We start from the raw sequence: 57,671 nt of genomic DNA, 5'->3' as shown, positions 1-57,671 counted from the left end.
TTTTCGGAGAATCGTGTATTGTGCTGGCCTACTGCGGGATTGGTGTGAATAGCTGATACAGCAATTCAAGTGCGATCAGCGGTCGTACCTGCACCGCGAAGGAGGGGGTGGATCGCGAGAGAAACTTCGTGTCCGCGGCTACCCTGCTGTTGCAAAGTCTTTCAACTGGTGTAAAAAGAACGAGTGCCCGCCAGGGGCACGGATCGAGCTTCCGACACCAACCCCTCAGTAGGAGTGAAATATGTCTGTAGATTTCGCCAGCATCGCGGATCTGATCAACTTCTTTGCTTCGTTCCTGACCTTCGGGTCGGAGGGTGGATCCACCGGAGTGTAAGTCCGGCACCGATCTGAAACTGGGGCACACAGGAACACTGTGTGCCCCAGTTTTTGTGCGTTGACACTCGATGTCTGGCACCCGGTCCGGTCATCAGACGTGTGCCCGACCTAAGGAAGGGCGATTCACCGCGTGGGCGTCGATTGGCGGACGGAGTGGCGAGGTTCTTTGAGTAACCGGGACTACGCGGCGGTCTGGTCGGGCGGCCCGCCAGTCCGGCTCTTGCGCCGACGGGGCAACTTTTCACGCCGATCTTTCTGCCGGGCCACTTTCCCGATCAGTATTGCGAGTGGTATCGACAACACCACCCACGCAATGACGATCCCGATTGTCCACCACCACATGACACCAGTATGCCGCAGCCGTGCGGCCGACCAGCCTAACGTACTGGGGATTCGTATCTGCGAAAATGCTGAGAATTTGTTCCTTGGTCGCTGAGGGTGTTGACGGGTGGTTATCCCGCCACCGGCGGCGAGCGATGTTCGAGCGCGGCACAGTACCTGTTCATCACCTCGTTTGCCAGCATTTCCTGTGACCCTGAGTATCAGATTGCTTGTATGGCAATGTCATTCACTCGGTATACGCATGTGTTGACCTGCGGTATCGGGCTGCGCCGACTCGGTTACGGGGCCGTTGTGAAGCTGGTCACTTGATGTCTCAACTCGCAGGCCCGCATGCGAATATCGACGCGGCAGCAAACATCAGGCGATCATCGCCTTCGCCATGTCGTGAGAACACACGGGCTCGCCACTTCAGGATGGCTCTAGTTCGGAAGGCGCATGGTGACGGCGTTCGATGTTCCACTCGACCCTTCTCGGGGTCCGGAGGACGCAGATGCGTTCACAGGGGGCGCGAGCCGACTGGATAGTCGCCGCGAGTGGCAGGCCGACTACATCCGGCGCCTCCTGGTCTCCGACACTCTGATTGCGATCGCCGCCGTGGCGCTGGCGCAGTGGGTCCGGTTCGGTGACAGCGGCACACTGACCACGAGCGGTACCGGTTACGACCTCAGTTACGCACTCGTCTCCGCTTTGCTGATCGTGGCGTGGCTGACGGCCCTGACGATTTTCCGGACTCGTACGGTGCGGGTGATCGGGAGCGGCCCGGACGAGTATCGACGGATCTTCGTCTCGACCGTGCGGCTGTTCGGCTTCATCGCGATGCTGGCGCTGTTGTTCCGCCTCGATTTGGCTCGGCTCTACCTCGCCATCGCGTTTCCCGTCGGACTCGTGGCTCTGCTGGTGAGCCGCTGGCTGTGGCGTCAGGCGATAGCTCGTAAACGGTTGCGCGGAGAGTTTCTAACGTCGGTACTAGTCGTGGGCAATGAACGCGCCGTCCGGCTTCTCGCGGAATCCTTCGCCCGAGGTACGGCCGACGGATATCGCGTGGTGGGCGTCTGCATTCCGGGTCACTCAGGCGAGCACGGCGACAAGATCACCGTGGCGGGCCGCGACATCCCTGTGCTCGGTGGCGAGCTGGATGTGATCGATTCCCTCGAGTTCTGCCACGCCGACACCGTGGCCGTCACTGCGACCGAGCATCTCGGGCACGAAGGGATCCGCGCCCTCGCCTGGAACCTCGAGCCACACGACGTCGACCTGGTGGTGTCCCCGGGAATGATGGATGTGTCCGGTCCGCGTCTGTCGATGCGACCGGTGGCGGGACTACCGCTGATTCATGTGGAGAAGCCGCAGTACCACGGCGCACAGAGGTTTTCGAAGCTCGCGTTCGACATGATCTTCGCGACATTGGCGCTCGTTCTGACGAGTCCGGTGATGATCGTGGCTGCTCTCGTGATCAAGCTGACGAGCAAGGGTCCGGTCTTCTACAAGTCGGAGCGAATGGGCCTGGACGGTCGGCCGTTCCCGATGCTCAAGTTTCGCAGCATGTTGGTGGACGCCGACAAGCAGGTGGCGGCGCTCATGACGGCGAACGAGGGTGCTGGCGTGCTCTTCAAGATGCGCGAGGATCCGCGGGTCACACACGTGGGCAGAGTTCTGCGCAAGTACAGCCTCGACGAGCTTCCGCAATTCCTCAACGTTCTTCGACGGGAAATGAGCGTGGTAGGCCCACGCCCGCCCCTGCGCCGGGAGGTCGAGGCGTACGACGGCACCGTCCGTCGTCGGCTGCTGGTGAAGCCGGGCATCACGGGCCTGTGGCAGGTGAGCGGGAGATCGGACCTGTCGTGGGAAGAGACTGTGCGGCTCGATCTCTCGTATGTGGAGAACTGGTCGATGATGGGGGATGTGCTGATCATCGGCAAGACGGTCCGGGCCGTGGTGGCCGGTGACGGGGCTTACTAGAGCGTCGAGTGGCCGGTGACGGACCCTGGCGTCGAACGTATCGAGTTCCAGTGGAAATCAATGTATCTGGCCGTCACAGATAGCGTGCGATCACGCCGCAACTCCGGGCGAAGTCGAGTGGCGCGCGAACCGCGATCGGGTTTCAATCATTCCAACGTGATCGGACATGGAGGGGATGTCGAACATGAGGATCGAATCTGCGCCCGACGCGGTCATTCTGGTCGGCGGTATGGGCACCCGGTTGCGGCCGTTGACGCTGTCGGCGCCCAAGCCGATGCTGCCGACCGCTGGAGTGCCGTTCCTGACTCATCTGCTGTGCCGCATCAAGGACGCGGGACTTACCCACGTGGTGCTCGGAACGTCGTTCAAGGCGGAAGTCTTCGAACAGCATTTCGGCACGGGTGAAGAGCTCGGGCTGGAGATCGAGTACGTGACCGAGGACGAGCCGCTCGGCACCGGGGGAGCCATCCGGAACGTCTTGCCCCATCTGCGTGCCGACACCGTCGTGGTGTTCAACGGTGACGTGCTCGGCGGCACCGACGTGCGAGCCGTTCTGCGCACGCACGTCGACGCCGATGCCGACGTGACGCTGCACCTGGTGCGGGTGAGCGATCCGCGTCCGTTCGGCTGTGTGCAGACGGATTCGGATGGCAGGGTCACCGCCTTCCTCGAGAAGACGCAAGATCCGCCGACCGACCAGATCAATGCCGGCTGTTACGTCTTCCAACGGGAGTGGATCGAGAAGATCCCGTCAGGCCGTGCCGTGTCGGTGGAACGCGAGGTGTTTCCCGCGCTGCTGTCCGGCGGAACGCGGGTGTTCGGCCATATCGATTTCGCTCACTGGCGAGACATGGGGACGGTCGACGATTTCGTCGCCGGATCGGCGGATCTGGTTCGCGGAATAGCGCCGTCGCCCGCGCTGATCGGTGCGCGCGGCGAGTCGCTCGTCGATCCGAGCGCCGCGGTGGCCCCGGGGGCGGTGTTGGTCGGCGGTACGGTGCTCGGCGCACGGGTGACCGTCGGTGCGGGTGCGCGTCTGGACGGCGCGGTGGTGTTCGACGGCGCCCATGTGGAAGCCGGCGCGGTGATCGAACGATCGATTCTCGGGTACGACTGCCGGATCGGGCGGCGTGCACTTGTGCGCGATTCGGTGGTGGGGGATGGCGCCAGCGTGGGTGCTCGATGCGAGTTATTACGCGGAGCCCGCGTCTGGCCGAACGTGATGTTGCCGGATGGCGGCGTCCGATTCTCGACGAATGTCTGATCGATGAGACGACTTCACGGAGCAATCCGGTCGTATGACTGGGGCTCTCGCACCGTGCTGGCGGAGCTCACGGGACGACCCTCGCCGTCCAATCGGCCCGAAGCCGAACTCTGGCTCGGTGCGCATCCGGCAGACCCGGCGCGTGTGGACGTCGCGGGCTCCGGCGAGTCACTGCTCGACGTGATTTCGGCCGACCCGCGGGGGCAATTAGGGGAGACCAACGCGTCGCGATTCGGGGGTCGACTTCCGTATCTCCTTAAGGTTCTCGCCGCGGATGAACCGCTGTCGTTGCAGGCGCACCCGAACTCCGTGCAGGCACGTGAAGGATTCGAACGCGAAAACCTAGACGGTGTTCCGCTGGACTCGCCTGTCCGCAACTACCGGGACGACAACCACAAACCGGAGCTTGTGGTTGCGCTGACGAAGTTCGAGGCGCTCGCCGGCTTCCGTGACGTGCGGCGAACGGTCGAGCTGTTGCGAGCGCTGGGTGTCGCGGAGCTGGACGTGTGTTCAGCGCAATTGGCCGCTCGGGCCAACTCCTCTGGAGTGCGGGCACTGTTCACGCGGTGGATCACCAAGGACGGAAACTCGGCGCCGCTGATCGGTGATGTGGTCGAGGCGTGCCGGCGTTACCTGTCGACGCAGCGCGATGGTGTGGTCGGGGAGTTCGCCGCCGAAGCGCAGACCGCGCTCGAGTTGGGGACCAAGTATCCGAACGACCCCGGTGTGTTGATCTCGCTGCTGCTCAATCGGATCACCCTCGAGCCGGGGGAGGGGCTGTTTCTCGCGGCCGGAAATCTGCATGCCTACCTTCGAGGCGCTGCCGTCGAGATCATGGCCAACTCGGACAATGTGCTTCGTGGCGGTATGACCCCCAAGCACGTTGACGTGCTCGAGCTGCTGAAAGTCCTCGACTTTCGGCCGGGGTCCATGCCGGTGGTGCGCGCAGAGGGTGACAGCCGTGACAACAGACGCCTGTACCGAACGCCGGAGACAGAATTCGAGCTCACCCGGCTGCACCTCGACACGTGCAGGAGTGGAGCGCCGTCATCCGCAGTGACCCTCGCAGCCGGAAACCCACGGATCGTTCTCTGCACGGCAGGATCGACCGTCCTCTTATCCCACTGCGACTCGCTCGAGCTGAGTGCGGGGCAGTCGGCGTGGCTGTCGGCATCGAACCCGGCTGTGACTCTGGCGCCGTCACAGCAGCACGCACAGGTTTTCGTCGCCACGATCGGCTCCGGATGATGCGGACTCTCCTCGCCGCCAAGGAGTCTGCGCTCACGTGTAATCGATAGACCTGGACAACTGACCAGTGTGACGGTCGGTTACACGCACGGGTCGGGACACTGCATCACATTGGGTTCTTCGAGAAAGGCGTAACCATGGGGGAATTGGATTCGACCGTGTTTCGGACGGCTGTCGTGCCGGCCGCGGGAATGGGAACACGATTTCTGCCGGCGACTAAGACGGTCCCCAAAGAGCTACTTCCTGTGGTGGATACGCCTGGGATCGAGTTGGTGGCCGGTGAGGCTGCCGAGTCGGGAGCTGATCGGCTGATCATCGTGACGGCGCCCGGCAAGGACGGTGTGGTGGCGCATTTCGTCGAAGACCTGGTGTTGGAAAACAACCTTGCTGCCAGGGGTAAGCACACTCTGCTGGAGAAGGTCCGCAGGGCGCCGGGCCTCCTCGCGGTGGAGTCGGTAGTCCAGCATCAACCGCTGGGGCTCGGCCACGCGGTCGGCTGTGCCGAGGCGGTGTTGGGCGACGACGAGGATGCGATCGCCGTCTTGCTGCCGGACGATCTGGTACTGCCGAACGGCGTGCTCGACGTCATGTCGCGCGTGCGAGCCAAGCGCGGCGGAACGGTGTTGTGTGCCATCGACGTCCCCAAAGAGGAGGTGGGCGCATATGGAGTCTTCGACGTCGAGACAGTTGCCGATGCCGTGAATCCAAACGTACTGAGGGTGAAAGGCATGGTGGAGAAGCCGAAACTCCAGGATGCCCCGTCGACTCTCGCAGCCGCCGGTCGTTACCTCCTGGACCGAACGATCTTTGATGCGCTCCGACGAATTCGCCCGGGAGCGGGCGGCGAATTGCAGCTGACCGACGCGATCGCGCTGCTGATCGCGGAGGGGCATCCCGTACACGTAGTGGTTCATCGCGGTCCTCGGCACGACCTCGGCAATCCCGGCGGGTTTCTCCGCGCCTCGGTGGACTTGGCGCTGAGTCGTCCCGAATATGGGACGGACCTGCGGACGTGGCTAGAGCAGAGGGTCAAGGGCTAGCGATGTTCTGTTCGTTCCCTTTGCGTTTCGGCGGACCTGTCCCTGGTCAGAGCAACGTTACAGCGTTGTTACTGTCCAGTACGAAGTGCGCAAAATACTCGAAGATCGGAATCGGTGCCAGCGGGCGGGGTTGAGGTCTGCCTATGGACTGGTCTCCGGGTGCGTCACTCTAAATGCGGATCTTTGGGTTGACCAGGGTCGAAAGTCCCTCTCTCCGAGTAAAAATCGAGAGTGTGAGTCGCGTCACTCCGGGGTGTCTCAAGTGTAACGAGACGACCACAAGTGCGATTATTAGCTGGCAGCAATGCCCGGGGGGCGGACTTCCTCTACCGCCACGCAGGTCGCGAGACAGTGTCGCTCGCCGACTCTTTGGTCCTAGTTGGAAGGCTCAGATGGTGACGTCGTTCGGTGTTTCGCTCGACTCGGCAACGGCCGCTGGGGGCACCACGCCCGAATCGGGCCTCGAAGGCCGGCCAAGCGGCAGGCGTGCCTGGCAGGCCGCGTACATCCGACGTCTGTGGGTCTCGGACACGGTGATCGTGATCGCCGCGGTAGCCCTCGCGCAGTGGGTGCGGTTCGGCGACAGCGGTGTCCTGCATACCTCTTCCTTCCCTCAAACACTCAGCTATGCGCTGGTGTCTGCTTTGCTCGTGTTGTCGTGGCTCGCCACGCTCATCATCTTCCGGACCCGCACGACTCGCGTGATTGGTAGCGGTCCGGATGAGTACCGGCGCATCTTCGTCTCCACTGTCAGACTGTTCGGCCTGATAGCCATCGTGTCGCTACTTTTTCGTCTCGACCTTGCGCGTTTGTATCTCGCCATTGCCTTCCCTGTGGGGCTGGTCGGTCTTCTGGTCAGCCGCTGGGTGTGGCGTCGGATGATCGCTCGCAAGCGCTCGCGTGGCGAGTTCCAGACCTCTGTGCTTGTGGTAGGCGGTGAACGCGCGGTGCGCAGTTTGGCCGAATCGTTCGAGCGCGGCACGGCCGACGGGTACAAGGTGGTCGGCATGTGCATCCCAGGGCACACTGGCGCCCGAAACGACAAGATCGTTGTCGGAGAGCGTGATATCCCCGTGTTCGGCGACGAGGGTGACGTAATTCGTGCGTTGGGTTTCTGCCACGCTGATACTGTTGCCGTGACAGCAACAGAGCACCTCGGGCACGAGGGTATGCGTTCGCTTGCATGGGACCTCGAACCCCATCATGTGGATCTCGTGGTATCTCCCGGAATGATGGATGTGTCAGGTCCGCGTCTGTCGATGCGACCGGTGGCCGGTCTTCCACTCATCCACGTGGAGAAGCCGAGGTACCACGGCGCGCAGAAGTTTTCGAAAATCTCGTTCGACTTCGTGTTCGCGGCCCTTGCGCTAGTTCTCGTCAGTCCCGTGATGCTGGCAGCTGCGCTCGCGATCAAGTTGACGAGTAAGGGCCCGGTGTTCTACAAGTCGGAGCGTATGGGCCTGGACGGCAGGCCTTTCCCCATGCTCAAGTTTCGCAGCATGATCGTCGACGCGGACAAGCAGGTGGCGTCACTAATGGGAGCGAACGAGGGCGCTGGCGTGTTGTTCAAGATGCGGGAGGATCCCCGGGTGACGAAGGTGGGCAGGTACCTTCGCAAGTACAGCCTCGACGAGCTGCCACAGTTCATCAACGTGCTCCGCCGCGAAATGAGCGTTGTGGGTCCGCGGCCGCCTCTGCGGCGGGAGGTGGAGGCCTATGACGGCACGGTGCGCCGCCGGCTGCTGGTCAAGCCCGGCATCACAGGCTTATGGCAGGTCAGTGGAAGGTCGGACCTGTCGTGGGAAGAGACTGTCCGACTTGACCTCTCATATGTGGAGAACTGGTCAATGATGGGTGACGCCTTGATTGTCGGAAAAACGGTGAGGGCGGTGGTTGCGGGTGCTGGGGCATATTAACGTTCGGCGAGGTCGTCCTAACCAGATCGGCTCGGAGGATATTATGGTGTCGACGGGTTCACGTTCAGACAAACGAATCGATATACTTCACGTGTCTGAGGCATACGGTGGCGGCGTTCAATCGGCTGTCAATACCTACATACGACACACGCCGGAACTCCGACATCAATTGTTCATCCGAGGTCGGTTAGCGCATCATAATGGAGAGGAAAACCCGGTTGAGTCCTTCCATGTCGAGGGTTCAATATATCGGTTTATGGCGAGTGCAGCTCGACACATAAATGAAACTAACCCACATGTCGTGCACCTTCATTCAAGTTACGCAGGACTCCTGCGCGGTCTTCCTGGCATCAAGGCGAACTTCGTGTACTCGCCTCATTGTTTCTCGTTCTATCGTTCCGACTTTCATCGACTCCTACGGGCTCTCTACTACTGCACGGAACAGTTACTTTCGCAGCGGACGCAGACAATTGCTGCGATAAGTCCGCATGAGGCAGGCATTGCTGCGCGAATGACGCGGAGAGGAAGCGTGAGGTACCTTCCGAATATCAGCGGATCTCACGCCACAGGGGCTGCTGTGAGACTGAAGGCGATGGAAGTTGACGGCGGACCAGCAATTGTGTGCGTCGGCAGAATCTCGAAGCAGAAAGATCCAGAGTTTCTTGCAGAGTGTCTGCAATTCGTAGACTCCCCGATTAGGTGTGTTTGGGTCGGAGATGGCGATGTCCGACTCCGAAAGGCGCTTGAGCAGGCCGGGGTATTCGTCACGGGATGGGTGAGTAGCGAAACCGCTCAAAAATACATCGCTGAGGCCGATCTGTTTTTGCACACCGCAGAATGGGAAGGTGCGCCAATAACTTTGGTTGATGCCGCGGCGATAGGAGTGCCGGTTATTGTGCGGAGCATCCAGCACTTAGAGGGATTGGGCTTTACAGGTGGCGGCCGAACCCCCATCGAGCTTGCAGCGACTGTCAACAAATTCCTTCTCGACGAAAATTTTCGGAACGACGTCGCAGCCTGCACAAGAGAGACTGCCGCTGTGCATTCGTCGACGGCGCAGCGGAGAGCGCTGCTGGCTCTGTACAAGGCATCGGACCGGGTGGGTTGAATTGAAGGTACTGATTCCAGGCCGCATCCTTGCGAGGCATGTGGGAGGCAACACCACCTATGCAAGAAACATCGCCGCCGGCCTTGAGAGCAGGGGGCACACGGTCGCTTCCATTCCGCACGGTAGGCATCCGCTCACAACCGCGCTCAGTGAGAATCGAGTAGGTTTATCCCGTGGGGATCATGGCGATCTCATACACTATGTTGCCGATACCGGGCCAGTAATCAGGACGAAGAGGCCTTCGCTTGTCACGGTGCACGGGGTTGCGAGTCGCTGGGAGCACGGCATTAGAAATCGGCGCCAGGAGTTCGTATGGCGGAGTCGTGTCGCCCGAGCTATCAAGTCCACCAATCGTGTAATCACGGTTTCCCAATCCAGCGCCTCCGACATCGCGGAGATATTCGATATCGAGGCTTCCAGTATCGATGTCATATACCACGGAATCGATGTTGCCAAGTTTTCCAAGCCCGCGGAACTCTCCCCAGAACTATCCGAGAAGTTACCATTCGACTATATACTATACCTTGGAAATATCGAGCCGAGAAAGAACGTCGTAGAACTTGTTCGAGCGATGTTGCACAGAGAGGTCGCCGCACTTGGTATTCCTCTAGTAATTGCTGGTAAACCGGCCTGGAATTCCGCAGCCTCAATGAAAATGGTTGAATCGGCGAAGAATGTTATCTACCTCGGCTTCGTATCCGACAGCGACCGCACAGCGCTCATGCAACGTGCCGCATTGTTCGTATTCCCGAGTCGCTACGAAGGTTTTGGATTCCCGGTACTCGAGGCGCTCGCGGCTGGAACCGGTGTTCTGACCTCGGCGCGAGGAGCCCTCGCTGAAGTGGCCGGCCCATCCAGGATCTTGTCTGACCTCGGTGCCGACGCAATAGCCGATGGAATCATCCATGCGCTCGCAGACGAAGCCAGATTGGCTGAGCAGAGTCTGCAAGGACGCGAGTGGGCCAGTCGATTCAACTGGGACAGGAGTGTGGATCAGCACATACGTTCCTACGAGGAAGTACTATCAACATGAAAATTCTAGTGCTACATGGATACAGCGCTCTGAACCGGGGCGATGGCCTACTAGTGTCGTCCACTCTGAGTATTCTTCGGGAAGCATTCGGGGAAGAAATCAAGGTGACACTGGTCGCCTCTGATCCAGACTCATTCTCGAACTTGGAACTGGAAAGTTATCCAGCAGTTCCGCATATCTCCGGTTACTCAAGAGAGTACATCAGAGTCTTGCGAAATATAGGAAAATTCGATCTTGTGGTTGGAGTCGGAGGGGGATATCTACGAGGTGGGCGCGTAGTAGAACTCGCCAAGACTTCGCTGGTACATGGGGTACAGCTTTTCGCTGCAGGGCGGTCTGGAGTGCCAACTGTCTATTTTCCCCAGAGTGTTGGACCATTCCGATTTGGATCCCGACTTCCAATGGCGAGGCTGCTAAGAAGAATTGACCGCGTCTATGGTCGTGACGATCGATCGATGGACGAGTTCAACGATGTTCCGATGGTTCGAATTCCCGACCTGGCGATCCTTTCAAAACACGAGCCTTCATTTTCAAACGATCTGAGAGATGGCACGCCAGTACTTTCAGTACGGGCCGTCAACGGGAGAGTCCCTCCCCTGGTGCGAGAGTTGGCTGGCTACCTCGAGACATTCGACGGCTACATCCAGAGCGAAACCCGCGGCAACGATGATTCAGCCGCAATGAGTGCATTACTGCCGAGGACTGTGCTGACGCGAAACGAACTCTTTGATACCAGAACGCCGCGTGTGGTGATCGCAGTCCGCTTGCACGCTTCCTTGATGGCACTGCAGGCTGGCCACTACGTGATCCATCTCGCGTACGAGCGAAAGGGTTTTGGAGCGTTCGAAGACCTTGGCCTACCCGAGTACGTCCACAATGTAAACAAGTTCGAACCGCATCGAGTTCTTATGCAAGCACATCAGTTAGCAACAGATGAAGGCGTGCGGCGAGAGTATGCCCGGCGAGTGGGGGCAGCACGATCAACGAGTCAGCGACATAGGAAGTCCCTCATCGGTGAGCTCAGAGGACTTGCGGCGTCTGGGGAAAACTAGATGTGCGCCGACATGACTGTCACTACCCGATACGCCCTCGAGATGCCGTGGGTGCGGTGAGACATGCACCGAATGCCCACGAAACAAAGGCCTGAAAGTCTTGCTATTCGTTTGCTGCAAGGCGGATTGCCCGCAATACTCGCGAGCGGAGTGGCGTCGCTAGTTCCGCTACTTGGCAGCGTTTACGTTTCCACGACCGAGTATGCGATCTGGGCACTCGGGGCAACGCTTTCAACGATATTTATCGTGTTCGATTTCGGGTCACCGAGTCTCGCGACGAAGCTTGCTAGCACGGATCAGCTGACCCGCTCCGCGTCCATTAAGCTGTCATTTATCTCGCTGATGCCTCCCTTGGTGCTCGGTATAGTCGCGGTGGTTGTTTGGCCTTGGTATGGGAGGCAAGCAGGGCTCGATGGTCTATCAGACTCGACCGTTCTTCCACTGTTTATCCTGATAGCGGTCGGATGCGCGTTGCGCAGCGTCGGTTTGGTATATGCAGCGAGCGCCTTAGGGTCTGGCAGCTATGTGCGACGTGGGTTGATCCTGATTGGCGGAGCGTCCGTGAATTTGGTTTCAACCCTAGTGTGTCTGACTGCAGGGATGGGTGTTCAGTCGCTTGGATATGGGGTCCTATCGGCTGGATTCGTGCAGGCTGTTCTCGGATTGACTCTCGGATATCGCATGCTGCCGTCGACAAGGCTCAGCCGACATGTGTCGCGCGAAGTTGATCGCCTGATAGGACTCTTCCTGCGTTCAAAAGGACTAGTAACTCTTCTAGGTTTGGGTATAACACAGCTGGATCGGTGGGCAGTCGGTTTAATCGGAAATCCACACCTGCTAGCCCAATACGATATCGCGACGCGTGTTCTGGTCATGCCAAAAGTAGCGCTCGTTGCCATTGCGGCTGGTCTTATCGCAGAGGGAGGCAGGGCGAAGGCACATGGCCACGTCTCCGAACTTCTTCGAAAGTCGGAGCTGCTACTGTATGTTGTTTCGCCAATTGCGACGATAGCCGCAGGCTCATTTGCGATTCTTATGCAAATGAATCTGGAGCCGGCAATGAATATTTGGATCCTGACGGGAGTGCTATCAGCAGCACATCTAGCCAACATGATGACTATACCTTCGGTCTATATATTGACTGGTATGGGACGCCCTGATTTCGAACTTCGGTACCTGATTCCACTTGCAAGCATCACCACTGCCGTCTACGGTGCGTCTATTATTCTCACCAATGGGCAGCTATTTGTGGTGGGCTGGGCTGTTTCGATGTTTGGTTGTTCGCTGTTCTTCCTGGCTAAACGCAAGTTGTTCATTAAGGAGTCCTTCAAATGATGCTCGAAGCGCTAGATATGATCAGTCCGCGTCGCGCACGTGAACGAAAGTTCGCGAAACTGGTGGGGTCGGGCCGAGCGCGCATCGGTCGACATTCATACGCCGTTCCGACAGTCCGGACGTACGCATACGACGATACTCGACTTTCAGTCGGTAGCTTCACTTCGATAGGAGCAGACGTTACCCTGATCCTGGGTGGCAATCATCGACTCGATCGAGCGACGACGTTCCCGTTGCGGCAGAAGCTGGATCTTCCTGGTGCGGGTGAGGATGGTTTTCCTTGGTCAAAAGGATCCATTGATATCGGTTCGGACGTATGGATTGGCCACGGCGCGACCATTCTGTCAGGTGTGCGAGTCGGACACGGAGCGGTAGTCGCTGCTGGCAGTGTTGTTTCACGTGACGTCGCGCCTTATGCGGTAATCGCGGGGAATCCTGCGGTATTCATTCGAACGCGGATCAGTGAGGAATTGATTCCGCGCTACTTGCAGGTGTCGTGGTGGGATTGGCCTGATTCGGCGTTGGTCGAAATGGTCGAGACGCTGTCCGACTACGAACCTTCCGAGGCGATCTCGGTTCTTGAGGAATATAAAGAATCGAGGATTCGGGATGGTTTATAGGAAGCCATTGCTTCAGTCGGTTTCGATACCACCGTTGGTAGTGTGCGCTTTGCTCACGTTTTTCCTGCCGATTGACTTTGTGGCTCTGTCGCCACTTTGGCGATCAGTCAGCACTTTAACCCTTATTGTCGGTTCGGCTTTGGCGATACTACTCATTCTTTCCTCGAATCTGAATATGCTGAAGGCGGTTGGGCTCGGTGCTATTGCGCTAGTTATGGTGAACCAGTTTTTCCTATTTAACCCGGTAGCTCTTCTCACAATTGCCGGGCCTCTTCTTATCGGGATGGCGACAGCATATGCAATGAGAAGCCACCTTCTTTTTGTAATGGCTTCTGCTAGCGTTGTGAACGCGGTCCTTCTTGCTTGGGAATATTCTGTAAAGAAGCATGTTGTGAGCTATTTTTTCGGTGTACCTTTTCAGGAGAGTGCTTCCGAGGAACTTTTTCGGGCGCGCGGATTTCTGGGACAGCCGGTGCCGGCTTCGATGGTGGCGGTGGCGTTGTGCTTCGCTGTATTGTCATTTAAGGCTGAAAGCAGGAATGGGGTTGCTGCTAAATATGCCACTCTGTGTGCCACTGTAGTTACTCTGCTGGTAACTGGAACTAGATCCGCGGCTCTGATACTTATTGTTGGTTGTTTGCTGCTGGCATTGAGTCGGCCTCGGTATCGCCGGATTAAGGTCCCCACTACCCTGGCGGTGGTTGGGCCGTTGCTTCTCGCGGTTCTCGTGGCATGTTCTAGCCAAGTTGTTGATATTCTTTCTGGGATGCGAATCGCCAGCTTCGAGACTCTTTCTGGGTCCAGTTCGGTAGATAATCGGGTGCATGCCTTGGATGTTTTCGAATACTGGTCGGAAAATTGCAATGGTGCCTGTGTTATTTTCGGCTCAGGCGCGAGGAGCCTTTTGCTGGAATTGAGTAACAGTCTAGGGATTCTTGGGTTTTCGACTGTCGATAATTTGTACATGAGTGTCCTGTGGGATTTCGGTCTGATCGGATTGATGTCGATCTCGGTGCTACTTGTGCTGGCTGCGAGGGGCTTGAGAGCGTCGGGCGGATACAGTACTGCTTCGTCGGGATCGGTAATCGTGATCCTTACTTTGGCGTCCGGGCTGCTGTACGACTCGCTATACATCCGGTCCGCGTTGTTTGTGTTTGGATTTGGGTTGGCATTGATTGGTATTGTGCCTCCAATCAAAGTTGCGGACCAGATTTCATTGGAGCAACGTGGTGAAATGGCAGGCGCCACCGGATCTCGACGCTTCGTCGGTTCGAGAATGGTTTCTAGCGGTGAGAAGGAGGGGATTTGATGGCGTCGTCGCCGATCTCGATTGATGTGGTGGTGGTCTGTTTCAATTCCGATCCGGAACTACTCGCTGCGTGCCTGTCGAGTGTCAAGCGCAGTTATCAAAATACAAATGTGGACGGCCGAATAATTCTTGTTGATAACAATAGTGAAGTCCCGGTAGAAGAAACAGATGTCTCTCGTGGCTGCAGTGTTGTGACCTTGGATTCAAATGTTGGATTTGGAGCAGCATCCAATGTGGGCGTGCGGTCGTCGACCGCAGAATGCTCGTTGATCCTGAATCCTGATGCGTGTATTCCCGACGATGCGCTGTTGCACATTGCCGAGGCCGTTGCGGATTGGCCGTCGGCGTTATTCTGTGGGTGGCTAGAAAAGTCTGGGTCGGTCCAGGTAGACGCCTTCTATGACTGGGAATTCTCGACGTCGCGTCTGTTGCGTAAGAGAAGTAATATTCGGCGGCTGATGGCGGCATCTGCGAACTCGCGTTACGTTCCGGTTGAAAAGGTGTGTGGCGGCGCATTGTTTGCCTTGAATCGAACCCTGCTGGAGTTTGGCCCGTTCGATTCGAAATTCTTCCTATACGGCGAGGACGCCGATCTTTCGCGTCGAGCCAAGAAGGCTGGGATTGATTTGTTCGCGGTTCCTGGCGTGGTTGTCGGCCACGTCGGTGCTGCTTCGCAAGTAAAGTATGGTGAGCTTGTAGAGAGGGCTCGGGCTGATGCTGCAATCAGGCTTGCCGCTTATCATCGTCGGCGTGTGGTCAGTCTTCTTCAACGTCTGGAATTAGTTCTTGTAACGCTGGCCGGATTGATTGTTGGTGGGAAGTCGTCGAGCTCGAGCCGTGCGCGGCTTGCCCGGCTTAAGGAAGTTAGACGGTGGGGTCTTGCGTCGGACATGGAAAGGTTGGATCCTCGGCGATGAGCACAGCACACGCGCCATGTCGTTTCGGTTTCTGCGCGAGATGAACGGAGTTACAACGTGCGGATTCTAGTCACGGGCGGAGCAGGCTTTATTGGCTCAAATTTTGTCATCGAGAACGCGCGTCGTCCGGGCATCAACATTACTGTGCTTGATGCTTTGACGTACGCGGGCTCTTCTGCGTCTTTGTTTTCCGTGAGCGATCAGGTTTCTCTGGTGGTAGGCGATATCGTTGATGCGAGGCTTGTACACGACTTAGTCTCAAAGTGTGACGCTGTGGTGCACTTCGCCGCTGAGTCGCACAACGATAATTCGCTTGCCGATCCGTCGCCATTTGTTCAGACGAATATCGTAGGTACATACACTCTTCTGGAGGCTGTGCGCGCATACGGAGTGCGGTACCACCACGTCTCGACGGACGAGGTGTACGGCGACCTTGAATTGGACGACCCGGCGAAGTTCACTGAGCACACTCCGTACAATCCGTCGAGTCCCTATTCTTCCACGAAGGCGGCGTCGGACATGCTTGTTCGTGCCTGGGCACGGTCTTTCGGCGTGCGGGCAACGTTGTCGAACTGCTCCAACAACTACGGGCCGTATCAGCACATCGAGAAGTTCATTCCCCGGCAAATCACGAATATCCTCACTGGCGTGCGACCGAAGTTGTACGGTGCGGGAAGGAATGTTCGCGACTGGATTCACGTCGACGACCACAACTCGGCGGTCTGGCAGATCCTCGATTCAGGGGAAATCGGGCGTACCTATCTCATCGGTGCCGACGGCGAACTCGACAACCTGTCGGTTGTCCGAATGATTCTGGAATTGATGGGCAGAGACCGGCATGACTTCGATCACGTCACCGATCGGGCTGGGCACGATCTGCGATACGCAATCGATTCATCGACTCTTCGTGACGAACTCGGCTGGCACCCGCGTTACACAAACTTCCGCGAGGGCCTCAAGGCCACCATCGACTGGTACCAAGACAATCGCGACTGGTGGGAGAACGACAAGGCTGCGGTCGAGGCACGCTACCAGGCGCAGGGGGCGTGACAGTGGACACACGTGAACTGAATGTCGCCGGGTCCTGGGAGATCACGCCCAAGCTGTTCGGCGACGCCCGCGGAGTGTTTCTCGAATGGTTCAAAGAACCTGTTTTCATCGGTGCCGCCGGGCACTCGTTGAACCTCGCACAGGCCAACTGCTCCGTATCAGCGGCCGGGGTACTGCGGGGCATCCACTTCGCATACGTTCCCCCAGGCCAAGCGAAGTACGTCACGTGCGTCAAGGGAGCTGTTCTGGACGTGGTCGTCGATATTCGCGTCGGCTCACCCACGTTCGGAACATGGGATTCGGTCTTACTAGATGACAAGGATCGCCGCGCAATATACCTATCCGAGGGTCTAGGCCATGCGTTCCTGTCGCTCGAAGACGATTCGACGGTGGTCTACCTGTGTTCATCGGGCTACGCACCGGAACGCGAGTTCGGCATCAACCCACTCGATCCCGAAATCGGAATTGAATGGCCAACGACCTCAAGGTCGGGATCGCCACTAGAACTTACCCTTTCGGAGAAAGATGCATCGGCGCCATTTCTGTCCGAGGCAATGGCCGAAGGGCAGTTGCCCAAATATGCCGATGCGCAGGAGTGGATCGATGGCCTCACAAGTCGACGCAGTCTGGACTGCACCCCTGGTGTGAAGGAGATTCATTCATGAAGGGCATCATCCTCGCCGGCGGTTCCGGTACACGCTTGCATCCGATCACCATCGGTATCAGCAAGCAGCTCGTCCCTGTCTACGACAAGCCGATGATCTACTACCCGCTCACCACTCTGATGCTCGCAGGGATCCGCGACATTCTCGTGATCACCACTCCACACGACGCCGAGCAATTCCAGCACCTCCTCGGCGACGGCTCCCAATTCGGCGTCAACCTGACCTACACCATTCAGCGCGAGCCGAACGGGCTCGCGCAGGCATTCGTGCTCGGAGCAGACCACATCGGCAGCGACTCCGCCGCGCTAGTTCTCGGCGACAACATCTTCTACGGTTCCGGCCTCGGACATCAGCTCGGCAGATTCGATCGCCTGGACGGTGGGGCGATCTTCGCATATTGGGTCGCGGATCCGTCCGCCTACGGAGTCGTGGAGTTCGACGACCGCGGCAGAGCGCTCTCGCTCGAAGAAAAGCCCGCGACTCCGAAGTCCAATTTTGCTGTCCCGGGTTTGTACTTCTATGACAATGACGTGGTGGAGATCGCGAAGTGCCTCCGACCGTCAGACAGGGGGGAGTACGAGATCACAGATGTGAACCGTGCTTACCTTGAGGAGGGCCGCCTCAACGTCGAGGTTCTGCCGCGAGGAACCGCCTGGCTCGACACAGGTACGTTCGACTCGCTGCTTGAGGCATCGAACTTTGTGCGGACGATTGAACAACGTCAGGGGCTCAAGATTGGGGCTCCCGAAGAAGTTGCTTGGCGGCAAGGATTCATCACCGGTGATGAACTCGAAGCTAGAGCACGGCAACTTGCCAAATCCGGTTACGGCTCTTACCTTCTCGACCTTCTCCAGCGCACTGTAGGTGCTGAGTAAGTATGCTTGCGTTGGGTTGGTTGAAATGCGTCCGACGAAGTGTGACGTCCATTTTGGCCCGCCGGGTTCCGCGTGCGTAAGCGGTTCGCGTGGATTGCGCGACGGATAGCTGTCGCGGTTGCGTATGCAGGGCTCTCTGTCGTCTTAGCGGTGGCCGGGCTCGGCATCAGCGGCTACTTTGTCTACACAAAGTCGCGGATCGATCCGGTGGCACGGGTTGATGCAATTGTAGTATTGGGTGGCGACCATGACGGCCGACAAGCGTACGGTATCGAACTTGCGCAGCAAGGTATCTCGAGAAACGTCGTACTGTCGGATTGGCTGACGGGCGCAGAAGCGACTGCCAAGTACTGTGCAATAGTAGACACCCGATACCGTGTCAGATGTGTGCGCCCGGTTCCAAGCACGACGCGAGGAGAAGCGCTATTCACTCGCCGACTTGCGGCCGAAAACGGTTGGACGAGTATTCTGGTGATCAGCTGGCGGTATCACTTGCCTCGGGCGCGGTATATTTTTGGTCAGTGTTTCGACGGGGAGATTCGGATGCGCCCAGTCCCTCGCGACTACAGGCGCAGTCTTGCAGCATGGGAGTACACGTACCTCTATCAAACGGTCGGTTTTGCAAAGGCGCTTTTTCAGGGCCCTTGCTGACTTGTTCAGGTCGGCCAAGTAGTACCAACAGCAAGCTTCTCGACGTAGATGTTTCCCACGTCGGCCAAGATGTAGCCGACGATCGCCATGCACACTCCGGCGAGTACATACCAGCCGTACAGCAGTAGTGCACGCCAAAATGAGCGCCGATCATGCATGTCGAGCAAATGGCCCATCACAGCTGTAAAAGGACAAACCGCACTAAGGAAGCCGATACCAATTATCGCGTACCTCGCCGTATAGGGGCCCGCGGCGACAACCACTCCGAGCATTAGGCACGCGGACATCGTTAATGCAGTTTGCGTACGACGCGCACCTATCCGAGGGCCAACAAAGGTGACCCCAAGATAGTGAACAAGCGAGCCTAAGGCGCCACCTGCTGCAACCCACCAGATGTAGCTGGCTGCCGTCTCAACATTCATCGGATGCCTCGTCCGGGGCGGCGGCGGTTCAGCAAAGCTGAGGTAGAGACCATGCCGACGGCCGCTGCAGCAACCGCTGCCAGGGGCGTCAATAGGAGATACAGCATTCCAAGGCGCGGCGATACCAGTGTGACGCTCTGCACGGCAAAGAAGCTGAAAGTAGTAAAGCCACCTAGCAAGCCGAAAGTTACTGAGGGGCGGAGCGCTGCGCATAGAATGTAGCCATTGTTTAGGGGCAGGCCGATGGCCGCACCTAGAAAGAAGCAACCGAATGCGTTGATGAGAAGGGTCGTAAGCGGAAACTCCAGATTCGTTGTCGGCCACAGCCTCCACAGTTGATAGCGCAACGCCGCCCCCGCCGCACCGCCGACCGCCACGGCGAGGCACGTGACGGCGGTGCGTGAGGTTTCAGATACCATCCGGATCAGGCGCCGCAGTTCGGCACGTTCACCGTGATGGTTGGATCATCCACCAGCGGTTGCACCGGAACTCGCGCCTCGCCTTGGATGGCAGGCTCGGTCAGCTGGTACTTGATCTCAGTCGTTTGGCCCTGCCGCACGGGGACCAATACGTCGAACAGTGGGTGACCCATTTCCTTACCCGTCTGGAATACGGCTGGCTTACCGTCCACCGTCACGTTCCGTAGCTGTGCGCCCTGTGTCGCCAACAGAGATACCGCCGACACATTGGTGCCCTTAGGGACGCCCAGGGTGTTGATGAACGTTCCCGCAACGTAGTCGGGGAAGTTTCCAGGCGGTGTGTTATTCGTCAGCTTCACCGTGACTGTCGAGCGTCGGGTGTCGCCCGTGCAACTCTCAGCCGTGTAGTCGATCTCACGTGTCGTGTGGTAGTCGAGCTTGCCGCCGGCCTGGTTGTTAATGACCACCCCGGCGAATGGTGCCGCATCATCGGGAACGGTGTGACCGAGAAGGGTCCCGGCGAGAACTTGCTGTTCCTCAGGGTGCGAGCTCCACACTGCGATACGGCGCTCACCCGCAGCGCGGCCCAGCGCGTCCAGTAACTTCTGCGGCGACTGGATCTGGCCGGTCATCTTGTCGATTACCCGGGCGGCCACCGTCTGCAGATACTGCTTACGGGCGTTGTTGTCGTCCGCAAACCGGATGTAGGCGGTCGACTCGGTCAGTTCCACCACGTTGTCGGCGTTGACCACCTCTCCGTCCGGCATGGTGACCGGGCCGATGGCGCCGAGTACATAACTGAGGGCGATCGGGTCGGTGGCGATTACTCCGTCGACCTGCTCGCCGGAGTCCTGCGCCCACAGTGACTTCCAGATCTGCGCTGCATAAGGAAAGTGTGAACTCAAGTTACTGTTACGGAAGTCGGTGGTCGGCCGGCTAGGCCCGTAGTGGGCAGCGAACTCGGGTCCAAGGTCGATGGGCTGCTTGTTGAACGCGAGTTCAGTGTTCCGGCCCAGCGTGTCTACGCGTGCCACACCGTCATTCGCACGAATGACACCGTAGCCACCCAGCAGGCCACCCGTTCCGCGAGCCTCTGCGTTGGTCTGGAAGGCCATAAAGTAGTTGCGCGGGCCGTCAGCGCCCAACATTGCGGGTGCCAGCTTCGCAGCAATTGCGGTATTTCCCAACAGTTTCGACAGCTCTGAAAGCTGGTCCTGCAGTTGTGTACGAGCGTCGGAAACCGACGCCAGGTATGTCGGCTCGTCGATAGCCTGTGCCTGATCGTCCCAACGCTGCGCGGCGACGGCAGTCTGATCCAGTACGGGCGCAGCGTCCTGGAGGGGCTGCAGATTGACCTTGCCGCCCGAAGCGATGAGTTGGTTTGGCGCCAGTGAAGTTCCGGCCGCCACGGCCGGTGTGAGCACCTCTGAGGTCAGGCCACGCACCACTTCGGAGATCTGCTGCGAAGTCTCGAGCGGGCTGCCCAGCCACGGAATGGCGGACGCGACGCTCCACGGGACGTTGTGGGTGTAGTCGTACGCCTGGTTCGCGTACTTGTCGGCGTCGGCCGATGACCGCTCCGCGTCTTCTGTATTACCGTCCAGTAACGCGTCTTTCGCGAGCTGTGCGTGGTTGCGCGCCTCGAACAGATTCGCGCGCGCTTCCCTGGCTGAATAGCCGAGCCACAGACCCAGTGCCACCACCACCAGCAAGGTCACAAAACCGCCCGTGATCAGGCCACGCTTGCGCTTGTAGGACTTGCTGCGGACGTTCGTGCGCTTGCGGATGCGACGAACCGAGGGCTCGCCCGCGGAAGTGCCCGAAGCGCCGGGGTTCTCGGCGTCACCGCGGGAATGATCGTTCACGGATCGTGGCTCCTGTCATTGGGGTTGCGTAGAGGATACTGTGACGTGCGTCGCAGGTTTGACCCCCACGTGGTGAGGAACGCGCTTGCTCATTATTGTCTGAGTAGCGAATTTCGCGAACCGGGAGTCATCGAAGGTTCAGGCCCATCTGGACAGAGGTGGGCCAATTCACAGTAACGAAGTGGCGTGCAGGCCCGATTTCTGCTCGGATCGGGAAATATGGACGGGGGACAACCACTGTGAGTGAGTTCCCTCTGTCCAGAGCACAACAGGGAATCTGGTTCGCCCAGCAACTCGACCCGAGCGTTCCTCTCAACGTCGCCCAGTATGTGGAGATTCGGGGACACGTCGATGTGGGGTCCCTGGTGGACGCCACCGATCGTGCTTGCCGCGAGCTTCAGTCGGCCTGTGTCGGCCTCGTCGACAAGGGCGACGAGGTTCTGCAGGTGGTGGATGTCGAGATCGACGATGCGATCTCCTACCGCGATCTACGCGGCGTCGACAATGCAATCGCCGAGGCCCACCGCTGGATGACCGCGGAGTACAGCCGCCCGCTCGACGTGCTGAAAGACCGGCTGATCATGGCCACCCTGCTGCATGTCGGCGACGATCATTACTTCTGGTTCTCCCGCGTCCACCACATCGTCATCGACGGCCACGGCGGCATGGTGCTCACCAACCGTGTGGCCGAGATCTACAGCCACCTCGTGAACGGCACCGAGCCGCCGCCGTCCAAGGCGCTGAGCCTGCGCGAGCTGTACGACGCCGAAGACGCCTACAGATCCACGAGCCGGTTCGAGACGGACGGAAACTATTGGGCCGAGCGCATCGCCGGCCTGCCCGACCCCGCCCGTCTCACCGACCGCGAAGCCCCGCCCGTCGCACCCTCACTTCTCCTCGGCGGCACCATCGCCGACGGCATTTCCCGGAGCATCGGCGACGTTGCCCGACGCTGGAATTCGTCCGACGTCCCCGTCGTCGTCGCCGCGTTCGCCGCCTACCTCGCACGAATGACGGGCACCACCGACATCGTGCTGAGCCTGCCCGTCTCCGCCCGCGCCACCGCGGCCACACGGCGCTCGGCCGGCATGGTCTCGAACATCGTCCCACTGCGTGTGCAGGTGGACGCCGAAGTGAGTGGTGCGGAGCTCGTCCGACGGGTGCAGCTCGAGCTCACCGGGGCGCTGCGGCACCAGCGCTACCGCTACGAAGACATGCGACGCGACCTCCCCGACGGCGGTGCGCGGCGCGGCGGCTTCGGCCCCACCGTGAACCTGATGATCTACCACCAGGAGATCGTGCTCGGAGACGTCGTCGGCGTCTTCCATCCACTCACCAGCGGTCCGGTGGACGACCTCGCACTCAATCTTTACCCATCGGTAACTGGGCGGGGTACACGCATCGACTTCGAGGCCAACCCCACGCTCTACGAAGAATCCGAGCTGAAAATTCAGTACCGCCGATTCCTGGACTTCCTCGAGACGTTCGTCGGCGCGGAGGACGACACCCCGGTCGGGGCACTACCGATTCTCGACGAGAGCGAGCAGACGGCGCTGGTGCCCTGCACCGGCAGGCCCGCCGTCCCGCCGGCGACGCTGCCCGAACTGCTCGACGCCGGACTGCGCCATCCCGACGCAATCGCGCTGCGGCACGCGGGCGTCGACCTTTCCTACGGAGAGCTGGACGCGTGGTCGAACCGTCTCGCCCATCGGCTGATCCAGCGCGGTATCGGACCCGAAGACGTGGTGGCCGTGATGCTGCCGCGCTCACCCGAATCGGTGGTGGCTCTGTGGGCCGTCGCCCGAGCGGGCGCGGCCTACCTTCCCGTCGACCCCGGCTACCCGGCAGAGCGGATCGCGTTCATGCTCGCCGACTCCGAGGCCACGGTGGCATTGGCCGCCGACGCCTCGGTGGTGCCCGCCGGAATCGACTGGGTGGATGTCGCCGACCGGCCCGGCGACCCGTCGCCCGTTGCCGACACAGATCGTGTCCGCCCACTGCGCCTCGACCACCCCGCGTACGTGCTCTACACGTCCGGCTCCACCGGAACGCCCAAAGGTGTGACGGTGACGCACCGCGGCCTGGCCGGCCTGGCCCACGCGCGCGACGGACTCTACGACGTCGAAAACTCCGCCCGCGTCGCGCACTTCGCCTCCCCGTCGTTCGACATCTCCCTGGACGAGTTGCTACTCGCGTTCACCGCCGGAGCCACGCTGGTGATCGTGCCGCCCGAGGTCTTCGGCGGCGAGATGCTGACGGAGCTACTGCGCACGGAGCGTGTGACGCACGCCATACTCACCCCCGCGGTCGTGGCCACCCTGGTGCCGTCGGATCTACCCGAACTCCGCGTCCTCGACATCGGCGCCGAGGCGCTGGCCGGCGCACTGGTTGCAGCGTGGGCGCCCGGCCGACTGATGGTCAACGGCTACGGGCCCACCGAGGCCACCGTCACCACCCTGTTCAGCCCACCGCTGGTACCGGGCGAGCCGGTCACGATCGGCCGTCCCGTGCCGGGCACCGAAGCACTCGTGCTCGATGGCCGTCTCCGTCCGGTCCCCGTCGGCGTGGTCGGTGAGCTATATCTGGCGGGGGAGAGCCTGGCACGGGGATATCACCGGCGGACCCGGCTGACAGCCGACCGATTCGTCGCCTACCCGCACGGCGCCGGGTCGCGCATGTACCGCACCGGTGACCGGGTGCGGTGGACCCCCGACCACCAGCTCGAGTTCGTCGGCCGCACCGACACCCAGGTGAAGATCCGCGGCTTCCGGGTGGAACTCGGCGAGATCGACGCCGTCCTCACCGCCGCGCCCAGCGTCGACCACGCCGTCACCGTGGTACACGGTGCCGGAAAGTCTTCGGCCACAGTGGTGTCGTACGTCAGCGGCGCGGCCGACCCGGCGACGGTGCTCGACTTCGCCGCCGGCCGACTGCCGCACTACATGGTGCCGGCCTCGGTGACCGTGCTCGAGCAGATGCCGCTCACGCCCAGCGGCAAGATCGACCGCGCGCTCCTCCCCGAACCCGTCGTGTCACCGTCCCGCGCGCCGCACGGCGAGATCGAAGAACTCGTGGCCGCGGTGATCGCCGACGTTCTCGGACTGCACTCCGTCGGAGCCGACGCCGACTTCTTCGCGCTGGGCGGAAATTCGCTGTCCGCCACGCAGGTCGCTGCCCGGCTCTCAGCCCGGGGACACGCGGTCGGGGTGCGCGACCTCTTCGAGGCGCCCACCGTTGCGCTCCTGGCCGCCAGAGTCGGCTCTTTGCGTTCGCGTGTGGACACACCGCCGCTGCGCCCTGCGGGCGCGGACGGGGGCGCTGCGCCACTCGCACCGGCGCAGCAGCGATTGTGGCTCCTGGCGCAGGCCGCGCCCGAATCGCCCGCCTACAACGTGCCGTTCGTCGTCGAACTCGACGGTGAGCTGGATGCGTCGAGCTTGGCTGCGGCGGTGGACGACGTCCTCGATCGGCACGCGGTGCTGCGCACCGTCTACCCCGACACCGACACCGGTCCCGTGCAGATGGTCACCCCTGTCGTCGTGGATCTGACACCTGTTGCGCTCGAGTCCGACGCACTCGATGCCACCGTGGCCGAACTGGCGGGCCGCGGCTTCGACGTCACCACCGAGACGCCGGTGCGTCTCCGCCTCTACCGCGTTGCCCCCACCCGGCACGCCCTCGTCGTGGTCGCGCATCACATCGCGATGGACGGTTTGTCGTTCGGGCCGCTCACCCGTGACGTGGTCACCGCCTACGAGGCACGTCGCTCCGGCACCGCGTCGAGCTGGCCCGAGCTCGACGTGCAGTATACCGACTACGCCCGATGGCATCGCGACGTCGTGGACGACGCCGCACCCGGCGACATCGACTACTGGACCACCCAACTCGACGGTGTGCCCGAGTTGCTGCCGCTGCCCACCGACCGCCCGCGCCTCGCGGCAGGGCTGCACCCGGCGGGGGCGATACCGCTGGCGTTCGACGCCGACCTGCACCGGTCGGTGGAAGAGCTCGCGCGGACACATGATTCGACGCCCTTCATGGTGGTGCACGCCGCGCTGGCCGTCACATTGAGCGCGCTGGCGGGCACCGACGACATCGCCATCGGGACAGCGGTATCGGGGCGCACCCATCCCTCGCTCGACGCGCTGGTCGGCATGTTCGTGAGCAACGTCGTGCTCCGCACCCGGGTATCCGCGCACCAGACCTTCGCCGACGTGCTGTCGGACGTTCGCCGCACCGACCTGGACGCCTTCGCGCATTCCGAGACACCGTTCGACCAGGTGGCCGACGCCGTGACGGGTGGGGTGTCGGCGCCGCATCATCCGCTGTTCCAGGTCGCGCTGGCATTCGAGAACGCCGCCACCGAACCCGAACTGAACCTCCCCGGTCTCACCGTGCGCTCGTATGCCGTCCCCGCCCCGGTCGCACGCTTCGATCTGGAACTGGCGCTGGCCGAACGCCATTCACCGGACGGAAATGCCGCCGGGTTGCTCGGTACGGTCACCTACTCCCGCGCACTGTTCGATGACACCACGGTGCACCGCTGGACTCGACTGCTCGAACGGGTGCTGCGGGCCATGGTGGCACACCCCGACGCCCCGGTGCGCACGGTGGACCTGCTCGACCCCGAAGACCGGGTCGCACTGATCCCGCAACACGGACCCGCCGCCGCGCCGGCCGTCACCCTGCCCGCGCTGCTGGGCGGCACCGGCACCGCAGTCGTGAGCGGTTCCGTCGAGCTCACCCCCGCGGAACTCGACGATCGGGCCAACCGGCTGGCACACCAACTGGTCGAGCGCGGCCTCGGCCCCGGCGACGTGGTGGCCGTGGTGCTGCCGCGGTCCGTCGAGTGGGTGACCGCGCTGTGGGCGGTGGCCCGCACCGGTGCGGCGTTCGTGCCCATCGATCCCACCCACCCCGAATCGCGTGTGGCGCACATACTCGCGGACTCCGGGGCACGCGCAGTACTCACCGACAGCGATATGCAGCACCTCGGCGAGAATCCGTCCCCGGTCACCGACGCCGACCGGGTGCGCCCGCTACGGGTGGACGATCCCGCGTACGTCATCTACACCTCCGGGTCGACTGGAACCCCTAAGGGTGTCGTCGTCACCCATCGGGGGCTGTCGAGTCACGCTGCGGCCCTACGGAAGTCGTACGCCGTGGACAGCGGCTCGCGGATACTGGCGTTCGCGTCGCCGAGCGTCGACGCTTCCGTCCACGAACTGCTGTCGGCGTGTGGTGCGACTCTGGTCCTTGCGCCCACCGACGTCTACGGCGGCGACGAACTGACGGAACTCCTGCAGCGTGAGCGCATCACCCACTGGACCACCACCCCGGCCGTCCTCGCTCTCACCAAGCCCGACGGTCTTGACCGTCTGCGCGTCGTCGCGGTGGCCGGGGACGTGTGCCCACCGGAACTGGTGTCGCGGTGGGCGCCCGGCCGAACCCTGCTCAACCTGTACGGGCCCACCGAGGCCACCATCTGGGCCACCGGCACCGGACCACTGTCCGGGGATGACCCGGTGACCATCGGCGGTCCCGTCGACGGCATGTCGGTGCTGGTGCTCGACGCGGCGCTGCGTCCGGTTCCCGTCGGCGCGGTGGGGGAGCTGTACCTGGCCGGACCGGGCCTCGCCCGCGGATACGTCGGCAGGCCCGGGTGGACGGCGGAACGCTTTGTCGCCAACCCGCACGGCGACGGTCGCCTGTACCGGACCGGCGACCTCGTCCGCTGGACCGCGTCCCACCACCTCGAATTCGTCGGCCGCGCAGACGATCAGGTGAAGATCCGCGGCTACCGCGTGGAACTCGGCGAGATCGATGTGGTCCTTGGGATCTCTCCCGGCGTCGACACGGCGGTCACGATCGCGCGGGACGGCACCCTGCACTCCTACGTCCACGGAACCGCCGTGGACACCGACGCGGTGACGGCGTTCGCGTCGCAGCACTTGCCCTGGCACCTGATTCCGGCAACCGTGACCGTCCTCGAGCACCTGCCGTTGACACGCGGCGGGAAGGTCGACCGCGCGGCGTTGCCGGATCCCGAGATCCGGACGGCATCGAGCCGGGAAGCGCGCACCGCAACGCAGGAACTGGTGGCCGCCGCCTTCGCGACTGAAATCGGGACCGCGGATATCGGTCTCGACGACAGTTTCTTCGACCTCGGCGGAAACTCGCTGGGAGCAACACGTCTCGCCGCCCGAGTGGGATCGGTCCTGGGACGCCGGGTCTCGGTGCGCGACATCTTCGACCACCCCACCGTGGCCGAACTGGCCGCCCACGTGACGGGGGCCGCCGACCGCCCGGCGCTCGACTCACGCGCGACCTCGGGTCCGGTGCCGCTGTCGGCGCAGCAGCAGGGACTGTGGCTGGTCAACCAGCGCGACCCCGCCGCCGATCCGTACGCCATGGGATTCGAGGTGGACCTCGACGGCAGCCTGGATGTGGATGCGCTGCGGGCCGCTGTCCGGGATGTGCTGCACCGGCATCGGATGCTGCGCACGGTGTTCCCCTCGGTGGACGAGCAGGTGGTGCTCGACGAGGCGGACTGCGTTCTGGACGAGGTTGCCGGCGCCGGAATCGACCTCACCCGTGAGGTTCCGATTCGGGTGACGCTGTCGCAGCGTGCCCGCGGCCAGCACACCGTTGCCATCTTGCTGCACCACATCGCCGTCGACGGACTGTCCCTGCGGCCGCTGCTGCGCGACCTCGCCGTCGCCTACTCCGCGCGCGCGGCCGGGCAGGAACCCGACTGGGCGCCGCTGCCCGTGGAGTACTCGAGCTACGTGCTGTGGCAGCGAGAAGTTCTCGGAGACGCAAGAGATCCCGACAGCCTCGCCGCCCGCCAACTGGCGTATTGGGCAGAGGCATTGGACGAGCTTCCGGCGGTGTTGCCGTTGCCGCTGGACCGGCCGCGGCCCCCCGGCGCGCTGACGCTGGGACACACAACGTTCGCTGTGGGTACCGAACAGCACCGTGCGCTGGTCCGGTTGGCGCGCGAGCACGACGTGACCCCGTTCATGGTGCTGCACGCGGCGGTCGCCGTCCTGTTACGTGCCCTGGCCGGCAACGAGGACATCGTCGTCGGCACTTCGTCGGGTGGTCGCGCGGATCCGGCACTCGACGATCTGGTCGGCATGTTCGTCGGCACCCTGGCGCTGCGCACCCGGATCGACCCATCCGCGAGCTTCGCGGAACTCCTCGAGACGGTGCGGGCAGCAGACCTCGGGGCGTTCGAGCACGCCGACGTGCCCTTCGAACAGGTCGTGCGACAGCAGGGTACGGAATCCGGTCAGCTCGAGCACCCGTTGTTCCAGGTGATGTTGGCGTACGAGAACTTCGGTGCAGCCGAGGTGGCACTGCCCGGCCTGGCAGCCCGGGTCCGGGACATCCAGACTCACGCGAGACCGTTCGACCTGGACCTGACGGTACGCGAGCGACGCGCGGACGACGGCAGCCCCGACGGACTGCACGCGGACGTGAATTTCCCGCGCGAACTGTTCGACACCGAGACCATCGACCGGTGGATGGCGTTGCTGCAGCGAATACTCCTCGCCGCAACATCGGATCCGTCGGTGACGGTCGGGAATCTGGACCTGCTCGAGCCTGACGAGTACGCCGCACTGGTACCGCGCGTCGGTTCGGTCGCCGTTCCGGCCGCGACTCTGCCCGAACTCCTCGACGGCAGGCACGACGGGGTGGCGGTGCGGTGCACCGGCGTCGACGTCACCTACCGCGAGCTGGATGCCCGGGCCAACAGGTTGGCCCGGCGGCTGATCGCGCACGGGATCGGACCCGAGGACCTGGTGGCCCTGATGCTGCCGCGGTCTGTCGAGTCGATCGTCGCCGTATGGGCCGTCACGCGCAGCGGCGCCGCCTTCCTCCCCGTGGACCCGGGATATCCGCCCGAGCGGATCGCATACATGCTCCACGACTCCGAGGCCAGGGTGGCACTGGCCGCCGACGCATCGCACGTGCCCGAGGGTGTCGTGTGGATCGACGTCGCCGACGGTCCGGGTGACGCGGCCGCGGTGACCGACGGTAACCGTGTTCGTCCGCTGCGGGTCGACCATCCGGCGTACGTGCTCTATACGTCCGGCTCCACCGGCATGCCCAAGGGCGTCGTGGTTACTCACCGCGGGCTGGCACCGCTCGCCGACGCCAACGCGACGCTGGGACTGCTCGATTCGGAGGCGCGGGTGGCGCACGTCGCGTCACCGTCGTTCGACCTCTCCATCAACGAAATGCTGCTGGCCTTCACCGCCGGCGCCACCCTGGTGATCGTGCCGCCTGGGGTGCTCGCCGGCGACGAACTGGCCGACGTGCTGCGCCGCGAACGCGTTACCCACGTGATGGTGACACCGAGTGTGCTGGCGTCACTGGAGCCGTCGTCGGTACCGGACCTACGGGTGATCGACCTGGCCGGCGAAGAACTACCGTGGGAACTCGCTCAGCGATGGACCCCCGGACGCATCGTCGTCAACGGGTACGGGCCGACCGAAACCACCATCGTCAACTTCATGAGCGACCCCCTCACGCCGGGCGGTCCGCTGACCATCGGCGGTCCCATCGAGGGAACCGAAGTGCTGGTGCTGGATTCGCGGCTGCGTCCGGTCCCGGTCGGTGTGACCGGCGAGGTGTACCTGGCGGGGGAGAGCCTCGGCCGCGGCTACCACGGCAGGCCGGGGCTAACGGCGGAGCGGTTCATCGCCTACCCGTCCGGCAACGGCACGCGGATGTACCGATCCGGCGACCTGGCCCGGTGGACGCCCTCGCATGAACTGGTGATCGTGGGGCGCGCCGACAACCAGGTGAAGGTCCGAGGGTTCCGGGTGGAACTGGGCGAGGTGGACGCCGCACTGCGGGCGGCACCCGGCGTCGAGAGCGCGGTGACGCTGGTGCACGGCACCACGCTGGCGTCGTACGTCACCGGATCCGTGGAACCGGCTGCAGTGCAGGCATTCACGGCCGAGAAGCTGCCCCACTATATGGTGCCCGGTTCGGTGACGGTGCTCGACGCGATGCCGCTGACCGCCAATGGCAAGGTGGATCGGGCCGCTCTGCCCGACCCCGGATCGTCCGTGGTGCGGTCACGGAAGCCGCGCGGTGCCACCGAAGAGGTCGTGGCCCGGGTGATCGCCGATGCGCTCGGCCTGCCGTCGATCGATGCCGAGACGGACTTCTTCGCGGTCGGTGCCAGTTCCCTGACCGCCACGACTCTGGCGTCGCGGGTGGGGCACGCACTCGACCGGCAGGTGGGTGTGCGCGATGTCTTCGAGGCTCCCACCGTGGCGGCGTTGACATCCAGGCTGATCCGCGGCTCGTCCGTGCGCGAAGAGGCTCTGCACTCGTCGACCACGCACGGGCGCGAAGCGCCTCTCGCGCCCGCGCAGGACCGCCTGTGGCTGCTCGACCGGATGAACCCCGGCTCCGCCGACTACGTGGTGCCGTTCGCGATGGACCTGAGCGGCGCCGTCGACATGGACGCACTGGCCGCGGCCGTGCGGGACGTGGTGGACCGCCACGAGCCGCTGCGCACGGTGTTCCGGGAGACCGAGACCGGAACGGTGCAACTGGTAACCGAGGTGGCACTCGATCTGACCCCGGTCGTGGTAGACGAGCACGAACTCGGCGAGGCGATCACCGCACTGACAACCGAGGGGTTCGATCTCACCCGGGAGGTGCCGGTTCGGGTCGTGCTCTTCGACCGCGGGACCCAGGGCTACACCGTGGTCGTCGCCGCCCATCACATCGTCTTCGATGGACTGTCGGCCGCCCCGCTCACCGGCGACCTGATGGCCGCATATCGCGCGCGCCGGGACGGCCGCGCTCCCGGCTGGGACGCCCTACCCGTCCGGTACGGCGACTACGCCCGCTGGCACCGCCGGATAGTGGAGGAAGACGCCGGCCGCGACCTCGCGTTCTGGAAAACCACCCTCGACGGACTGCCGGAGCGGCTGCAGCTACCCACCGATCGGCCGCGGCCGGCGACGGCAACCACCCCGGATCGCGTCCCGTTCACGGTGGACGCGAGTACCCACCGTGCCGTGGAGGAACTGGCCAGACGATGCAGCGCCACCCCGTTCATGGTGGTGCACAGCGCCCTGGCCGCCACCCTGGCCGTCCTCAGCGGTGCCGACGACATCGCCGTCGGCACGCCGGTGTCCGGTCGCGGAAATCCGGTCCTGGACGAACTGGTGGGCATGTTCGTCGGCACCGTCGTCCTGCGTACCCGGGTGGATCCGAGCATCCCGTTCGCCGACTTCGTCTCCTCCACCCGCGTCGCGGATCTGGCGGCCTTCGCGCACGGCGAGCAGCCGTTCGACCGAGTGGTCGACGCCGTCGCCCCGACCCGCTCCGCCGCACATCACCCGCTGTTCCAGGTGATGCTCGCCTACCAGAACTTTGCCGAACCCGAGATTCGATTCGACGACGTCACCGTACGCAGTCGCGACGCCCCGAGCAGCGTCAGCCGCTACGACCTGGAGATCGAGATTCGGGAACGTCACGACGAGGACGGCACCGTAGCCGGACTCGACGGCGTGATCGCCTATCCCACAGAACTGTTCGACCGTGTGACCATCGTCCAGTGGTCGCGACTGCTGCAGCGGTTGCTGCAGGAGGCGGTGGCGGACCCGTCGGTGGCGGTCGGCGATCTCGACGTGCTCGAGCCGTCCGAGGCTGCCGACCTGGTCCCCGCTCGCGGGGAGGTGGCACTCTCACCGATCACACTTCCCGAGCTTCTGCGCGGCAACTCCCACAACGTCGCGGTGCGGTGCGGTGACGACGAACTGACCTATCGGGAGCTGGACGAGCGAGCGAACCGGCTGGCGCGCACGCTGATCCACCAGGGCATTGGACCCGAGGACGCGGTGGCACTGCTGCTGCCACGGTCGGTCGATTCGGTGACCGCAGTGTGGGCCGTTGCCCGGACCGGTGCCGCGTCCCTGCCGATCGACCTGGACCAACCCGCCGAACGCACCGCCCGGGTCCTCGCCGCCGCTCGAGTGCGCGTCGCGATCGCGCGCTACGCCGAGAACGTGCCCGACGGCATCGGGTGGATCGATGCCAGCGACCCGCAGGGGGATTCGGCACCGATCAGCGACGGCGAGCGCGTCCGGTCGCTGTCGGCGGATCACCCCGCGTACGTAATCTTCACATCCGGGTCGACAGGTGTGCCCAAGGGTGTCGTGGTGACCCACCGCGGCTTCGCGAACCACGCCGCCGAGGTCCGTGCCCGCTACCGAGTGGGGCCCGACTCCCGCGTCTCGCACTTCGCGGCCCCCAGCTTCGACGCCGCCATCCACGAAATTCTGGTGGCCGCCATAGGCGGCGCCACCCTCGTGATCGCCCCACCCGGAGTGGTGGGCGGCGAAGAGTTGAAGAACCTGCTCCTCCGCGAACGCGTCAGCCACTGGACCACCACCCCCTCGGTGCCCGCGCTGATGGATCCGGCAGGCCTGGGCTCGCTCGAGTTCCTGGCCGTGGTGGGGGAGGCGTGTCCACCGGACGTGCTGGAGCGCTGGGCCTCCGGGCACCGGACCGTCGTGGACCTGTACGGACCCACCGAACACACCGTGTGGGCCACCGGAGGCAGCGAGTTGCGGCCCGGCGACCCGATCACCATCGGCCGTCCGATCCGCGGTGCGTCCGCTGTGGTGCTCGACGCCCGCCTTCGGCCGGTGCCGGTGGGTGTGATCGGTGAGCTGTACCTGTCGGGTCCGGCGCTGGCCCGCGGCTACCTCGGTGCACCCGCCCTGACGGCCGAACGATTCGTCGCGAACCCGCACGGATACGGTCGTATGTATCGGTCCGGCGACCTGGTGCGCTGGACCGCGGACCACACCCTCGAGTTCGTGGGCCGCGCGGACAGCCAACTCAAGATCCGCGGATTCCGCGTGGAACTCGGTGAGATCGACGCGGTGCTGTGGTCAGCGCCCGGCGTCGATACCGCCGTCACCGTGCTGCACGACAACATCCTTGCCGCCTACGTCCACGGCACCGTCGAGCTCGACCCCGCAGCATTGCGGACGTACGTGGCGGAGCGGCTGCCGCATTACATGGTGCCCGCCACTGTGACCGTGATGGACGCCGTGCCGCTCACGGTCAACGGCAAGGTGAACCGCGGCGCTCTGCCCGCACCCGAACTTCCGGACGCGACCCGGCCCCCGCAGACCCCCGTCGAGCAGACGGTCGCGGACGCGGTGGCAGCCGTCCTCGGGATCCCCGACATCGGAGCCGACGCGGATTTCTTTGCTCTGGGCGGAAATTCGCTGTCCGCGACCCGGGTTGTGTCGCACCTGTCAGCAGTGTCCGGACTGCGCATCGGTGTTCGCGACCTGTTCGACCGCCCCACCGTCGCCGCGCTGGCCGCCCTGATCGAGGAGGGCGGTGACCAGCGTCCACCGCTCGTCGCCGAGCATGCCGACCGGCCGGCGCAGCTCGCCTACGCGCAGCAACGGCTGTGGTTGCTCAACCGGGTCGACCCCCAGTCTCCCGCCTACAACGTTCCGTTCGCCGTCGACCTCGACGGTGACCTGGACGTCGCTGCACTGTCTGCCGCCCTGCACGATGTCGTGGACCGGCACGCCGTGCTGCGCACCGTCTTCCCCGACACCGAAACCGGACCCGTACAGAAGGTAGTCCCCGCAACCGTCGACCTCGAGGCCACGGAAAATGAGACCGCATTCGCCGTCCGTGGGTTCGACCTCACCACCGAGCCACCGCTGCGCGCCGCCCTGTTCGAGGTCGCGCCGCACCGCCACACCCTCGCAGTGGTGCTGCACCACATCGCCGTCGACGGCCTGTCGTTCGGGCCGCTGATCCGGGACGCGGTCGTCGCCTATCACGCGAGAACGTCCGGTCGCGCGCCCGACTGGGCACCGCTTCCCGTCGCCTACACCGACTACGCCCGGTGGCAACGCCGCGTCCTCGGCGACGCCGCCGACCCCGACAGTCGCATGCGACGCGAACTCGACTACTGGACATCCGCGCTCGCCGGACTGCCAACCCTGCTGCCGCTGCCCACCGACCGGCCACGACCGGGCACCGATCGGCTGACCGCCCGACACCTCCCGTTCTCCGTGCCCGCCGAGTTGCACCGGCGCCTGGAAACAGTGGCTCGGCAGCAGAACGCGACGCCATTCATGGTGCTGCACGCCGCACTCGCCGTCCTGCTGTCCAAGATCACCGGTGCCGACGACCTCGCTATCGGAACACCCACGTCGGGGCGGACCGACCCGGCGCTGGACGACGTGGTCGGCATGTTCGTCGGCACCGTGGCCCTGCGAAGCAGGATCGATCCACGCGCCGGGTTCGACGCCCTACTTGCCGCCGTTCGGGAAACGGACCTGGCGGCGTTCGCCCATTCCGAGGTGCCGTTCGACCTGGTCGTGGATGCGGTCGCGCCTACCCGCTCCGTCGGGCATCACCCGCTGTTCCAGGTGCTGCTGGCGTACGACAATTTCGAGTCCGTTCCGGCTGCGACCATGTCGGGGTTGGATGTACGCGGCCGTGAGCTGGGCACCGGCACCAGCCGCTTCGACCTCGAAGTGTCGGTACGTGAACAGCGCGGCGAAGATGGTGAACCCGTCGGACTCGACGGCGTATTCGTCTATCCGGCAGAGCTGTTCGATTCCGAGACGGTCGAGGGGTGGGCGGAGCGTCTGCTGCGGGTGCTGCGGGCGGTGACCACCGATGTGCACGTGCGTGTGGGGTCGATCGACGTGCTCAGCGAGTCCGAACGCGACGCGAGTGTTTCGGGTATCGACGGTGCACTACCGGAAGCGTCATCGTTGGCGGAACTGTTCGAGCACCGTGCCGCCGAGAATCCCGACGCGGTGGCGATCACGTTCGGTGACACCACGTTGACCTACGGCGACCTGGATCACCGCTCCGCGGAGATGGCCGAGAACCTGCGGGCGTCCGGTGTGGGAGCCGAAGACCTGGTGGCCCTCGTCCTGCCGCGCTCGGTCGATCTGCTGGTGGCGATGGTCGCGGTGGTCCGTGCCGGTGCCGCATACCTGCCCATCGACGTCGACTACCCCGCCGAACGCATCCGTTACCTGCTCGAAGACGCCGCGCCCGCGGTCGTGATCTCCGAGATGCCGCATGTGAGTGGCAATGTGTCCTCGGGTGCGCCTCGCCGCTCACCTGGGGGAGCGGCGTACGTGATCTACACGTCGGGTTCCACCGGGCAGCCGAAGGGCGTGCTGGTCACCCACGCCAACGTACTGTCGCTGCTCGCCAACACGCGCGAGGAATTCGGCTTCGGCCCGGGCGACGTGTGGACGATGTTCCACTCACACGCCTTCGACTTCTCGGTCTGGGAGATGTGGGGCGCCCTCACCACCGGCGGACGGCTCGTGCTGGTCGACCGCTACCTCGCCCGTTCACCCCGTGAATTCGCCGATCTGCTGGTACGCGAAGGTGTCACCGTCCTCAACCAGACGCCGTCCGCCTTCGGGCAACTCGTCGAGCACATCGACAGCTCCTCGCTGCGGCTGCTGATCTTCGGCGGTGAGGCACTCGACCACGCCCTCGTGGCGCCATGGATCGGCCACCACCCGAACGTGCGCGCGGTCAACATGTTCGGCATCACCGAAACCACCGTGCACGTCACCCGGCACGACCTGACGTCGGGAGATGAACACCGGTCCGTGGGCAGGGCGCTGCCGGGACTGCGGACGTACGTCTTGGACGGGTCGCTGCATCCTGTGCCCCCGGGGACGGTCGGCGAACTGTACGTCTCTGGCGCACAGGTCGCGCGCGGCTACGTGAGACGGCCCGCGCTCACTGCGGAACGGTTCGTCGCCGACCCCTTCACCCCCGGCACGCGCATGTACCGGACGGGAGATCTCGCCCGATACCGCTCGAACGGTGAACTCGACCACCTGGGCCGCGCCGACACCCAGGTGGCGGTGCGCGGCTACCGCATCGAGCCCGGCGAGATCGAGGCGACACTTCTGCGGCGTCCCGACGTCGAGCACGCCGCAGTGATGCTGCGGGGCAGCGCCGTCGGCGACCAACTGGTGGCCTACGTGGTGAGCACAGCGGACCCGCGCACACTCCTCGGCTACCTGCGGACGGTGCTGCCCGAGTACCTCGTGCCGGGCGCGGTGGTGCCCGTCCCGACCTTCCCGCTGACCCCCAACGGGAAATTGGACCGTCACGCCCTGCCCGAACCGACCGTCCTCGCCGCGGACTCCCACGCACCCCACGGGCCGATCGAGGAAGTGGTCGCAGGTGTGTTCGCCGAGCTCCTCGGCGGCATCGAGATCGGCGCCCGGCAAAGTTTCTTCGACCTGGGCGGCAATTCGCTGATCGCCACCCGGGTGGCCGCCCGGCTCAGCGCCGTCTTCGACACGGACGTGACGGTCCGCGACCTCTTCGAGGTGCCCACCGTCGCCGAACTGGCGACGCGGGTGGAGGAGCGGGCCGGGGACGGCCGCCGCCGACCGCCGCTGGTGCCGGTCGCCGCCGGTGAGCAGCTTCCGCTCTCGCCGGCGCAGGAACGGATGTGGATTCTCAACCAGTTCGACACGGGCGCAGCCGGATACAATATTCCGCTCATCGTCCGACTCGACGGCGACCTCGACGTGGAGGCACTAGCCGCCGCGGCGCGCGACGTCGTGGAACGCCACCGCACCCTGCGCACCGTGTACCCGCGGACCTCTGACGGAGTGCAGCAGGTGGTGCTCGAGGCCGACGAGATCCCGCTGGACCTCACTGCGATCGCCATTCCCGCCGACGCCGTCGACGCCCACGTCCGGGCACTCACCGGTGACGGTTTCGACGTGGCCGCAGAGCCGCCGCTGCGGGCGCGCCTCTACCGGACCGCCGCAACCACTCACGTGTTCACCCTGGTGGTCCACCACATCGCCGCCGACGCATGGTCGCTGACCCCGCTGATCAGGGATACCCTGGTGGCGTATCGGGCCCGGCTGAGTGGCGCCGGACCCGAATGGTCCACGCTGCCTGTGCAATACAGCGACTACAGCATCTGGCAGCGTCGGATGCTGGCCGAGGACAGCGAGAACACCGAGAACGCACTGTCGAACTACTGGTCGGGTGCCCTGGCAGGGCTGCCCGAACAGGTGACGCTCCCGCCCGACCGTCCCCGCCCCGCCATCCCGTCGGGGGAGGGAGACGCCCACTCGGTGGTGGTGGACACCGCGCTGCACGAATCACTGACCGCCTTGGCACGCACCTACCGGGCCACGACGTTCATGGTGTTGCACGCCGCACTCGCGGCGCTGCTGTCCCGGTACAGCGGCAGCCCGGACGTGCCCATCGGCACCGCCGTCGCCGGCCGCACCGACTCGCAACTCGACGACGTAGTCGGCATGTTCGCCAGCACCTTGGTGTTGCGGGCAACCGTCGACCCGACCGCCGGCTTCACCGAACTGCTCGCCCAGGTACACGAACGTGACATCGCGGCCTACACCCACGCCGACATGCCGTTCGAGACGCTGGTGGAGCTGCTCAACCCGCCGCGATCCGCGTCGCACCACCCGCTTTTCCAGGTGGCACTGTCGATGCAGCGACACCGTCCCGGACACCTCACCCTGCCCGGGCTGACCGTGACCCCGGTGATCCCGGACGTCGAGCACGCGAACTTCGATCTGCAGCTCACCGTCGCCGAGCCCGGCCCCGGCGAGCCGATGACACTCCACTTCGGCTACAACGCGGAGCTCTACGACCACGCCACCGTGGTCGAGTTCGCCGCGCAGCTGGTGCGGTTCCTCGAGGCGGTCACCGCCAACCCCCACATCTCCGTGGGCGATGTGGACTTGCTGAGCGCACGCGAGCGTTCCGTCCTGGTCCCCGCTACCGGGCCCCGCACACCGGGCGCGCTGACGTTGCGGGCCATGATCACTCGCGGCGCCCACGTGGCGCCGGATGCCGTGGCAGTCCGCGACTCCGGCACGCAACTGACGTACCGGGAACTCGACGCCCGCTCCGACGTCGTCGCGCGCGAACTCGTCGAATCGGGTGTGCGGCCGGGCGAGTGCGTCGTCTGGTCCGCGCCCCGTTCGACCGAGTCGGTGGTGAGGTTGTGGGCGATCGCGAAAGCAGGCGCAGCGCCCGTCCTGATAGACCCGGCTCTGCCCGAAGCGCGGGTGGCCGTGATGCGGGGCATCGCCGACAGCCTGCCCCGGGCGACCGGCACGGCGTACGTGGTGTTCACGTCCGGCACCACGGGCACACCCAAAGCCGTCGTGGTGACAGACTCCGGCCTGGGCGCGCTGGACCTCGACGTCGCGTCGCGCTTCGGCGCCGCACCGGGATCGCGGGTTTTGCACCGCGCCGCCGCCGGGTTCGACATGACCTTGCTCGAGGTACTGATCGCAGGTGCGTCCGGGGCCACACTCGTGATTGCCTCCGACACCGAGTTCGCCGGTCCCGCACTGGGTGAGCTCCTTCACCGCGAACGGATCACCCACGCCTGTATCACCCCCACCGTTCTCGCGACCGTCGGCGACATCGCACTGCCCGACCTGGAAGTACTGATGGTGGGCGGAGAGCGACTCGGAGCCGAACTGGTCGACCGTTGGGCCCCTGGTCGCCGGCTGATCAACGGCTACGGCCCCGCCGAGTCGACGATGTACACCATTGCGACTCGTCCGCTGTCGTCCGGAGCGCCGGTGACCATCGGTACACCCATCCCGGGCGTCGCCGCCCTCGTGCTCGACGAGCGGCTACGCGCAGTGCCGGTGGGCGTGCCCGGTGAGCTGTACCTGTCGGGCGGCGCGCTGGCCAGGGGATACGCCGGACAATCCGGGCTGACGGCGGAACGCTTCGTCGCCGGGCCGGACGGCACACGCTTGTACCGCACGGGCGACCTGGTGCGCTGGCGCGGCGGTTACGAACTCGAGTACATGGGCCGCAACGACAGCCAGGTCAAGATCCGAGGCGTCCGCGTCGAACCGGGTGAGATCGATGCCGCCATCGGCCGGGTCGTCGACGTCGACTTCGCGGCCACGATCGTGCGCCCCACACCCACCGGTTCCGACTCACTCGTCTCCTATGTGTTGCCGCGGCACACAGGCTTCGACGCGGACGGACTACGCCGTCGCCTGGCCGAACTGCTGCCGTCGTACCTGGTACCGACGGCCGTCGTGGTGCTCGATTCGCCGCCGCAGACGATCAACGGCAAGCTCGATCTGCGTTCCTTGCCCACGCCCCAACTCGGCGCGGGTGAGCACGAACCACCCGCCACGGATACCGAACGTGCCGTCGCAGCGGTCTTCGCCGAAGTCCTCGAACTTCCCGAGGCCGGTCGTGGCGCGCACTTCTTCGATGCGGGTGGCAACTCGCTGCTGGCAACGCAGCTGACAGCCCGGCTTTCCGAGGTGATGGGCCACCCGGTCCCGTTGCGCAGCCTCTTCGCGCACCCCACGATTGCGGAACTGGCCACCGTCCTCGATGGTGCCGTCCCCGAACCGGACCTGCGCCCCGCGCTCATCTCGCGGCCACGTCCGGATCGAATTCCATTGTCGCGCAGTCAGTACCGGATGTGGGTGCTCAACCGTCGCGACCCGTCGTCCGCAGCCTACAACCAGCCCGCGACACTCCGCCTGGACGGGCCACTCGACGTGCCCGCATTGTCGGCGGCGCTTGCGGACGTCGTGTCCCGGCACGAAGTGCTGCGAACCCGGTACCCCGCACAGGCAGGGGAGTTACCGCACCAGGAGATCCTCCCAGCCCCCGAACTGGACCTCACGCCCCGGGCCACACCGCGGGAGTCGGTGGAATCCGTGGTGGCCGCATTCGCGTCCGAAGGTTTCGACCTCACCTGCGAAATGCCCCTGCGGGTCCGGTTGCTGCAGATCGGCCCCGATTCGCACGTGTTGGCCGTGGTGCTACACCACATCGCCGCCGATGGCTGGTCGCTCACCCCGCTGGTGACCGACGTGCTCACCGCCTACGACGCTCGTCGCGCCGGAGACGCACCCGACTGGGCGCCGCTGTTCATACACTTCGCCGACTACGCACTGTGGGAGCAGGAACTGCTGCGCAGCGAGTACTCGGCGCGCGGTATCGAGCACTGGCGGCGCGCGCTCGACGGTGCCGAGTCGGGTGCCGCACTCGTCCCGGATCGGCGTCGGGGCATCGACGCAGCGGACGGCGTCGCCGGGGTGGTGACCTTCCGGATCCCCGGCGCGGTCCAGCGAGCGGTGCACCGGTTGGCTCACGAGCACCGCGCCACGCCGTTCATGGTGCTGCACGCGGCGCTGTCGGTGCTGCTGTGGCGGCTCGGTGCGCAGCGCGACGTCACCGTTGCCACCGCGGTCGCCGGCCGCGGCGACCGCATCCTCGACCCGCTGGTCGGCATGTTCGTCAACACCCTCGCGCTGCGGGCGCAGGTCCAGCCGGACATGCCGTTCACCGGACTGCTGGCCCAGGTGCGCGACTTCGACGTGGATGCGTTCGAGCATGCCGACGTGCCCTTCGAATCGATCGCCGACCTGCTCGGGGGACGCACACCGCAGGTTGCGCTGGCAGTGGAGAACCTCGCCCTTCCCGCCGTCGACGTGGCCGGCCTTCGCGTAGAAGTTCGGGAAGGCGACACCCGCACAGCGAAATTCGACCTCCACGTGACGGTCCGCGAACACTGGGAGGACGAGGAGCCCGGCGGTATGGACGGGGCCGTCGCCTACGCCGCGGACCTGTTCGATCGCGGTACCGCCGCCTCATTGGCGGCCCTTCTGGGGCAGGTGCTGGAAGCTGTCGCACTCGATCCGCACGTGCTGGTGGGGGAGATTGCTCTGACCCCGGCACCGCCGCTCACCGGTGGGCCCGCCGATGATACCCGCACCCTCACCGACATCCTCCTGTCCACCGCTGCCGCGCACCCCGACCGCCCGGCTCTCACCGACGGCACCCGCACACTCACCTACCGCGAACTGGCCGCGGCGTCGGAACTGCGGGCCGGTCAGCTTCGCGCCGACGGCACCGGACCCGGGACGGTGGTGGAAATCTGCATGCCGCGCTCGACCGACTTCATCGTCGAACTCTGGGCCGTCGCCCGGACCGGGGCCACCTTCCTGCCGCTCGACCCGACCCACCCCGCCGAACGCCGCGCCGCGATGGTGTCGCAGGCGCAGCAGTCGGCGCAACCCTCGGCGGCGTACATCATCTACACGTCCGGATCGACGGGCGCCCCGAAGGGCGTGGCGGTCACGCACCAGGGGCTGGGCGCCCTCGCCGACGAGGCCGTCCGCCGGTACCGAGTACACCCGGAGGCGCGGGTACTGCACGGCTACAACCCCACCTTCGACGCGGCGCTGCTCGAGATGCTGCTGGCCTTCCGGTCGGGCGCCTGCCTCGTGGTCGCACCCCCCGACGTCTACGGCGGCGCCGAACTGCAGCATCTGCTCATCGCTCAGAACGTGACGCATTACCTCTCCACACCCTCCGTCCTGGCGACCCTCGAACCGCGGGAACTGGACGTCCTCCAGGTGGTCGCCGTGGGCGGCGAGGCCTTGGGCCCTGAGCAGGCCGCGGCCTGGAGCGAGGGGCGGCTGATGCTCAACGCCTACGGGCCCACCGAGTCCACGGTGGTCGCCACCCTGGCCGAGGTGGGCGCAGACGTCACCATCGGCGCACCCGTCCCCGGCACGACGGCGACGGTCCTGGACGACCGGCTGCGTCCGGTTCCGCTCGGGGGCGTCGGCGAACTGTACTTGGAGGGACTGGGACTGGCCCTCGGCTACGTCGCGGACCCAGGGCTGACGGCCGCGAACTTCATTGCCGGACAATCCGGAATCCGCCGCTACCGCACCGGCGACATGGTGCACCGCCGCGTCGACGGCACCCTGTCCTATGTCGGACGCGCCGACCGTCAGATGAAGGTGCGCGGCATGCGCATCGAGCCCGCCGAGGTGGAAGCCGTACTGCTGGCGCTGCCCGATGTCACCCAGGCCGTGGTGCTGCTGCACCACGGTCGGCTGGTCGCCTTCGTCACGGGGGCGGGCGTGGGTCCCGAATCGCTCCGCGCGCAATTGATCCGGAAACTCCCGGCACACCTGGTGCCGCAGCGCATCATGATTCGCGACAGCCTACCGCGCACCGCCAACGGCAAACTCGACGTGCAGGCACTCGAAGCGAGCGACACCGACACCGACTCGCCGGCGCCACTGCGGACCGTGAGCGGGGAACTGGTTGCAGGAGTGTTCGCTGAAGTGCTCGGTAGCGCGAGCGTCGGTGCCCACAGCGACTTCTTCGACATCGGCGGCGACTCCCTCTCCGCCACCGCGGTGACGGGGCGGCTGTCGGCTGCATTCCGCGTGGACGTACCCGTCAGAGCGCTGTTCGAGCATCCCACCGCCGACGGAATGGCCGTGTGGCTCGACCAGCGGCACGCGGCCGCGACACGCATTCCACTGGTGCGCCGGCACCCGGACGCCCGGATTCCGCTGTCGCCGGCCCAGCAACGGATGTGGCTGCTTCACCGCGTCGATCCCGGTGCCTCGATGCACCACCTCGTGTTCGTGCAACGGCTCGGCGGGGACATCGACCTGGGCGCATTGCGGCACGCGCTCGCCGACGTGGTGCAGCGGCATGCCGTGCTGCGCACCGTCTTTCCCATGGACGACAGCGGACCACACCAGATGATCGTCCCCGTGGACATCGACCTGCATCCCGTCCACGGCGCCGACGTGTCCGCCGAGGTCGCGGAATTCGTGCGGCGACCCTTCCGTCTGGAGTCGGATCCGCCGCTGCGCGTGCAACTGTGGTCCGAACCCGACGGTGACCACGTGCTCGCCGCCGTCGTGCACCACGTCGCGCTGGACGGCGGCTCCATGGACCGGTTGGCCACCGACCTCGAGGCTGCCTACTCCGCCCGCAGCGAAGGGCGTGAACCACAGTGGGCGCCGCTTCCCGTCGATTACGCGGATTACAGCGTGTGGCTGCGCGAGGTGCTCGGCGACCCCGCGGACCCCGCCAGCGTCGCCCGTGCTCAGCTCGACTACTGGACCCGGATGCTCGACGGCATCGACGCCCCGATCGCGTTGCCCACAGACCGTCCGCGGCCCGCCCAACCGAGCCACCAAGGCGCCACCGTCGAGTGGACCCTGGACGCCGAACTGCGTCAACGGTTGTCCGACGTCGCGCGCAGTCAGGGCGCCACGGTGTTCATGGTGCTGCACGCGGCGCTCGCCGTTCTGCTGGGGCGTGAAGGTGGGCACCCGGACGTCGTGATCGGGACCGCCGTTGCCGGACGACCCGACCCGGCACTCGACGCCCTGGTGGGGATGTTCGTCGGCACCGTCGCCCTGCGCACCGAAGTGAACTCTGCTGCAACCTTTGCCACGCTCCTCGAGCAGGTGCGGGCGGTTGACCTCGACGCGTTCGCCCACGCCGACGTGCCGTTCGACGACGTGGTCGCGCGCGTGGCACCCCGCCGCTCCACCTCGTACAACCCGCTGTTCCAGGTGATGCTCGCGTACCAGCACGCAGCGCCGCAGCCAGTCGGTCTGCCCGGAACCGAGGTCGAGGCGGTCGGACCTGCCACTGCCACCGCTGAATTCGACCTGGTGTGGGATTTCACGGAATCGGTGGGGGAGCTGACGCTGCGGCTGTTGTACGCCACGGACCTGTTCGACGACTCCACCGCCCGGGCGCTGGCACAGCGCTTCGATCGAATCCTCGACGCAGCCCTGACCGATCCGTCCGAGGTGGTCGGCGACATCGACATCCTCGAGGCGGGCGAACGTGCGGCCCTCGTCAGTGGCCCTGCACGGAACTATCAGCCGAGGACTCTCGCCGAGATCTTCGAGACGCAGGTCCTGGCCACCCCGCACGCCGTCGCCGTCGAGGATGACGGAGTGCAGTGGACCTACGAAGAACTGGACGACGTGGCGGAACGGTGGGCCCGGGCGCTCTCGGACCGTGGCGTCGGACCCGAGGATGTGGTCGCGGTCGCCACCGGTCGTGGCCGGCACTGGGTGGCCGCCGTGTGGGCTGTGGCGAAAGCGGGTGCGGTCTGGCTGTCGCTGGACCCGACGCATCCCACCGAGCGTCTGGAATGGATGCTCGCCGACTCCGGTGCCGTGGTCGGGCTGACCGTGCCCGAGCGCACCGACCAACTCCCGTCCGTCGTCCCTTGGCTGTCGCCCGTGAGTACTTTTCAACCACCCGCGGTTAAGAAGTACTCACAGGTGGAGGGTGCCGCGTACGTCATCTACACATCCGGTACCACCGGAACGCCGAAGGGCGTCGTGGTGCCGCACCGCGGCCTGGTGAATGTGGTTGCCGCACAGGCGCCAGTGCTCGACATCGACGGCGACGTGCGGGTTCTCCAGCTGGCCTCCTCGACCTTCGACGCCTCACTGTTCGAGATGCTCTACGCGCTGTCGTCCGGCGGCAGCCTCGTGATCGCACCCGACTTCAGTTATGCCGGCGATCAGCTGGCCGAGGTGGTGCGCCGGAAGCGCATCACCCACCTCGTCGCGACACCCACCGTGCTGGCCACTCTCGATGCCGACAGCCTCGGCGACGAAGGGCCCCGGACCGTGGTGTCGGTCGGCGAACGCCTACCGTCCGCGTTGGCGGCGACCTGGGCGTCGCGTCATCGGCTCTTCAATGCTTACGGCCCGACGGAATTCACAATCCTGGCGTCGGTCGCAGGACCGCTCGCGCCGGCCGGCGTCGATGACGGCGTCGACATCGGGGACGTGATCGACGCTGCCGCCGCCCTCGTGCTCGACCCGAGGCTGCACCCGGTTCCCGACGGCGTGACAGGCGAGCTCTACCTGTCCGGAACCAGCGTCGCCCGTGGTTACCTCGGGCGGGGTGGTCTCACCGCAACGCAGTTCGTCCCGAACCCGTACGGGAAACCTGGGGACCGGATGTACCGCACCGGAGACCTCGTGCGCCGCAATGCACACGGTGCCCTGGACTATCTGGGACGTAATGACGCTCAGGTGCAGCTGCACGGCATCCGCGTCGAACCTGCCGAGGTGGACGTCGCCCTGGCTCGGCACCCGGACGTCCGGTTCGTGATCACCACGCCGGTCGTGGCTCCTAATGGGGAGCTCGTCCTTGTCTCCTACGTGGTGATGGAGCCGGATTCCACGCTCACCGCCCACACTGTCCGCGAATTCGCCCGCGCGGTCCTGCCCCGACATCTGGTGCCGTCCTCCGTCGTCGTGCTGGACAGCCTGCCGGTACTCCCGTCGGGCAAAGTCGACCGATCTGCGCTTCCCGAGCCGGAATTCGATTCGGACACGCCAGGGACGACACCGCCCTCCGGATATCTGGAGACGGTGGTCGCCGAGGTAATGGCCAATGTCATCGGAGTGGATTCCATCGGCGCGGATCAAGATTTCTTCGCGGTGGGCGGCACCTCCATGGGCGCGGTCGCGGCGGCCGATGAACTGCGCGCGAGGCTGGACCGGGAAGTGCCCCTGCAATGGCTCTTCACCGACCCCACCGCAGCGCGACTCGCCAAGCGTATCGAATCCGGCAGCGATTCGTCCGAAGATCCGTTCGCCGCTGTGGTTCGCCTCGGAGGAGAGGGCGACGGTCCGCCACTGTTCTGCATCCACCCTGCGGCCGGAATCGCGTGGTGTTACACCGGCCTCGCAGAGCATCTCCCCGGACGTGTGTTGTACGGAGTGCAGGCAACTGGCGACACGGACTTGCCCTCGTCCATTACCGAGCTGGCCACTCGCCACATCGACGCCATCCGCACGGTGCAGCCGGCCGGTCCGTACCACCTGCTCGGCTGGTCGCTGGGCGGCACCGTGGCGCAGGAGATGGCGGTGCAACTACACGAAGCGGGCCACGAAGTGGCCACCCTCGCGATGCTCGACACCCTGCTGCCGGAACATCGCGCCGCACTCGTGAACCTCGGCGACAACCGGCCCGACCTAGGTCTTCCGGCAGAGCTCGGAGCCGCGGTGTCGGCCGATCGGGTGCAGTCGCTGGGCGAGCTCCTCATCCGTCTCGAACACATCGCGTCGACACATCAGCCCCGGCACTTCGACGGCGACGCCGTGTTCTTCACGGCCGCATATGATCTCGATCATCATCCGGAACTCGTTCCGGACTGGCGGCGACACTTCGGCGGTGACGTCACCGAACACCGCATCGATGCTGTGCACGCAGACATGGTCGGGCGTGTACCGGTGGCCGTGATCGGCCGAAGACTGCGGGGATCGGGAGGCCACTCCGGACCGTGAAGCAGCTGCCGCCCCTGACCGCGGCCATCACTACGATGCAGAGGTTCAGTCGGGTCGAAACGAAGTAGATGACAGCACGATCACGCAAGCCCCGAGCGTGAAGTCGATGGGAGACTCGATAATGGAAATACAAGACTACCTGCGGATACTGCAAGCACGATGGAAAATCATCGCCGTGACGACCGTAGTTGCTATTCTCGGCGCGCTGGGAGCATCACTGCTCACCACGCCGATGTACGAGGCGTCGACCCGCATGTTCGTGTCCACGTCGTCCGGGGCATCAGTCAACGAGATATACCAGGGCAATCTGTTCTCGCAGCAGCGAGTGACGTCCTACACCAAGCTGCTCACCGGTGAAAATCTCGCGCAGCGAACCATCGACAAGCTCGGCCTCGACATGACGGCGCCCGCACTCGCATCGCAAGTGAAGGCCAGCTCGGCGCCGGACACGGTGCTGATCGACGTCAAGGTGCAGGATTCGTCGCCGGAACGCGCCCGCGATATCGCCAACGCGCTGTCCGACGAGTTCGTCGTCATGGCACGAGAATTGGAAACGCCCGAGCGTGGCGGCGCGCCGGCGGCGCGCGTCGTCGTCGAGCAGCAGGCACAGACGCCGTCGGTGGCGGTCTCCCCGAAAACCGAACGGAACCTGGCGCTGGGTGCAGCGGTGGGCTTGCTGCTCGGTCTCGCGCTGGCAGTCCTGCGTGATCGCCTCGACAACACGGTCAAGGATCGTCGCACCGTCGAGGAGCTGGCCGGATCCGCACTGATCGGCACCATCCCGTTCGATAAGGACCGGCAGACGCAGCAGGCCATCAATTTCGCCGAGGGGCACTCGTCGAGCGCGGAGTCCTATCGCGAACTGCGGACCAACCTCCAATTCCTCGAGGTCGACAACCCGCCGCGTGTCATCGTCGTCACCAGTTCGCTGCCCACCGAGGGCAAGACGACCACCGCCATCAACATCGCGCTCGTGTTGGCGGAGGGCGGCCAGAACGTGTGCCTGGTCGAGGGTGACCTCCGTAAGCCGCGGGTGTCGAAGTACCTCGGTGTCGTCGGTTCCGTCGGTCTCAGCAGCGTCCTGGCGGGCAAGGCCGACCTCGACGCCGTGCTCCAGCCGACGCAGTACGCGGGACTCACGGTTCTGGCGTCCGGACCGATCCCGCCGAACCCGAGTGAGCTCCTCGGAACGGAGACGGCGCGCCAGGTGCTGGCGGATCTGCGCGGACGGTTCGACTACGTGATCGTCGACGCGTCACCGCTCCTGCCGGTCACCGACGCGACCGTGCTGACCGCGATGTCGGACGGCGCGCTGGTCATCGCGCGGCACGCCGAAACCAAGCGGGATCAGCTGTCGAGGGCGGTGGGCAACCTGCACAGCGTGGGGGCAACCATCCTCGGAACGATCATCACGATGACGCCGAGTCGCGGACGGGGCGTCTACGAGTACAAGTACTACTACGAGACCGACAAGTCTCTGCCGCAGATGCAGCAGGCCGTCCCCGTGCAGCCTGCCGTGCAGCAGCAGCCCCCTCAGCATCAGGCACCGCAGCCGCCGGCACCGCAGCCGCCGGCACCGCAGCCGCCGGCACCGCAGCAGCCGACCCCGTACGTTCGCGACGAGTACCCGTCGCACGAGTACGGTCCGAACGGGGGAGATCCGCAGGAAGTGCCGGCCTATCAGGGTGCCCCGGCCTACCCGGGTGACCAGAGTCAGCAATGGTACGGCGGTCCCGACCACTACGGCAACGAGCAGCAGGCGGGCGCACCGGTGCCAACCGCACCGAGACGCACCCGCCGCTACCGTGACGACCAGGAAACCTGGTCAGAGGCGGACGCTCCGCGCGACCACACCCAGTAGTTCGGCGATCTCGGACCCGATGGTCAGGAAGGTGTCTTCGTCCTGTCCCATCGGGTCCGGAACGTCCTCCGGCGACTCGCCTGCCTTGTGTCTGGGACGCGCAGCAGCCAGATCGGCCACCGACTTCGCATCCGCTGCCTCGGCCAGACGGGCGGCTTCCTTGAGGGTGAACGTCTTCTTCAGCTGCTCAGGGGCCAAAGCGAGCACCTTCTCGCGCTGACGCTCGGTCATCGTCAACACCAGATCGGCCTCTGCCGCCAGATCGGCGGTGAGCATCCGCGCGGTGAAATCGCTCGGATCACCCCCGAGTCCCTCGAGGACTTGCGCGGCCGTCGGTTCCATCGGGCGTCCGACCGCGGCGCGTGTACCTGCACTTTCGGCAGTCAGATCGGTGATCCCGAGCTCCTCGGCGTATGCCACTGCGAGGCGCTCAGCCGTTGGGGAGCGACAGACGTTTCCGGTGCAGACGAAGAGAACATGCATGGGCGAAGCATAGGGTCTCGGCCCGCACCGTTCGTACACGCACTGTTGGCTTCGAACATCAGTCGGGTAAATATCGCGCTCACCTGCGCTGGTTATCAAGGGTGCATGCGCTGCACCGTGTTTGGAACCGGATACCTGGGAGCCACCCACGCCGCCTGTATGGCGGAACTGGGCCACGACGTCCTGGGCGTCGATATCGATCCCGGAAAAGTGGCGAAGCTCTCCTCCGGGGAGGTCCCATTCTACGAGCCGGGGCTCGGGGAGGTGCTGCGCCGGAACATCGACGCCGGGCGACTGCACTTCACCACGTCCTACAGCGAGGCCGCCGAGTTCGCGGACCTGCATTTTCTCGGTGTCGGCACCCCGCAGAAGAAGGGGGAGTACGCCGCGGACCTGCGGCACGTGCACTCGGTGATCGACACGCTCGCGCCGCTGCTCGATCGTCCCGCCGTCATCGTCGGCAAGTCGACCGTTCCCGTCGGGACGGCGGCGGATCTGGGTGCGCGGGCCCGGGCGCTCGCCCCGGCGGGTGACGCCGTGGAAGTGGCGTGGAATCCGGAGTTCCTGCGGGAGGGCTTCGCCGTCGAGGACACCCTGCACCCCGACCGGATGGTGCTGGGTGTGGACCGGCAGCGCCCCGGACGCGCGGAGACCGAGTTGCGCGAACTGTATGCCCGCCTGCTCGGGGAGGACATTCCGTTCCTGGTCACCGACCTCGCCACCGCGGAACTGGTGAAGGTCTCGGCCAACGCGTTCCTCGCCACCAAGATCTCGTTCATCAACGCCATCTCCGAGGTGTGCGAGGCCACCGGCGCCGACGTCACCCAACTCGCCGACGCCCTGGGATACGACGCGCGGATCGGCCGGCGCTTCCTCAACGCCGGCCTCGGCTTCGGCGGCGGCTGCCTGCCCAAGGACATCCGCGCGTTCATGGCGCGGGCGGGTGAACTGGGCGCGAACCAGGCACTGCACTTCCTCCGGGAGGTCGACAGCATCAACATGCGGCGCCGCACCCGGATGGTGGAGTTGGCGGCGCAGGTGTGCGGGGGTTCGCTGCTCGGCGCCAACGTCGCCGTGCTCGGCGCGGCGTTCAAGCCCGAATCCGACGACGTCCGTGATTCGCCGGCACTCAACGTCGCGGGAATGATGCAGCTGCACGGGGCGGTGGTCAGCGTCTACGACCCGAAAGCGCTGGACAACTCGCGAAGACTGTTCCCGACGCTGAACTATGCGACGTCGGCGGTCGAGGCGTGCGACAACGCCGACGCGGTGCTTCTGCTCACCGAGTGGGCGGAGTTCGCGGCCCTGAAACCGGAGGATCTGAACGATGTGGTGCGTGCGCGGGTGATGGTCGACGGCCGCAACTGCCTCGACGCCGCGGATTGGCGCGCCGCCGGGTGGGTCTACCGGGGGCTGGGGCGGGGCTAGCGCGCGCAGATAACGGATTGTGACTTCGCGGTACCCGCGATAACGGGTTGACGATCTGCGCTCCTGGGGCAGCGGCGGCCGGTAGCGTCAGCCTCAATCGCAACGGAGGGCTGACGATGTCGAAGGCACGTCACGGATCCCTACTCGCGCTCCTCGCCGCGGTCATCTGCGCGTTCGGCGTCGCGCCCGCTCACGCTGCGGAGGTTCCGACCCTGCCGGGACCCCCGCAATCGGACGCGGGCGCGGCGATCTCGTACGCGAAGCACCATCCGCATTCCGCGCCGCCCGGGACCAACGACTTCTCGTGCCGCCCTGGTCCCGCGCACCCTCATCCCGTGATTCTCGTTCACGGCAGCGACGGCAGTGCCTATTCGAACTGGGCCGGGTTGAGCCCGAAACTGAAGGCCGCCGGCTACTGCGTGTTCGCCCTGAACTACGGACAGAAACCGGGCACCGAACACTACGGGATGCAGACGATGACCCAGGGGGCAGCCGAACTCGAGGTGTTCGTCGACGACGTACTGTCCGCCACCGGTGCGGACGAGGTCGACCTGATCGGGCACTCGCAGGGCGCGACGGTGGCCCGTTACTACACCAACAGGCTCGGCGGGGCCTCGAAGGTGAACCGCTGGATCGGTATCGCGTCGCCGTCCTACGGTGGAACGTTCTTCGGGATCGCCACGGCTCTGCAAACGCTGCCCGGCGGCAACGAACTGATAGTGGGGATCGGTTCGGAGGCTCTCGCCGAGCAGGTGCAGGGATCGCCGTTCCTCGCCGCGCTCAATGCCGGCGGGGATACGGTCCCCGGCGTCGAATACACCACGATCGGGACGCGGTACGACGAGGTGATCCAGCCGTACACCAACGTGACGCTGCACGACCCCGGTGCCACCAACATCCTCGTCCAGGACCTGTGCCCGATCGATCAGACCGGACATTTCAACCTGCCCTACGACCCGTTCTCGCAGCAACTGGTACTCAACACCCTCGATCCCACGCACACGGTCGTGCCACCGTGCATGTTCGTGCCACTGGGCACGGGCATCGCGGGAGTGATCATCGCGAGCAACTTCTGAGTTGTCTCCCGCCGAACGGTTGCCCGGTTGCCCCGTCGGACCGCTTCGCTAGACTGCGGCCATGGAGTGGGGGGATTCCGGATCGAACCCGTGCACAGTCGAAGGCGGCCCATGAGTTCGGTTCTAGGTGTGTCGGTCGGTGCGAGCGCTGTGCGCTTGGCACGACCCGACTCCGTGAACCGTGACGACGCCGGGAGCCGGCTCGTCCCCGATTTCCGGGCCCAGGTCGTCGCCGCAGGGCGGGACCTGCCGGAGGAACTCGCCGCCGAATCGATCGGCGTCGTCCTCGCCGGGGCACCCGACGCCGGGCAGGTCCGGGCCACCGGGGTCGCCTACCGCGACGAAGCCCAGGCAGGCGCCGTCCAGGCGGCGATGGCCCGGCAGCAGCTCGCCAACTACCAGCTCGTCACCGAGGCCTCGGCGGCACTGAAGTTTCTCGACGTCTCGGGCGCCCTCGGCCACCATGCGACGCTCGTGTTCTACGACCTGGGCAGCTCCGGGCTCACCGTGAGCGTCGTCGACCGGGCGACGGGGGAGGTGGTCGAGACGGCCCGCACCGACACCGTGAGCGGAGACGTCTTCGACCGGCTGATCCGCGACAACCAGTTGGAGAACAAGCGGATCGAGGAACCCGGCGACGCGGCCGCCGGCCTCGCACTCGACCTCCGCTGTCGTGAGGCGAAAGAGCGGCTGTCCACCGGCGGCGCCGTCGCGGTGCCCGGCGACGGCGGACTGCTGTTGCTCTCCCGCGACGTGTTGGACGGGCTGATCGGTGTCACCGTCGAATCCTCGGCGCGCCTCGCCCGCGACGTGATCACGAGGTCGGGACGAACCCCGGATGCGGTGGTGCTCATCGGCGGCGGTGCACGCATTCCTCTGGTGCGCACGGTGCTGCAGTCGTGGCTCGGATTGCCCGTCGTCGTTCCCGATCACCCCGAACTCGTTGCGGCACAGGGTGCTGCGCTGCTCGCCCAGCAGGTGGTGCCGCCACCCGCCGAGGTCGCCAGGGTCCTCCCGCCGCACTACACACCGCGATCCACATTCGAGACGGCCGTATCGAGCGGATTCGACGCCGCCGTCTCGAACCAGGCTCCGAGCGCGACCGTCGCACGCACCGGTGCGCCGTCGAGTACTCCGTCCTGGCTGAGCGCCGCCGCGCCGCCGCCGAGTCAGCAGGTGGCCAAGCTCCAGATCCGGGGGGCCGCGCTGGCGGGGAGCGCACTCGCCGTGGTGGCGGTGATCGGTCTCGGGCTCGGGTACGGCAAGAACCTGCTGGCACGCACCGAGGGCTCGTCTCAGCCGGTGACCACGCAACTCACCACCGCGTCGCCGGTTATCACCGAGATGGCCACGCCGTCGCCGACGCCGCCCCCGCCGCCTGCGACGTCCGAGGCCGTCGAAGCGCCGGTCCAGACGGCGTCGCAGATCCGGATTCCCGAGCCGGCGCCCGCACCGCCGCCCCCACCGCCCGCGCCGCTGTTCCCCGGTCTGCCGCAGGTTCAACTGCCGCCGTTCCAGCTGCCCGAACTCCCCAGGTTCCCGGGAACGTAGTCGTCACCGCTCCGCGGGCTTACCATGGGAATGGTTCCGGCGTAGAGAGGATGTGTGCAGTGTCTGCAAATCCAGCGGAGTTCCACAGCACTCCCAGCGTTCCCAGGCCTTCGGCGGCCGCGCCGGCAGAAACGCGCCGGCTCGTCGCCTATACGAAGCCGATCCTGAAGATGTTCCCGCCCACCAGCGAGCATGCGGCCAAAGTGACGATGCTGACCGTCTACGCGCTGATGGTCATCGCCATCGCCTTCATCGTCCTCCGGGAGTTCGGCGCCTTCAGCTAGCGGTCGCCGCACTACTTGGAATGGCGGCCACCCCGTGACGACTTGACCGCGGGGGTCGTGTCGGAAGGACCCGCGCCGATCGGACGTGCCAACATCACCGCGATCCCGGTGGTCAGCGGAACCGACAGTGCCAGGGCGATGCCACCGACCGCCGAACGCACGATCTCGATGGCCACGGCATCGCTGAGCAGCACGTCCTGGATCGACCGCCCCGCCACACTGAACAGCAACAGCAACGGCAACGCCCCGCCGGCATACGCGAGGACGAGGGTGTAGACGGTGCTGGCGATGTGATCACGACCGACGCGCATCGCCGAACCGAAGATCTGACGCCGGGACGCGTCGGGGTCCAGCGACGCCAGTTCGAACGCCGACGCCGCCTGCGTGATGGTGACGTCGTTGAGCACACCGAGCGAGCCGATGATGAAGCCGGCCAGCAGGAGCCCGGTGATGCTGACGTGCTGTATGTACGTCTGGACGTTGGTGTTCTGCTCCTCGGAAAGCCCTGTCAGACGGGTCATCTCGATGGTGGCGTAGGACAGGACCGCGGCCACCAGCATCGACGCGAGAGTGCCCAGCAACGCCGAACTCGTTCGCAGGGAGACACCGTGAGCGAGATACAGCACGGCATACAGGATCACGGCGCCGGAGACGAGAGCCACCGGAATCGCGGGTTGTCCGTCCAGCAGGGCCGGGAGCGTGAACAGGACGAGCACACCGAACGAGACGACGATGCCGACGAGCGCCCGGAAGCCGCGCCAGCGCGCGACCGCGATCACGACGACGGCGAACGCGAGTGCGATAAGGGTGACGGGCAGGCCGCGGGCGTAGTCCTCGAACGAGTACTCCGTTGTGCCGTTCACGTCCGTCTGACGGGACAGCCGGATGCTCTCGCCGACCCGGAGGTCGGGTTGCCCGGGTCCGGGAATGATTTCCAGCAGTGTCTGGGTACCGGAGTTGGGACCGGACTCGATGTCGACGATGCTGCGCTGGCACTCGTACGCACCGGCGGGCGGCGGCAGCGGGGTACCGGTGAAGACGCGCCCGGCCGACGGACTTCCACAGTCGCCGATGTTCTGCATCGTGACCGTGCCCGACTCCGTGACGACCGCACCCCCCTGGGCGCTCTGGAAGGGCTGTTCGACGTCGGCGCCCGGCTTGCCGGGCCACAACGCGATGGCGCCGATGAGCACCGCGACACCGATGGCGACGAGGAGCCCGACAACCACCTTGGCGGCCACGGGCCCCATCGGGGCCGGTCCGTCGCTGTGGCCGTGTCCGTGTCCGTGGCCGTGTCCGTGGAATTCGCTCATCGGCCGCATCGCGTCGGCTGCTGGGTGGATTGTCTCCGCACGCACGACAGGGTAGTCGGACGACAGCCGGTGACGCTGTGACGGAAGTGGCGTGAGGTACCAGTGTTGCCGACCTGTCAGGTTTGTATTGCTCGCATATCGCTTATATGGCGCCGGTGCGATTCGATATCGAAGCATGGCACGCAGCAGTCAATGTGCAGCGAACGCCGAACTCCACGGAAGGGTGGTCCGGAACTCCGAACGCGGGTGTGTTCCGCGGACGCTGAGCCGCTGCGCGGAGAGATTTACCGAGCTGGGTGGCGGGGTACAGGGGGGGTTGACCCCGCCACCAACCTGGCGCCCACTGGGGGGAGGGGCGACAGGTGCTCGCGGCACTCAAGGTGCCGGTTGCTAATCTACCGACACGGTACGGGTATTCGTCAACCGGGTATGTGAAATCGCCCACAATGTCGTGACCTGACACCCGACGGTTGGTCGGCGTCACCGTCCCACACCCGGTCGCGACGACGACACCGATCCTGCCAGCCAGCCCCGGGCCAGCCACTACAAACACTCACAGACGGTTCAGTCGGCACGGTCGCTGACACAGCCATGTCGCCGCCGGGAGCCGGAAAGCTAGGACGACGTGAGTGCCGTGAGGTCGACCCAGGCGGTGATTTCAGCGCCATCGCGGACGAGATCCACTCCAACGCTCCCGTCAAGCGGTGAACAGCGGCGCTATCTGGCTTCGTGCGAACGAACAGTGCATCGAATCCATCGGCGCGAGCCCGGTCCAAGAGATGCCCGAGCACAGCACCGCCCACGCCAGCACCACGGTGGGAACGGCCAATCCACACCCCGGCATCAACCGCTCGGGCCGGTTCTTCCAAAAGGCATAGGCGAGCGGCCGGCCGGGGCCCTCGCGTTGAAGGCCGCGCTTGTGCTGGCCGAGTTGGCGGGCCGGGGCTGAGGTCATCCGCCGGATTGCCGACGTGCACCGCGGTGAAGACGGCTGATCCGCGGCCCCGGGGTGGCTGGATTCGGTCTCGTCACGGGCACGGAACCGGACCGCGGTGACTGCTCAACCCTTGTCGCTGTGATGGATCAGCTTCCCGTCGCGGACGTCGCGGACGTCGCGGGTCCAGAGGGTGTAGTCGAGCGCCGAGAGCGCCAGATCGATGTCCGCGCGCGGACCGGTGCGCCAGCCGACGACCTTGTTGGCGAATGCGTCTGTTGCTGGTCACTGAATCTGCAGACGAGGCAATCACAGCGGGCAACGGTCGAGTTATCCGAATCTCATCAACGGCGTCCAATGTGTTCAATTAGTGACATCAAAAGCGCTGGTGAAAGAAGTATTAGCGACATTCACGGTTGATTCAAACTGGATTCTAGAACCTCGCGTTGCTTGGGGTTTACTGCGGCTTTCTAAGGGTAGTTCTGGACCGGTTCAGCGGCAGGCCCTGGACGCCTTGCGGTGGCTGTCAGATGCCCCAGAAGCGGTCCGGCCGCCGCACCGTGATGACGTGGTCGAGGGGCCGGCCCCGGTACTTGTCGAGCTTGATCTGGAAGAACTCGGCGATACCGGGGGACTCGACTAGGTCGAGGATCGTCTCGACCTTGGCTGCGACGGGACCATCGGGTTCGGCGCGTAGTACGCGCAGCAGCGGCCGCCAGTCAGTGAGGTTGCCATACTCGAGCAGGTTGAGTAGGTCTTGCTCCTGCAACACGTGAGGGTCGGCGTCGTCGTCGTGAATTGTGTTGTAATACAGATTCTTCGACACCGTGAACCTCCTTTTCTTTGGTTGCTACTCGACGTCGGCTGCGATCTGCTGGCAGCGAATTCGGACCTGATCCCAGTCTTGCAGGTCTTTCTGGAGTGCGGCCAGTTCGTTCAGTGCTGCTTGCGGGTTGGATTCTCCCGCGGGTCCGACAGCGCGGCGATGAGTTCCCGTGCGAGGGAGCCGGCGGACTTCTGCTCCTGATAGTAGTCGTCGAACTCGGCGATTGGACCGTTCCCGATTTGGTGGACAGTCGCCTGATTCAGATTAGCGACCGGCTCCCGACCGTGAAGGGACAGCAATGGGATCGACGAGACGTAGCTTCACAGCCGAGTATAAAAAGCAGGCACTACAATTAGTGCTCGACGGAACAACAGCCACGAAGGTTGCCGCAAATATCGGTGTTCACGAAAGGACTTTGAGGAAATGGGTGAATAGCGAAAACGCGGACGGCGCCGAGTCGGACAGGCCGCTCGATATCAATGAGCGCGCGGAACTCGAACAAGTCCGGAAAGAAAACGCGCACCTGAAGATGCAATTGGAGTTCGCAAAAAAAGTAGCGACCTGGTTCGCGAAAGACCAGCGGTAATTTTCGCTGCGATCGCGGACTGGGCTGACTCCGGCACCTACCCGGTCTTGTTCATGTGCGCCGAACTGGACGTTTCCCGCTCCGGCTACTACGCGTGGCGCACCCGCCCGATCAGCGGCCGGGCATGCACCGACGTCGAAGTGAGCGAGCTGATCGTCACCCTGCACGCCGAGCTGCGGGGCAACCCCGGCGTCCGACGCATGCGCGCCGAGCTGCACACCCATGGAGTGAACATGGGCCTGAAACGAGTGTGGCGGCTGATGAAGGCCGCTGGCCTGCGCGGACGCCATCCACGACAGTGGAAACGCACCACCGTCGCCGGTGATACACCTGTGCCGGCTCCCGATCTGATCTGATCGGCCGCGACTTCACCGCCAACAGCCCCAACCTGCGGTGGTGCGGCGACATCACCTACATCAAGACCTGGGACGGCTGGGCCTGCCCGGCCACCGTCATCGACCTGCACTCACGCAAGGTAGTCGGCTGGTCGCTCGCCGATCACATGCGCACGAGCCTGATCACCGACGCACTCGAGATGGCGATCACCCACCGAAATCCATCGGCCGGGGTGATCTTCCATTCCGATTAAGCCCAATACCGTTTATTTATGGCGAGGGCACGGAGTCGCCCGAGAGGACGAGCGGTCTGCGGTCTACGCAGGGCGCGTTGCGGTGGTGCGGGTGCTTGACGTGGAAGACGGACATCTTGCG

33 protein-coding genes are annotated in these 57,671 nt (G+C 64.7%); 25 read left to right on the top strand and 8 right to left on the bottom strand.

Going from position 1 to position 57,671, the window contains the following annotated elements; genetic code table 11:
• Nucleotides 1–1,113 precede the first annotated feature (1,113 nt).
• The 16 genes from ACFWAY_RS14785 (at nt 1,114) to ACFWAY_RS14710 (ending at nt 18,720) form a co-directional block, all read left to right on the top strand.
• Nucleotides 1,114–2,637 carry a sugar transferase gene (locus ACFWAY_RS14785; protein ID WP_378511054.1) on the top strand — a complete coding sequence of 508 codons (1,524 nt, stop codon included), beginning with the start codon at nt 1,114–1,116 and terminating at the stop codon, nt 2,635–2,637.
• A gap of 184 nt (nt 2,638–2,821) precedes the next feature.
• On the top strand, nt 2,822–3,901 hold the full coding sequence (locus ACFWAY_RS14780; protein WP_378511053.1) for a sugar phosphate nucleotidyltransferase: 1,080 nt from the start codon (nt 2,822–2,824) through the stop codon (nt 3,899–3,901).
• 3 nt (nt 3,902–3,904) lie between these two features.
• Nucleotides 3,905–5,149: a mannose-6-phosphate isomerase, class I gene (gene manA / locus ACFWAY_RS14775; RefSeq protein ID WP_378511052.1), complete on the top strand. Its 1,245-nt coding sequence runs from the start codon at nt 3,905–3,907 to the stop codon at nt 5,147–5,149.
• A gap of 137 nt (nt 5,150–5,286) precedes the next feature.
• Nucleotides 5,287–6,189 carry a UTP--glucose-1-phosphate uridylyltransferase gene (locus ACFWAY_RS14770; RefSeq protein ID WP_378511051.1) on the top strand — a complete coding sequence of 301 codons (903 nt, stop codon included), beginning with the start codon at nt 5,287–5,289 and terminating at the stop codon, nt 6,187–6,189.
• Between the two features lie 392 nt (nt 6,190–6,581).
• Nucleotides 6,582–8,105, top strand: coding sequence for a sugar transferase (locus ACFWAY_RS14765; RefSeq protein ID WP_378511050.1), 1,524 nt, complete (start codon nt 6,582–6,584; stop codon nt 8,103–8,105).
• Nucleotides 8,106–8,148: 43 nt separating this feature from the next.
• A complete protein-coding gene (locus ACFWAY_RS14760) occupies nt 8,149–9,213 on the top strand; it encodes a glycosyltransferase (protein ID WP_378511049.1) in 1,065 nt (354 codons plus the stop codon).
• Nucleotide 9,214: 1 nt separating this feature from the next.
• A complete protein-coding gene (locus tag ACFWAY_RS14755) occupies nt 9,215–10,246 on the top strand; it encodes a glycosyltransferase family 4 protein (protein WP_378511048.1) in 1,032 nt (343 codons plus the stop codon).
• Nucleotides 10,243–11,298: a polysaccharide pyruvyl transferase family protein gene (locus tag ACFWAY_RS14750; RefSeq protein ID WP_378511047.1), complete on the top strand. Its 1,056-nt coding sequence runs from the start codon at nt 10,243–10,245 to the stop codon at nt 11,296–11,298. The genes ACFWAY_RS14755 and ACFWAY_RS14750 overlap by 4 nt, the downstream gene beginning before the upstream one ends.
• Nucleotides 11,299–11,370: 72 nt before the next feature.
• Nucleotides 11,371–12,633, top strand: coding sequence for a hypothetical protein (locus ACFWAY_RS14745; protein WP_378511046.1), 1,263 nt, complete (start codon nt 11,371–11,373; stop codon nt 12,631–12,633).
• Nucleotides 12,630–13,253 (top strand): CatB-related O-acetyltransferase, encoded by a 624-nt coding sequence (locus ACFWAY_RS14740; RefSeq protein WP_378511045.1) that lies wholly within the window; start codon nt 12,630–12,632, stop codon nt 13,251–13,253. Before ACFWAY_RS14745 ends, ACFWAY_RS14740 begins: the two co-directional genes overlap by 4 nt.
• Nucleotides 13,243–14,562 (top strand): O-antigen ligase family protein, encoded by a 1,320-nt coding sequence (locus ACFWAY_RS14735; RefSeq protein ID WP_378511044.1) that lies wholly within the window; start codon nt 13,243–13,245, stop codon nt 14,560–14,562. The genes ACFWAY_RS14740 and ACFWAY_RS14735 overlap by 11 nt, the downstream gene beginning before the upstream one ends.
• Nucleotides 14,562–15,479 carry a glycosyltransferase gene (locus ACFWAY_RS14730; protein ID WP_378511043.1) on the top strand — a complete coding sequence of 306 codons (918 nt, stop codon included), beginning with the start codon at nt 14,562–14,564 and terminating at the stop codon, nt 15,477–15,479. Before ACFWAY_RS14735 ends, ACFWAY_RS14730 begins: the two co-directional genes overlap by 1 nt.
• A gap of 57 nt (nt 15,480–15,536) precedes the next feature.
• Nucleotides 15,537–16,529 (top strand): dTDP-glucose 4,6-dehydratase, encoded by a 993-nt coding sequence (gene rfbB / locus ACFWAY_RS14725; protein WP_378511042.1) that lies wholly within the window; start codon nt 15,537–15,539, stop codon nt 16,527–16,529.
• A complete protein-coding gene (locus ACFWAY_RS14720) occupies nt 16,526–17,194 on the top strand; it encodes a dTDP-4-dehydrorhamnose 3,5-epimerase family protein (protein ID WP_378511041.1) in 669 nt (222 codons plus the stop codon). The genes rfbB and ACFWAY_RS14720 overlap by 4 nt, the downstream gene beginning before the upstream one ends.
• Nucleotides 17,191–18,069 carry a glucose-1-phosphate thymidylyltransferase RfbA gene (gene rfbA / locus ACFWAY_RS14715; RefSeq protein WP_378511040.1) on the top strand — a complete coding sequence of 293 codons (879 nt, stop codon included), beginning with the start codon at nt 17,191–17,193 and terminating at the stop codon, nt 18,067–18,069. The genes ACFWAY_RS14720 and rfbA overlap by 4 nt, the downstream gene beginning before the upstream one ends.
• A 72-nt stretch (nt 18,070–18,141) precedes the next feature.
• On the top strand, nt 18,142–18,720 hold the full coding sequence (locus ACFWAY_RS14710; RefSeq protein ID WP_378511039.1) for a YdcF family protein: 579 nt from the start codon (nt 18,142–18,144) through the stop codon (nt 18,718–18,720).
• A 5-nt stretch (nt 18,721–18,725) separates the two neighbouring features.
• Here ACFWAY_RS14710 and ACFWAY_RS14705 read toward each other — a convergent pair whose 3' ends face one another.
• Genes ACFWAY_RS14705 through ACFWAY_RS14695 form a run of 3 tightly spaced genes read right to left on the bottom strand, consistent with a single transcriptional unit; the run spans nt 18,726 to nt 21,426 of the window.
• Nucleotides 18,726–19,142, bottom strand: coding sequence for a hypothetical protein (locus tag ACFWAY_RS14705; protein ID WP_378511038.1), 417 nt, complete (start codon nt 19,140–19,142; stop codon nt 18,726–18,728).
• The gene (locus tag ACFWAY_RS14700) at nt 19,139–19,561 is read right to left on the bottom strand and encodes a CrcB family protein (RefSeq protein ID WP_378511037.1); all 423 of its coding nucleotides are present in this window, start codon (nt 19,559–19,561) and stop codon (nt 19,139–19,141) included. The genes ACFWAY_RS14705 and ACFWAY_RS14700 overlap by 4 nt, the downstream gene beginning before the upstream one ends.
• Nucleotides 19,562–19,566: 5 nt before the next feature.
• Nucleotides 19,567–21,426 carry a DUF4012 domain-containing protein gene (locus ACFWAY_RS14695; protein ID WP_378511036.1) on the bottom strand — a complete coding sequence of 620 codons (1,860 nt, stop codon included), beginning with the start codon at nt 21,424–21,426 and terminating at the stop codon, nt 19,567–19,569.
• A 239-nt stretch (nt 21,427–21,665) separates the two neighbouring features.
• Here ACFWAY_RS14695 and ACFWAY_RS14690 point away from each other — a divergent pair, with 239 nt between their 5' ends.
• Nucleotides 21,666–46,619, top strand: a complete 24,954-nt coding sequence (locus ACFWAY_RS14690) for a non-ribosomal peptide synthase/polyketide synthase (protein ID WP_378511035.1) — start codon at nt 21,666–21,668, stop codon at nt 46,617–46,619.
• A 121-nt stretch (nt 46,620–46,740) separates the two neighbouring features.
• Entirely contained in the window at nt 46,741–48,480 is a 1,740-nt protein-coding gene (locus ACFWAY_RS14685) for a polysaccharide biosynthesis tyrosine autokinase (protein WP_378511034.1), read from the top strand.
• Here the strand turns inward: ACFWAY_RS14685 and ACFWAY_RS14680 are convergent.
• Nucleotides 48,445–48,963, bottom strand: coding sequence for a protein tyrosine phosphatase (locus ACFWAY_RS14680; RefSeq protein ID WP_378456214.1), 519 nt, complete (start codon nt 48,961–48,963; stop codon nt 48,445–48,447). The two genes, ACFWAY_RS14685 and ACFWAY_RS14680, sit on opposite strands and share 36 nt — an antisense overlap.
• A 105-nt stretch (nt 48,964–49,068) precedes the next feature.
• Between ACFWAY_RS14680 and ACFWAY_RS14675 the strand changes: the two genes are divergently transcribed.
• The 4 genes from ACFWAY_RS14675 (at nt 49,069) to ACFWAY_RS14660 (ending at nt 53,302) form a co-directional block, all read left to right on the top strand.
• On the top strand, nt 49,069–50,391 hold the full coding sequence (locus ACFWAY_RS14675; protein WP_005563241.1) for a UDP-glucose/GDP-mannose dehydrogenase family protein: 1,323 nt from the start codon (nt 49,069–49,071) through the stop codon (nt 50,389–50,391).
• Nucleotides 50,392–50,507: 116 nt separating this feature from the next.
• Nucleotides 50,508–51,467: an esterase/lipase family protein gene (locus tag ACFWAY_RS14670; RefSeq protein WP_378511033.1), complete on the top strand. Its 960-nt coding sequence runs from the start codon at nt 50,508–50,510 to the stop codon at nt 51,465–51,467.
• Between the two features lie 111 nt (nt 51,468–51,578).
• Entirely contained in the window at nt 51,579–53,018 is a 1,440-nt protein-coding gene (locus tag ACFWAY_RS14665; RefSeq protein ID WP_378511032.1) for an Hsp70 family protein, read from the top strand.
• Nucleotides 53,019–53,077: 59 nt separating this feature from the next.
• Entirely contained in the window at nt 53,078–53,302 is a 225-nt protein-coding gene (locus ACFWAY_RS14660) for a hypothetical protein (RefSeq protein ID WP_378511031.1), read from the top strand.
• Between the two features lie 11 nt (nt 53,303–53,313).
• Here ACFWAY_RS14660 and ACFWAY_RS14655 read toward each other — a convergent pair whose 3' ends face one another.
• The 4 genes from ACFWAY_RS14655 to ACFWAY_RS14640 all read right to left on the bottom strand — a co-directional run bounded on the left by ACFWAY_RS14655 (nt 53,314) and on the right by ACFWAY_RS14640 (nt 56,375).
• Nucleotides 53,314–54,615, bottom strand: coding sequence for a YibE/F family protein (locus tag ACFWAY_RS14655; RefSeq protein ID WP_378511030.1), 1,302 nt, complete (start codon nt 54,613–54,615; stop codon nt 53,314–53,316).
• Nucleotides 54,616–55,034: 419 nt separating this feature from the next.
• Complete coding sequence (locus ACFWAY_RS14650) at nt 55,035–55,418, bottom strand: hypothetical protein (protein WP_378511112.1); 384 nt, start codon at nt 55,416–55,418, stop codon at nt 55,035–55,037.
• Entirely contained in the window at nt 55,313–55,570 is a 258-nt protein-coding gene (locus ACFWAY_RS14645) for a hypothetical protein (protein WP_378511116.1), read from the bottom strand. The genes ACFWAY_RS14650 and ACFWAY_RS14645 overlap by 106 nt, the downstream gene beginning before the upstream one ends.
• Nucleotides 55,571–56,075: 505 nt before the next feature.
• The gene (locus ACFWAY_RS14640; protein ID WP_378511029.1) at nt 56,076–56,375 is read right to left on the bottom strand and encodes a hypothetical protein; all 300 of its coding nucleotides are present in this window, start codon (nt 56,373–56,375) and stop codon (nt 56,076–56,078) included.
• Between the two features lie 298 nt (nt 56,376–56,673).
• On the opposite strand from ACFWAY_RS14640, the gene ACFWAY_RS14635 reads away from it, so the two are divergent.
• The 3 genes from ACFWAY_RS14635 to ACFWAY_RS14625 are packed head-to-tail and all read left to right on the top strand — an operon-like array spanning nt 56,674 to nt 57,550.
• Complete coding sequence (locus tag ACFWAY_RS14635) at nt 56,674–56,961, top strand: transposase (RefSeq protein ID WP_378511028.1); 288 nt, start codon at nt 56,674–56,676, stop codon at nt 56,959–56,961.
• A 53-nt stretch (nt 56,962–57,014) separates the two neighbouring features.
• Complete coding sequence (locus tag ACFWAY_RS14630; protein WP_378511027.1) at nt 57,015–57,317, top strand: IS3 family transposase; 303 nt, start codon at nt 57,015–57,017, stop codon at nt 57,315–57,317.
• Nucleotides 57,314–57,550: a transposase gene (locus tag ACFWAY_RS14625; protein ID WP_378511111.1), complete on the top strand. Its 237-nt coding sequence runs from the start codon at nt 57,314–57,316 to the stop codon at nt 57,548–57,550. Before ACFWAY_RS14630 ends, ACFWAY_RS14625 begins: the two co-directional genes overlap by 4 nt.
• Nucleotides 57,551–57,671: the final 121 nt, after the last annotated feature.

Source organism: Rhodococcus sp. NPDC059968 (genome assembly GCF_042738615.1).
Taxonomy (GTDB): Bacteria; Actinomycetota; Actinomycetes; order Mycobacteriales; family Mycobacteriaceae; genus Rhodococcus_F.
This window is presented reverse-complemented; position numbering and strand designations above follow the sequence as displayed.

Coding starts and splice junctions, on each gene's coding strand:
- ACFWAY_RS14735 (WP_378511044.1), top strand. CDS start 13,243: ATGGTTTATAGGAAGCCATTGCTTCAGTCGGTTTCGATACCACCGTTG.
- ACFWAY_RS14785 (WP_378511054.1), top strand. CDS start 1,114: ATGGTGACGGCGTTCGATGTTCCACTCGACCCTTCTCGGGGTCCGGAG.
- ACFWAY_RS14680 (WP_378456214.1), bottom strand. CDS start 48,963: ATGCATGTTCTCTTCGTCTGCACCGGAAACGTCTGTCGCTCCCCAACG.
- ACFWAY_RS14745 (WP_378511046.1), top strand. CDS start 11,371: ATGCCCACGAAACAAAGGCCTGAAAGTCTTGCTATTCGTTTGCTGCAA.
- ACFWAY_RS14675 (WP_005563241.1), top strand. CDS start 49,069: ATGCGCTGCACCGTGTTTGGAACCGGATACCTGGGAGCCACCCACGCC.
- rfbA (WP_378511040.1), top strand. CDS start 17,191: ATGAAGGGCATCATCCTCGCCGGCGGTTCCGGTACACGCTTGCATCCG.
- ACFWAY_RS14665 (WP_378511032.1), top strand. CDS start 51,579: ATGAGTTCGGTTCTAGGTGTGTCGGTCGGTGCGAGCGCTGTGCGCTTG.
- ACFWAY_RS14645 (WP_378511116.1), bottom strand. CDS start 55,570: ATGACCTCAGCCCCGGCCCGCCAACTCGGCCAGCACAAGCGCGGCCTT.
- ACFWAY_RS14760 (WP_378511049.1), top strand. CDS start 8,149: ATGGTGTCGACGGGTTCACGTTCAGACAAACGAATCGATATACTTCAC.
- ACFWAY_RS14740 (WP_378511045.1), top strand. CDS start 12,630: ATGATGCTCGAAGCGCTAGATATGATCAGTCCGCGTCGCGCACGTGAA.
- ACFWAY_RS14730 (WP_378511043.1), top strand. CDS start 14,562: ATGGCGTCGTCGCCGATCTCGATTGATGTGGTGGTGGTCTGTTTCAAT.
- ACFWAY_RS14750 (WP_378511047.1), top strand. CDS start 10,243: ATGAAAATTCTAGTGCTACATGGATACAGCGCTCTGAACCGGGGCGAT.
- ACFWAY_RS14630 (WP_378511027.1), top strand. CDS start 57,015: ATGTGCGCCGAACTGGACGTTTCCCGCTCCGGCTACTACGCGTGGCGC.
- ACFWAY_RS14685 (WP_378511034.1), top strand. CDS start 46,741: ATGGAAATACAAGACTACCTGCGGATACTGCAAGCACGATGGAAAATC.
- ACFWAY_RS14670 (WP_378511033.1), top strand. CDS start 50,508: ATGTCGAAGGCACGTCACGGATCCCTACTCGCGCTCCTCGCCGCGGTC.
- ACFWAY_RS14770 (WP_378511051.1), top strand. CDS start 5,287: ATGGGGGAATTGGATTCGACCGTGTTTCGGACGGCTGTCGTGCCGGCC.
- manA (WP_378511052.1), top strand. CDS start 3,905: ATGAGACGACTTCACGGAGCAATCCGGTCGTATGACTGGGGCTCTCGC.
- ACFWAY_RS14655 (WP_378511030.1), bottom strand. CDS start 54,615: ATGAGCGAATTCCACGGACACGGCCACGGACACGGACACGGCCACAGC.
- ACFWAY_RS14635 (WP_378511028.1), top strand. CDS start 56,674: ATGGGATCGACGAGACGTAGCTTCACAGCCGAGTATAAAAAGCAGGCA.
- ACFWAY_RS14700 (WP_378511037.1), bottom strand. CDS start 19,561: ATGGTATCTGAAACCTCACGCACCGCCGTCACGTGCCTCGCCGTGGCG.
- ACFWAY_RS14765 (WP_378511050.1), top strand. CDS start 6,582: ATGGTGACGTCGTTCGGTGTTTCGCTCGACTCGGCAACGGCCGCTGGG.
- ACFWAY_RS14780 (WP_378511053.1), top strand. CDS start 2,822: ATGAGGATCGAATCTGCGCCCGACGCGGTCATTCTGGTCGGCGGTATG.
- ACFWAY_RS14705 (WP_378511038.1), bottom strand. CDS start 19,142: ATGAATGTTGAGACGGCAGCCAGCTACATCTGGTGGGTTGCAGCAGGT.